Source organism: Pseudomonas sp. AU11447 (genome assembly GCF_001672555.2).
GTDB lineage: Bacteria > Pseudomonadota > Gammaproteobacteria > Pseudomonadales > Pseudomonadaceae > Pseudomonas > Pseudomonas nitroreducens.
Genome location: NZ_LZDG02000028.1, coordinates 55,787 through 113,457 on the forward strand (window position 1 = coordinate 55,787; position 57,671 = coordinate 113,457).

General features: G+C 65.8%; 46 protein-coding genes (2 of these 46 running past the window's edge). 23 read left to right on the plus strand and 23 right to left on the minus strand.

The features are described 5' to 3' along the window. From A6723_RS07405 to A6723_RS07440, 8 genes are all read left to right on the plus strand, one after another. A protein-coding gene (locus tag A6723_RS07405) for a fimbrial protein (RefSeq protein WP_054908589.1) crosses the window boundary here: on the plus strand, positions 1–1,002 show its 3' portion. 60 nt of this gene lie to the left of the window's left edge; the window shows 1,002 of its 1,062 coding nt (coding positions 61–1,062); its start codon lies off the left edge, out of view; its stop codon occupies positions 1,000–1,002. Positions 1,003–1,289: 287 nt separating this feature from the next. Further along, positions 1,290–1,838 (plus strand): fimbrial protein, encoded by a 549-nt coding sequence (locus A6723_RS07410; protein ID WP_054908590.1) that lies wholly within the window; start codon positions 1,290–1,292, stop codon positions 1,836–1,838. A 93-nt stretch (positions 1,839–1,931) separates the two neighbouring features. Next, complete coding sequence (locus tag A6723_RS07415) at positions 1,932–2,660, plus strand: molecular chaperone (RefSeq protein ID WP_256546893.1); 729 nt, start codon at positions 1,932–1,934, stop codon at positions 2,658–2,660. Positions 2,661–2,736: 76 nt separating this feature from the next. Then, complete coding sequence (locus A6723_RS07420; protein ID WP_054908873.1) at positions 2,737–5,244, plus strand: fimbria/pilus outer membrane usher protein; 2,508 nt, start codon at positions 2,737–2,739, stop codon at positions 5,242–5,244. 391 nt (positions 5,245–5,635) lie between these two features. Further along, a complete protein-coding gene (locus tag A6723_RS07425; protein WP_054908874.1) occupies positions 5,636–6,169 on the plus strand; it encodes a fimbrial protein in 534 nt (177 codons plus the stop codon). Between the two features lie 86 nt (positions 6,170–6,255). Further along, positions 6,256–8,697: a fimbria/pilus outer membrane usher protein gene (locus A6723_RS07430; RefSeq protein ID WP_256233807.1), complete on the plus strand. Its 2,442-nt coding sequence runs from the start codon at positions 6,256–6,258 to the stop codon at positions 8,695–8,697. A gap of 41 nt (positions 8,698–8,738) precedes the next feature. Next, positions 8,739–9,473, plus strand: coding sequence for a molecular chaperone (locus A6723_RS07435; protein ID WP_054908875.1), 735 nt, complete (start codon positions 8,739–8,741; stop codon positions 9,471–9,473). Continuing rightward, positions 9,470–10,486 (plus strand): fimbrial protein, encoded by a 1,017-nt coding sequence (locus A6723_RS07440; RefSeq protein WP_064979596.1) that lies wholly within the window; start codon positions 9,470–9,472, stop codon positions 10,484–10,486. Before A6723_RS07435 ends, A6723_RS07440 begins: the two co-directional genes overlap by 4 nt. 37 nt (positions 10,487–10,523) lie before the next feature. Here A6723_RS07440 and A6723_RS07445 read toward each other — a convergent pair whose 3' ends face one another. The 8 genes from A6723_RS07445 to A6723_RS07480 all read right to left on the minus strand — a co-directional run bounded on the left by A6723_RS07445 (position 10,524) and on the right by A6723_RS07480 (position 19,999). Further along, positions 10,524–11,027, minus strand: coding sequence for a BRO family protein (locus A6723_RS07445; RefSeq protein WP_233297745.1), 504 nt, complete (start codon positions 11,025–11,027; stop codon positions 10,524–10,526). 368 nt (positions 11,028–11,395) lie between these two features. Next, positions 11,396–12,169 (minus strand): OmpA family protein, encoded by a 774-nt coding sequence (locus tag A6723_RS07450; RefSeq protein ID WP_054908878.1) that lies wholly within the window; start codon positions 12,167–12,169, stop codon positions 11,396–11,398. 8 nt (positions 12,170–12,177) lie between these two features. Further along, positions 12,178–12,591, minus strand: a complete 414-nt coding sequence (locus tag A6723_RS07455; protein ID WP_054908879.1) for a DUF4398 domain-containing protein — start codon at positions 12,589–12,591, stop codon at positions 12,178–12,180. Positions 12,592–12,710: 119 nt separating this feature from the next. Further along, positions 12,711–13,121 (minus strand): hypothetical protein, encoded by a 411-nt coding sequence (locus tag A6723_RS07460; RefSeq protein ID WP_054908880.1) that lies wholly within the window; start codon positions 13,119–13,121, stop codon positions 12,711–12,713. Between the two features lie 11 nt (positions 13,122–13,132). Next, positions 13,133–14,362, minus strand: coding sequence for an EAL domain-containing protein (locus A6723_RS07465; RefSeq protein ID WP_054908881.1), 1,230 nt, complete (start codon positions 14,360–14,362; stop codon positions 13,133–13,135). A 168-nt stretch (positions 14,363–14,530) separates the two neighbouring features. Next, positions 14,531–18,145, minus strand: coding sequence for a transporter substrate-binding domain-containing protein (locus A6723_RS07470; protein ID WP_082450685.1), 3,615 nt, complete (start codon positions 18,143–18,145; stop codon positions 14,531–14,533). 4 nt (positions 18,146–18,149) lie between these two features. Beyond that, entirely contained in the window at positions 18,150–18,776 is a 627-nt protein-coding gene (locus A6723_RS07475; protein WP_054908882.1) for a response regulator transcription factor, read from the minus strand. 74 nt (positions 18,777–18,850) lie between these two features. After that, positions 18,851–19,999: an EAL domain-containing protein gene (locus A6723_RS07480; protein ID WP_054908883.1), complete on the minus strand. Its 1,149-nt coding sequence runs from the start codon at positions 19,997–19,999 to the stop codon at positions 18,851–18,853. A 408-nt stretch (positions 20,000–20,407) separates the two neighbouring features. Between A6723_RS07480 and A6723_RS07485 the strand changes: the two genes are divergently transcribed. Further along, the gene (locus A6723_RS07485) at positions 20,408–21,352 is read left to right on the plus strand and encodes a Dyp-type peroxidase (protein ID WP_054908948.1); all 945 of its coding nucleotides are present in this window, start codon (positions 20,408–20,410) and stop codon (positions 21,350–21,352) included. A gap of 4 nt (positions 21,353–21,356) precedes the next feature. Here the strand turns inward: A6723_RS07485 and A6723_RS07490 are convergent, their stop codons facing one another. After that, positions 21,357–22,262 carry a LysR family transcriptional regulator gene (locus A6723_RS07490; RefSeq protein ID WP_054908884.1) on the minus strand — a complete coding sequence of 302 codons (906 nt, stop codon included), beginning with the start codon at positions 22,260–22,262 and terminating at the stop codon, positions 21,357–21,359. A 175-nt stretch (positions 22,263–22,437) separates the two neighbouring features. Between A6723_RS07490 and A6723_RS07495 the strand changes: the two genes are divergently transcribed. Both A6723_RS07495 and A6723_RS07500 read left to right on the plus strand, forming a co-directional pair. Further along, positions 22,438–23,187, plus strand: a complete 750-nt coding sequence (locus A6723_RS07495) for an SDR family NAD(P)-dependent oxidoreductase (RefSeq protein WP_054908885.1) — start codon at positions 22,438–22,440, stop codon at positions 23,185–23,187. 118 nt (positions 23,188–23,305) lie between these two features. Continuing rightward, complete coding sequence (locus tag A6723_RS07500; RefSeq protein WP_054908886.1) at positions 23,306–24,064, plus strand: class I SAM-dependent methyltransferase; 759 nt, start codon at positions 23,306–23,308, stop codon at positions 24,062–24,064. A gap of 12 nt (positions 24,065–24,076) precedes the next feature. On the opposite strand, the gene A6723_RS07505 is transcribed toward A6723_RS07500, so the two are convergent. Further along, positions 24,077–24,775 (minus strand): phytanoyl-CoA dioxygenase family protein, encoded by a 699-nt coding sequence (locus A6723_RS07505; RefSeq protein WP_054908949.1) that lies wholly within the window; start codon positions 24,773–24,775, stop codon positions 24,077–24,079. Positions 24,776–24,960: 185 nt separating this feature from the next. Here A6723_RS07505 and A6723_RS07510 point away from each other — a divergent pair, with 185 nt between their 5' ends. From A6723_RS07510 to A6723_RS07530, 5 genes are read left to right on the plus strand one after another with little or no spacing between them, the layout of a single operon-like run. Next, a complete protein-coding gene (locus tag A6723_RS07510; RefSeq protein WP_054908887.1) occupies positions 24,961–25,740 on the plus strand; it encodes an efflux RND transporter periplasmic adaptor subunit in 780 nt (259 codons plus the stop codon). Then, positions 25,737–27,056 carry an efflux RND transporter periplasmic adaptor subunit gene (locus tag A6723_RS07515; protein WP_054908888.1) on the plus strand — a complete coding sequence of 440 codons (1,320 nt, stop codon included), beginning with the start codon at positions 25,737–25,739 and terminating at the stop codon, positions 27,054–27,056. Before A6723_RS07510 ends, A6723_RS07515 begins: the two co-directional genes overlap by 4 nt. Beyond that, positions 27,053–29,149 carry a site-2 protease family protein gene (locus A6723_RS07520; RefSeq protein WP_175405531.1) on the plus strand — a complete coding sequence of 699 codons (2,097 nt, stop codon included), beginning with the start codon at positions 27,053–27,055 and terminating at the stop codon, positions 29,147–29,149. Before A6723_RS07515 ends, A6723_RS07520 begins: the two co-directional genes overlap by 4 nt. A gap of 33 nt (positions 29,150–29,182) precedes the next feature. Beyond that, entirely contained in the window at positions 29,183–29,983 is an 801-nt protein-coding gene (locus A6723_RS07525; RefSeq protein WP_054908890.1) for an aspartyl/asparaginyl beta-hydroxylase domain-containing protein, read from the plus strand. Then, complete coding sequence (locus A6723_RS07530) at positions 29,971–30,951, plus strand: aspartyl beta-hydroxylase (RefSeq protein ID WP_054908891.1); 981 nt, start codon at positions 29,971–29,973, stop codon at positions 30,949–30,951. Before A6723_RS07525 ends, A6723_RS07530 begins: the two co-directional genes overlap by 13 nt. Here the strand turns inward: A6723_RS07530 and A6723_RS07535 are convergent. After that, positions 30,939–31,430 carry an N-acetyltransferase gene (locus A6723_RS07535; protein ID WP_054908892.1) on the minus strand — a complete coding sequence of 164 codons (492 nt, stop codon included), beginning with the start codon at positions 31,428–31,430 and terminating at the stop codon, positions 30,939–30,941. The two genes, A6723_RS07530 and A6723_RS07535, sit on opposite strands and share 13 nt — an antisense overlap. 101 nt (positions 31,431–31,531) lie before the next feature. Here A6723_RS07535 and A6723_RS07540 point away from each other — a divergent pair, with 101 nt between their 5' ends. Beyond that, entirely contained in the window at positions 31,532–31,834 is a 303-nt protein-coding gene (locus A6723_RS07540; RefSeq protein ID WP_054908893.1) for a hypothetical protein, read from the plus strand. 23 nt (positions 31,835–31,857) lie between these two features. On the opposite strand, the gene A6723_RS07545 is transcribed toward A6723_RS07540, so the two are convergent. Beyond that, positions 31,858–32,430, minus strand: coding sequence for a phage tail protein (locus A6723_RS07545; protein ID WP_054908894.1), 573 nt, complete (start codon positions 32,428–32,430; stop codon positions 31,858–31,860). A gap of 18 nt (positions 32,431–32,448) precedes the next feature. Further along, positions 32,449–33,036: a phage tail protein gene (locus A6723_RS07550; RefSeq protein ID WP_054908895.1), complete on the minus strand. Its 588-nt coding sequence runs from the start codon at positions 33,034–33,036 to the stop codon at positions 32,449–32,451. Between the two features lie 347 nt (positions 33,037–33,383). Between A6723_RS07550 and A6723_RS07555 the strand changes: the two genes are divergently transcribed. Both A6723_RS07555 and A6723_RS07560 read left to right on the plus strand, forming a co-directional pair. After that, positions 33,384–40,490 carry a DUF4347 domain-containing protein gene (locus tag A6723_RS07555; RefSeq protein WP_256233808.1) on the plus strand — a complete coding sequence of 2,369 codons (7,107 nt, stop codon included), beginning with the start codon at positions 33,384–33,386 and terminating at the stop codon, positions 40,488–40,490. A 62-nt stretch (positions 40,491–40,552) separates the two neighbouring features. Next, positions 40,553–42,040: a TolC family protein gene (locus tag A6723_RS07560; RefSeq protein ID WP_054908897.1), complete on the plus strand. Its 1,488-nt coding sequence runs from the start codon at positions 40,553–40,555 to the stop codon at positions 42,038–42,040. A gap of 88 nt (positions 42,041–42,128) precedes the next feature. Here A6723_RS07560 and A6723_RS07565 read toward each other — a convergent pair whose 3' ends face one another. Further along, positions 42,129–43,103 (minus strand): DMT family transporter, encoded by a 975-nt coding sequence (locus A6723_RS07565; protein ID WP_054908898.1) that lies wholly within the window; start codon positions 43,101–43,103, stop codon positions 42,129–42,131. Positions 43,104–43,208: 105 nt separating this feature from the next. Between A6723_RS07565 and A6723_RS07570 the strand changes: the two genes are divergently transcribed. Further along, on the plus strand, positions 43,209–44,108 hold the full coding sequence (locus A6723_RS07570) for a LysR family transcriptional regulator (RefSeq protein ID WP_054908950.1): 900 nt from the start codon (positions 43,209–43,211) through the stop codon (positions 44,106–44,108). A 210-nt stretch (positions 44,109–44,318) separates the two neighbouring features. Next, a complete protein-coding gene (locus A6723_RS07575; protein WP_054908899.1) occupies positions 44,319–45,245 on the plus strand; it encodes a cation diffusion facilitator family transporter in 927 nt (308 codons plus the stop codon). 46 nt (positions 45,246–45,291) lie between these two features. Here A6723_RS07575 and A6723_RS07580 read toward each other — a convergent pair whose 3' ends face one another. The 8 genes from A6723_RS07580 to A6723_RS07615 all read right to left on the minus strand — a co-directional run bounded on the left by A6723_RS07580 (position 45,292) and on the right by A6723_RS07615 (position 53,288). Continuing rightward, positions 45,292–45,768 carry a hypothetical protein gene (locus A6723_RS07580; RefSeq protein WP_054908900.1) on the minus strand — a complete coding sequence of 159 codons (477 nt, stop codon included), beginning with the start codon at positions 45,766–45,768 and terminating at the stop codon, positions 45,292–45,294. A 112-nt stretch (positions 45,769–45,880) separates the two neighbouring features. Beyond that, positions 45,881–46,399: a hypothetical protein gene (locus A6723_RS07585; RefSeq protein WP_054908901.1), complete on the minus strand. Its 519-nt coding sequence runs from the start codon at positions 46,397–46,399 to the stop codon at positions 45,881–45,883. Positions 46,400–46,493: 94 nt separating this feature from the next. Continuing rightward, positions 46,494–46,793 carry a hypothetical protein gene (locus tag A6723_RS07590; protein WP_054908902.1) on the minus strand — a complete coding sequence of 100 codons (300 nt, stop codon included), beginning with the start codon at positions 46,791–46,793 and terminating at the stop codon, positions 46,494–46,496. Positions 46,794–46,827: 34 nt separating this feature from the next. Next, a complete protein-coding gene (locus A6723_RS07595) occupies positions 46,828–47,223 on the minus strand; it encodes a hypothetical protein (protein ID WP_045214467.1) in 396 nt (131 codons plus the stop codon). Beyond that, positions 47,220–47,807 (minus strand): hypothetical protein, encoded by a 588-nt coding sequence (locus A6723_RS07600; protein ID WP_054908903.1) that lies wholly within the window; start codon positions 47,805–47,807, stop codon positions 47,220–47,222. Before A6723_RS07600 ends, A6723_RS07595 begins: the two co-directional genes overlap by 4 nt. Positions 47,808–48,032: 225 nt before the next feature. Then, positions 48,033–48,941, minus strand: a complete 909-nt coding sequence (locus tag A6723_RS07605) for an alpha/beta fold hydrolase (protein ID WP_054908904.1) — start codon at positions 48,939–48,941, stop codon at positions 48,033–48,035. A 496-nt stretch (positions 48,942–49,437) separates the two neighbouring features. Next, entirely contained in the window at positions 49,438–49,857 is a 420-nt protein-coding gene (locus A6723_RS31155; RefSeq protein WP_054908905.1) for an outer membrane protein assembly factor BamE, read from the minus strand. A gap of 50 nt (positions 49,858–49,907) precedes the next feature. Next, the gene (locus A6723_RS07615) at positions 49,908–53,288 is read right to left on the minus strand and encodes a YadA-like family protein (protein ID WP_082450687.1); all 3,381 of its coding nucleotides are present in this window, start codon (positions 53,286–53,288) and stop codon (positions 49,908–49,910) included. Between the two features lie 763 nt (positions 53,289–54,051). Between A6723_RS07615 and A6723_RS07625 the strand changes: the two genes are divergently transcribed. Next, positions 54,052–55,767 carry a response regulator gene (locus A6723_RS07625; protein ID WP_054908908.1) on the plus strand — a complete coding sequence of 572 codons (1,716 nt, stop codon included), beginning with the start codon at positions 54,052–54,054 and terminating at the stop codon, positions 55,765–55,767. A gap of 139 nt (positions 55,768–55,906) precedes the next feature. Here the strand turns inward: A6723_RS07625 and A6723_RS07630 are convergent, their stop codons facing one another. Further along, a complete protein-coding gene (locus tag A6723_RS07630; RefSeq protein ID WP_054908951.1) occupies positions 55,907–56,431 on the minus strand; it encodes a phospholipase D family protein in 525 nt (174 codons plus the stop codon). A gap of 445 nt (positions 56,432–56,876) precedes the next feature. Here A6723_RS07630 and A6723_RS07635 point away from each other — a divergent pair, with 445 nt between their 5' ends. Continuing rightward, positions 56,877–57,671, plus strand: partial view of a GlxA family transcriptional regulator gene (locus A6723_RS07635; RefSeq protein WP_256233809.1) — the 5' portion only. 228 nt of this gene lie beyond the right edge of the window; the window shows 795 of its 1,023 coding nt (coding positions 1–795); it begins with the start codon at positions 56,877–56,879; its stop codon lies beyond the right edge, outside the window.

The following is a 57,671-nucleotide window of genomic DNA, read 5'->3' on the forward strand; positions in this document are numbered from 1 at the left end:
GCGCCGGCCATGGCCGCCTGCACCTGGAACGGCAGCGACTGGACGCCCAAGCAGCTCACGCTCACCGGCGGCACCGTGTATGCCCCGCGTGACGTGCCCATCGGCACCACGCTGAACAACAACGCACCGATTCGCACGCTGAACTTCGGCGACTCGCTGGCCTGTGGTCCGCCGGCTACCTACGGCGCGACGCTGGTCGGCCCTGTGGTGAACGACATTCCAGTGGATGTGCTGCGGGTGCCGGCCAACTCCATCCTGCAGACCAATGTTCCCGGCGTCGGCCTGGCGATGTACATGACCGGCTTCGCCACGGGCTGGCAGGGCGAGGCGAGCAACCCCAGTCGTTTCATCCCGTTCAACATCACCTGGAACAACTCGTGGGCCGTCGGCATGCCCTCGGCCATGATTCGTTACGCACTGATCAAGGTCGGCGATATCCCGCCGGGCACCCACAGCATCAACCAGCTGGTCGCCCAGGGCCACACCGACCGCGGCCGCATCTTCGACCTGACCTTCACCGCCACCGTGACCGTGGCCGGCTGTTCGATGCCGCAGGCGCCGGGCAACCAGATCAACGTGCCCATGGGGACCTGGGAGAAGCGCGTGTTCAACGGCAAGAACTCCACCACCGATGCGCAGCCGTTCGCCATCACGCTGAACTCGTGCATCGCCGGGAGCGGCTATCCGTCGAACACCAACGGCTACTTCAACGGCAACTACGCCAACATCCAGATCGACAGCGCGAAGACATCCACCGTCCTCGACGCCGCCAATGGCGTGCTCAGCCTGTCCAGCGACTCCACCGCCCAGGGTGTCGCCATCCAGGTGCTGCGCGACAACGGCACGCCGATGAACCTCGGCCAGCCGGTGCGGCTCAACCGGGTGGTCAACGGCACGACCACCGTGCCGCTGAAAGCGCGCTACATCCAGACCGGCGACGGCCCCACGCCGACACCGGGCACCGCCAACGGTTACGCGAGTTTCTCGGTGACCTACCGCTAGAACGGCCTTGCGCATCGACGCCACGGCCCCGACGACCGCTTTGACCGGCGGTTTCCGGGGCCGTGGCGTTTTTCTTGGCGCGTCGACGAGCAGGGTGTTTCCCAGGGAAATATCCCTGGGAAACGTCCTACAAGCACAGCGAAACGTCCTACATAGACGACCTGCACCCATCCCGATAATGAACCCAGACGAAACGCGCTGACCCCGTAGTCGGGGGCGCCACGTCGATCCTTCTGAAGGCCTGGAGAAGGCTTGCAGATACCTCCTTCATCTATCTGGATGTGATCATGAAAAAGTTTGCTCTCAAAGGTTTGGCTCTCTCCCTGGCTCTGGCTGGCGCTTCGCAGATGGCGATGGCGGCGGACGGCGAAATCAACTTCGTTGGCAGCGTCACCGACAACACCTGCCCGGTCGTGGTCGATGACCTGAACGGTTCCGCCGGCGCCGGCGACGTCTCCCTGGGTTCCGTGCCGGTCACCTCCCTGGCTTCGGCCGGCCAGGTCGCAGGCGGCGGCGCCTTCACCCTGACCATCGACACCACCGCGCCGGGCTGCAGCGTTGCCGGCAAGAAAGCCGTGGTCAAGTTCCTCTCCCTCAGCGGCAGCGCCGGCTCCAGCGGCCAGTGGATCGGCCTGACCCCCGAAGCGGGCGTCGCCACCAACGTCGCCGTGCAGATCAAGGACGCCAGCGGCAAGGACCTGCAGATGGGCCTGGAGTCCTCCCCGTACCTGGACCTGACCCAGCCGCTGCGCTTCACCGCCAACTACATCGCCACTGGCGCCGCGACTGCCGGTCCGGCCAACGCCAAGGCGGCGTTCACCGTCGACTACCAGTAATCCCGTCGATGCAACAGCCAGGAGCCTGGGCTCCTGGCTGGCCTTTCCCCCGCAGCGAAGCTGCATGGCCGTGGCGCCAGGAGGATGTTCGAAATGACCTCATTGAAGAAAACCGCGGTTCTGGCCCTGGCACTGGGCAGCGCGCTGCTCAGCGGTATCAGCCAGGCCGGCGTCATGCTCGGCGGTACGCGCATCGTCTTCGACGGCAACAAGCGCGATGCCTCGATCACCGTCAGCAACACTACGCTGCAGCCCTATGCGGTGCAGACCTGGATCAACACCGAGGCCGACGACAACAGCACCTCCACCCCCTTCGTGGCGACGCCGCCGCTGTTCCGCCTGGACCCGCGCAAGGAGCAACTGGTGCGCATCCAGAAAGTCCCTGGTGACCTGCCCCAGGACCGCGAGTCGGTGTTCTATTTCAACGCCCAGGAAATCCCGGTGGCCGGCAAGGCCGACGAGAACACCCTGAAGATCGCCATGCGTACCCGCATCAAGCTGTTCTATCGCCCGGCCGGCCTCAAGGGCAATGCGCTGGACGCGCTGCCCCAGCTGCGCTGGAACCTTGCACTGGAGCAGGGCGAGCCGGTGCTGGTGGTCAGCAACCCCTCGGCCTTCCACGTTTCCTTCATCGGCGTGAAGGTCCTCGCCGGCGCCCGCAGCGTCGAGGTCAACGAGCCGAAGATGGTCGCGCCGATGAGCAGCCAGCGCTACCCGCTGCCGGGCTTCACCGGCCTCAGTGGTGAGGTGGTGTTCTCCGCGATCAACGACTTCGGCGGTTACACCGAGCCTTCGAAAGTCGCCGTGACCCGCGCCCAGTAACGCCTTCGTCCTTTCCCCCGCGAACGAGCCCGCGCGCTGCCCCGAGCAGCGTGGCGGCAGCGTATTGAGTATTGCCATGCGAACCGATGCCATGAACCTTGCCCGTCCGTCCGTGCCCTTTGCCCGCCGTCGTCTGTCCGCAGCCGTTTTCGCCGCGCTGATGAGCGGCCTGGTGCAGGCTGCCGAGTCGACCGAGTTCGATTCCAGCTTCATGCAGTCGTTCGGTGGCAGCAGCGCCGGCCCGAACCTCGACCTGGACGCCATCGCCAACAGTGGCAGCATCGGCCCCGGCACCTACCCGGTGGTCATTCGCCTGAACCAGAGCTTCTTCGACCGGCGCGACATGACCTTCGCCAAGGACGAGAAGAGCGGCGAAGTGCGCGCCTGCCTGTCGGAGGCCTTCCTCACGGAACTGGGCGTCAAGCTCGACGCCTTCAAGGCCGCGGGTGAAACGCTGCCTGAGTGCATCGACCTGCCTGGTCTGATCGAAGGCGCGTCGGTGAGCTTCGACGCCAACCGCCTGGCCCTGGACATCAGCGTGCCGCAGGTGGCCATGCGCCGTGACGCCGCCGGCTACGTCGCGCCGAAGGAATGGGATCGCGGCATCAACGCGGCGATGCTCAACTACCAGCTCTCGGCGGCGCAGACCAACTCCGACTACCGCGGCAGCGGCTCGCAGTACAACCTCTACAGCAACGGCGGCTTCAACCTGGGCGACTGGCGCTTTCGCTCCAGCTCGTCGTTCCGCCAGGACGAGGAGGGCACGCGCGAATGGCAGCACAGCAACACCTACGCCCAGCGCGACCTCACCGCGATCAAGGGCACCCTGACCCTGGGCGAGAGCTTCACTCCGGGCGACGTGTTCGACAGCATTCCCTTCCGGGGCGCGCAGATCGCCTCGGACATCGGCATGCTGCCCGACTCGATGCAGGGCTACGCGCCGATCATCCGCGGCATCGCCGAAACCCAGGCCAAGGTCGAGGTGCTGCAGAACGGCTACTCGCTCTACACCACCTACGTCGCGCCGGGCGCCTTCGAGATTGATGACCTCAACGCCGCCTCGGGCAGCGGCGACCTGGAAATCATCATCACCGAGGCCGATGGCCGCGAGCGCCGCTTTACCCAGCCCTACGCCACCCTGGGCAACATGCTGCGGGAAAAGACCTGGCGCTACAGCCTGACCGCCGGTGAATACAACGCCGCCGATGGCGGCCAGCGCCCGGCATTCGCCCAGGCGACCCTGGCCTACGGCCTGCCGTTCGACCTGACGCTGTACGGCGGTGCACTGGGCGCCGACTTCTACCGTGCCGGCGCCCTGGGCGTCGGCAAGAGCCTGGGCAGCCTGGGCGCCGTGTCGCTCGACGTGACCCAGGCGCAGACCGACGTGCCGAAGGAAGTCAGCGGCCGCGCCGAAACGAAAAAGGGCCAGAGCACCGCGCTGCGCTACGGCAAGGCGTTCGAGACCGGCACTTCCGTGCGCTTCGCCGGCTATCGCTACTCCACCGAGGGCTACCGCGACTTCGACGAAGCGGTGCGCCTGCAGGAGCCCAACCAGTACAACGACATTTCCAAGCGCAGCAAGGTCGAGGCCAACCTCAACCAGATGCTCGGCAGCTATGGCTCGCTCTACCTCAACCTGAGCCAGCAGGACTACTGGGGCACCTCGCACCAGGACAAGCAGATGCAGCTGGGCTTCAACACCCAGTACAAGGGCGTGACCTATGGCCTGTACGCCAGCAAGACGCTGACCGACAACTTCGGCCAGAACAACCAGCTGGTATTCACCGTCTCCATGCCCCTGGGCCGCAGCGGCACCACCGGCAGCTACTCGCTGACACGCAACAACGACGGCAGCCTGGACCACCGCGCCGGCCTCAACGGCCGCGAAGGCGAGATGACCTACAACGTCAATGCCAACCGCTCGGACAACGGCGGCAATAGCGGCTCGGCGCTGGTCGGCTACCGCACGCCCTTCGCCCAGCTGGGCGCGGGCGTCAGTGTCAGCGACAGCACGCGGCAGCTCTCGCTCAGCGCCGCGGGTTCGGTGCTGGCCCACCGCGACGGTGTCGAGTTCGGCCAGACGCTGGGCGAGACCGTGGCGCTGGTGGAGGTCAAGGACACGCCGAACGTGGGCGTGCTCAACGCGCCGGGCACCCTGACCAATGCCGAGGGCTACGCCCTGGTGCCCTACGTCACCCCGTACCGCCGCAACCGCGTGGCGGTGGACACCGGCGAGATGGACACCAGCGTCGATATCGAGGAAGGCGTCACCAATGTCGTGCCGCGCCGTGGTGCGGTGGTCAAGGCGAGTTTCGCCGCCAAGCGTTCGGAGAAGGTGCTGCTCAACCTGCGACTGCAGGACGGCTCCTTGCCGCCGTTCGGCGCGACCGTGTCCGACGACAAGGGCGCCAGTGCCGGTGTGGTCGGCCAGGCCGGGCAGGTCCTGCTGTCGGCGGGCGAGGGCAGCGAATACCGCCTGAAGTGGGGAGAGAAGGCCGCACAGAACTGCTCGATCAGCCTGGACCTCAAGCAGGCCCCGGTGGTCGACGGCTACCGGGTGATGGACGCGGTCTGCCGCCCCTGATGGTGAGTTCCCTTGGCGCAGGCAAGGACGCCCTGCGCACTCGACGGCGTTCGTCTTTCCCGGCTCCCCGCCCGGATAAGACGAACGCTTTTTTTTGCCTGCGCGACAGGGAGAAATCCGAGGGAAAGGTCCTACGAGCCGGGAGGATTGGTCCGACATTTTTAGGGGTTGGTATTTAGCAACATAGCTCCTGTGTCGGACGCATCTGACGTTCAACAGGAGCATTGCCTGCAAGCTTTTCCTACAGCCAGCCACCGCGATCACTGACTTCGAGCGGGCCTGCTGACGGTAGTGGATGGGGGCCGAAGTCTCGCGAGGGATGGGGCGGGCAATGAGCAAGGGACGCAGGGCGACTGGCTCACCTAAACAATTATCCATCGAGATGTATTCAATGAAAAAGTTCGTCGCTGTTACCGCCGCTTCCGTCGTCATGGGCCTGACCACCTTCGCCAACGCCGCCACCCCGGCCAGTGGCAACCCGGGCACCGTTCGCTTCATCGGTGAAATCGTTTCCGGCGCCTGCGGCATCGACGCCAAGTCCCTGGACCAGACCGTTTCCCTGGGCCAGGTTCCGGCCAACAGCTTCAAGGCCGTCGGCGATCGTTCGACCCCGACCAAGTTCGACATCGTCCTGACCGATTGCGACACCACCACCCAGCAGAACGCCCGCTTCACCTTCAGCGGCGTGCAGGACCCGGCTGTCCCGGCTCTCTTCGCCACCACCGGCCTGGCCCAGAACGTCGGCATCCGCCTGCAGGCCAGCGCTGGCGAAATGCTGGAAAACGGCAAGGAGCAGGTCGCTCCGGTCGTTCTGCAGGACGGCAACAACACCGTGACCTTCGCTGCCATGTACGAAGCGACTGCCGCGACCGTCACCACCGGTGAAGCCGACTCCGTCGCCAACTTCACCGTCGCTTACAACTGATCCGCCCCTTTCGGCTGGTTGTAAGAAAAAGGGGCGCGAGCCCCTTTTTTCTTGTTTGTCTCTTTCCGGATCAACAGGTGGCTTTCGTGTGTCGTCGCAAACTTCTTCTGTCTTGCGTGCTGATCTCCTGCGCACGCTATTCGGCTGCGGTGGAATTCAACTCGGAATTCCTCAACATCGATGACAACGAGGGCGTCAGCCTGGAGAAGTTCGCCCGCGCCCAGTACACCGAGCCGGGCAATTACCTGCTGGATATCGCCGTCAACCAGCGCTACTTCGGCACCCGCTCCATCGAATTCCGCCTGAGCGCGGACGGCCAGGGCAGCTTCGCCTGCCTGCCCGAAGACCTGGTGGCCATGTTCGGCCTCAAGCCCGAGCTGCTGAAAACCCTGCCGCGCCTGGCGGGCGGGCAGTGCGTCGACCTGGGCGGCATCGACAACGCCACGGTCAAGTACCAGCAGAACCTCGGCCGGCTGACCATCAGCCTGCCCCAGGCTTCGCTCGAATACGACGACCCCAGCTACATCCCGCCGGCGGCCTGGAGCAACGGGCTCGACGGTGCGCTGCTGGATTACCGGGTCATCGCCAACCACCGCGAGACCCACGCTTCCGGCGATTCGACGCTGTTGCAGAGCTACGGCACCGCCGGCCTGAACATCGACGCCTGGCGTCTTCGCGCCGACTACCAGGCGCAGCAGGAAAGCGGCAGCCAGGACAGCGGCATGGACAACCAGGGCTTCCAGCTCAACCGCCTGTATGCCTACCGCGCGCTGCCCTCGATCCGCTCCAAACTGTCGGTGGGCGAGGACTACCTGAACTCGGACGTCTTCGACACCTTTGCCCTGCGCGGCGTCAGCCTGAGCAGCGATGACCGCATGCTGCCGCCCAACCTGCGCGGCTATGCGCCGCTGATCAGCGGCCTGGCGCGGACCAACGCGACGGTCACGGTTTCCCAGCAGGGCCGCGTGCTCTACTCGACCACCGTGACGCCGGGCGCCTTCAGCATCCAGGACCTCAACAGCAGCGTGCAGGGCACCCTGGACGTGACGGTGCGCGAGGAGGACGGCAGCGAGCAGACCTTCACCGTCAACACCGCCGCGGTGCCTTTCCTCTCCCGCGAGGGCGAGCTGCGCTACAAGGTGTCGGCCGGCCAGCCGCGCCTGACTGGCAACGGCGGCCGGGAGCCGAACTTCGTTGCCTCGGAACTGGCCTACGGCCTGCCCTGGAACATGACCCTGTATGGCGGCCTGCTGGTGGCGCAGGACTACCTGTCCAGCGCCGTGGGCGTGGGCAAGGACCTGGGCGCCTTCGGTGCGCTGTCCGGGGACGTCACCAACTCCCGCGCCACCCTGCCGTGGAACGGCCAGAAGGTGGTGGGCAATTCCTACCGCCTGAACTACTCCAAGCGCTTCGATGCCATCGGCACCGACCTGCGTTTCCTCGGCTACCGCTTCTCCGACCGTACCTTCACCAACTTCTCGCAGTTTGTCGGCGACCCCGATTCCTATTCGCTGAACGCGGGCAAGCAGCGCTACTCGGTGATGCTCGCCAAGCGTTTCTCCTGGCTGTCGACGAGCCTTTCCTACGACCACTCGACCTACTGGGACGTGGCTCCGACCGACCGCTTCGGGCTGTCCCTGGCGCGCAGTTTCGCCGCCGGCAAGGTCAAGAACATCAACGTCAACCTGTCCGCGTACCAGACGAAAAACGCGCAGCACAACGACTCGCAGATCTACCTGGGGGTGAGCATTCCCCTGGGCGGCAGTTCGCTGCTGTCGAGCAACGTGCAGCGTTCGAGTTCCGGCGCCACCTCCACCAGCGTCGGCTTCAGCCAGGACGTTGGCGACGGCCTGAGCTACCAGCTGTATGGCGGCGTGGGCGACAACAAGTACGCCAACGCCTACGTCGCCAGACGCGGCTCGACCTACCGGGCCAACGCGTCTGCCACCACCGATGGCAGCACCTACCGCTCGTATACCGGCGAGATCGACAGCTCCCTGGTCGCCACGCGCCATGGCATCGCCGCTCACGGCAACGGCTCCAACGGCGACACGCGGCTGCTGGTTTCCACCGACGGCGTGCCCGACGTGGCCTTCAGTGGGCAGGCGCGTTCCAACGCTCGCGGTTATGCGGTGATGGATGGCCTGCCGTCGTTCCAGGCCTACGAGGCCCGCGTGAACATGGAACAGCTGCCGCTGGATGTCGACGTGAGCAACCCGGTGCAGCGCCTGGCGCTGACCGAGGGCGCCATCGGCTACGTCAACTTCGCCGCGGGCCGTGGCCGCAACGCCTATGTCGCGCTGACCCAGGCCAACGGCAAAGCGGTGCCTTTCGGCGCCTCGGTACAGGACAAACAGACCCACCGGGAAGTGGGCATCGTGGGGGAAGAAGGTGTGGCCTACCTGCTGGGAGCCAAGGCCGGGGCGGAGCTGGTCGCCCGTTGGGGGGATACCGGCAGTTGCACCCTGGCCGAGCTGCCCGCAGAGGCTGCCGTGACCAACGTCGCCAAACCGTTGCCGTGCCGCTAGGCAGACGGCCATTCCCGATCACCTTGTCTGGAGAATCCTCCATGTTCCACACCTTCATCCCGCGTCACCCGATCTTCCGCGGCGGCCTGCTGGCCGTCCTGCTGGCTCCGCTGCTGGCCCAGGCCGCGGTGGTTCCGGACCGCACCCGCGTCATCTTCGAGGAAGGCGCGCAGGCGGTCAGCGTCACCCTGACCAACAAGAACCCGCAGCTGCCCTTCGTGGTGCAGTCCTGGATCGAGGACGCGCAGGGCAAGAAGATCACCACGCCGTTCATGGTCCTGCCGCCGCTGCAGCGCATCGAGGCCAACGAGCGCAGCGTGCTGCGTATCGTCAAGCTGCCGGAGACGACCCTGCCGGCGGATCGCGAAGCGGTGTTCTACCTCAACGTGCGGGAAATTCCGCCCAAGAGCGAGGCGGTCAACTCCATGCAGATCGCCCTGCAATCGAAGATCAAGCTGTTCTACCGCCCGGCATCGGTGAAGCGCGAACGCGGCCAGGACCTGGCGCGCGGGCTGGAACTGAAGATCGAAGGCAAGCAGCTGCTGGTGAGCAACCCGACTCCGTTCCACATCACCGTGGTCGGCCTGCTCGCGGGGCCGGAGAAAACCAAGCTGCCGATCGACACCGTGATGATCGATCCCCGTGGCAGCGCACGCTTCTCCCTGAGCCAGACCGGTTTCACCACGCTGCGGGTTTCCAACATGAACGATTTCGGCGGTCAGACCGACACGCTGTTCACCTGCACGGCCAGTGCCTGCAAGGCAGAGAATCCATGAACCGTCGCTGGATCAGGCTGTGCCTGGCCGCGCTGTTGCTGAGCCTGTCGCAGACGTCCTGGGCGTTGATGTGCCGGGCCATGGACGGCAGCAGTTACCTGAGCGAATACATCGGCCCGGTCTCGGTGCCGGATACGGTGCCCGACGGCACCATCATCTGGCGCTCGAAGACCCACGTGGTGCCGGCCAAGTGCTGGAAGCTGTTCGACCAACACTATCTCGAGGATGACCCGATCTACTTCTACGGCAACCCGGCGGGGCTGGACGCCACCGGCTGGGGTATCGAGTTCGGCCTGGTGTACAAGCAGCAGACCGCGTGGGACGGCGACTGGAGTTCCAACCCCACGCTGGGCGTGAACAGCGGCTTCACCTCGCCGGGTTGCCCGGCGGCGACCAGTGGCGACGACATGCTGGCCTGCTCAACGGTGTACCCGACCATTGCCTTCCAGGTGGTGATCCGCAAACGCGGCCTGCTGCCGTTGCAGCGGCCCTCGCAGGACACCTACGACGTTTTCCAGTTCGATGGCCTGTACGGCCTCAACAATGGGCCGAGCAACCCGTTCCGCAACTTCCGTTTCCAGCTCTCGGGTCTGCAGAACATCGTTGGCACCGCCTGCACGGTGGACGTCACCGTGACGCCGGAGCCGGGCACCGTCGACTTCGGGGTGATCCAGAAGACCACCACCGGTTTCTCCCCGCCGCGGCCGAGCAAACCCTTCAGCCTGGCGCTGGAGAAGAAGTGCAGCAGCGCCATCAACATCGGCGCGACCTTCGTCACGGCGAATCAGGACGGCGAGTACACCGTCGTGCCGGCCGGCGACAGCCAGTTCGGCATTCAGGTACGTGACCGCCACGACAACCTGGTGCCGATCAACGAGCCCTTCCCGCTGGCCAACTTCGCGGCGGATGTGAGCCATATCGACGTACCCTTCAGCGCCACGGTGGTATCGCTGGGCGACCCCAAGGTCGGGCCGTTCGAGGCGATCATGGTGGTGCAGGTGGTCTACTACTGAGATGCAGCAGCGGGGCGGCACTGCCGCCCCGAGCCTCTCAGCCGATCACCCGCGGCGGGCGTTGCGCCAGCGCCGGCAGGTCGCCCAGGTTCAGCCAGGTCATGCCTTGCCAGTGCAGCACGTCCAGCTCCCGCTCGTTCCAGTGCAGGGTTTCGCGCAAGGGGCGCAGCGCGCCATCCTGCTCGCGCAGACGCGGGATCACCTGCCGGTTGATCCACTGGCGCAGGCTGCGGTTTTCCGGGTGGTAGTAGAAGATCAGCACGGCATACAGGCCGGACTCGCTGACCAGATGCTCCTGCTCGAAGCCACCGTGGCTGTTGCGCATCCAGACCCGTTGCAGCTGGTCTTCGTCCAGATTGCGCTGTACCCGTTCGGGAACCAGTACGTGGTTGATCAGCCGGGCGAGATCGCCGAGGGCGAACCACGGTTCGTCATCCAGCAGCAAGGCGCGCAGCTGGCGCTTGTGGCGGGTGAACAGGCTGGGGATCAGGACTTCGGCATCTGCCGAAATGGCGGGTTCGAACGCGGGAAGGTCGGGCATATCCATTACCTCTGCTAGGTCATGAGCAGCTTTCTCAAAGCTGATGGCGTCGGGAGTTGAGAAACCCCACCTAGAGGGTCGGACTTATTCCCCTTTCGGGTCTTGTATTCGGCCACTCCCGACATAACAGAGGTCTTTTGTGCAGGCGCGAGTATGCCGCAGGCACAAAAAAGCCGCTTAGCTTTCGGGAGCGGTCTGGCCGCTAGGTGGTTGGGCGTTTCTCAGGCGCCGGGGAACACCCTAGGGGGTAGTTAGGGTAAGCAGCAACGGCGTTGGCGTGTGGGATTCGGCTGATCGGCTTGGCGGCGTTTCGCGGGGGCAAGCCAGAAGCCCATGGCGCGGCGGGCGCCGCGCCATGGGCAGTCGGGTCAGCGGCGCGGCGGAACCGCCGAGCTGCCCTGGGAAATGATCACCTCCACACGACGGTTCATCTGCCGGCTTTCCGCGCTGGCGTTGCTCGCCACCGGGTACTCCTTGCCGTAGCCGGCGCTGATCGTGCGATCCGGCGCCACGCCCAGGCGCTGCAGGGCGAAGGCTACCGACTGCGCGCGGCGCTCGGACAGTTGCTGGTTGTAGTCATCGCCGCCCACCGAATCGGTGAAGCCTTCCACGCGTACGCGGCGTTCCGGGTTGTCGCGCAGGAAGTCCGCCAGCTGCTGCAGGTTGCGCACGCTGCCGGAGCGCAGTTCGGCCTTGCCGGTATCGAACAGCACGTCGCCGAAGGTGACCACAGTGCCGCGATCGCTCGGCTTGGCGTTCAGCGCCTGCAGGGCCTTGAGTTGCGCAGTGCGCACGTCGAGGCGCGCGCGGGTGCGCTCGGCGTCCAGGCCCTGGATGCCGGTTTCGGCCTGGCGCAGCAGGATGGTCTGCTCGGCCACGGCGATCTTGCTCGATGCCAGGTATGCCGCCTGGTCGATGGCCGGGTCCTTGCGGTTCTGGTTCGACAGCGTCTCGGCCTTGGCCAGGGCGCTGAAGGCATCGCGGGTTTCCAGGGCGGCGAGGCGGCTGGCGTCGGGCTGCTTCTGCAGGGTTTCGAACTGGGTGCGCGCGGCCACCAGCGAGGGATTTTCCGGCGTGGCGCTGCAGCCGGCGAGGGCCAGGGCGAGGAGTGACAGGGCGGGAAGGAAGCGTTTCATCGGCATGGTCGGTCTCACGGCTGCTGGGTGGGGGCGGTCTGCGGGGCATCCGGCGCCTGGAGCATTTCCTGGCGCAGCACCTGGATGCCGTTGCGGCCGGCGGCGAGCGTCTGCTGCGCCTTGCCGGCCTGGGCCTTGCGTTCGGCGAGGACGGCGTCGGCCTCGGCCTGCTGGGCGATCAGGCGCGCCTGTTCGTAGCGCTTCTCGCCCAGGGCGCGCTCCATGCCGAACAGCTTGTCCTGGGCCATCTTCATTTCCACCGGGGCGTACCGGGTGGCGTCCGCGGCAACGGCACGGTTCACCGCGTTGCGCGACAGTTGCACCTGCTCTTCAGGCATCGGCACGCTGGAACAGGCGCTGAGCGAGCCCAGCATCAACACCAGCACGGCACTCATCGAGGCGTATTCGCCCAGAGTCTTTCTGCTCATTTGTCACTCCAAGGTCTTGTCAGAGAGCCGCGTCGTTGCGCGGCGTTCGTGCACGGGCAAGCCCCGCCGGGTGGCGGTGCTCGCGGCACTGGGGAAGGGCCCGCACCGGCGGGCCGCAATCAGGGATGCAGCGCCAGGCTCCGCTCGCGGGGGTACGCCGCCTGCGGATCGATCTGCGCCATGAACGCGCCCAGCTGGGCGAGCTCAAGCGGCCCGGCCAGGCGTGTGGCGACGCCGTCGACGGTCAGTGGGTCGAAGCCTTGCGGCAGGTACTGGCTCTGGTAGATCAGCCCGTTGAGGCTGACCCCGGCCAGCGCCGTGCCGTCGAGCGGCTCGCTGACGATGAGGCGCCCGCTGATGATCAGCACGTTGAAGGGGCGGCCGGTACAGCGCCCGAGAATGCGTGCTTCATCCAGCGACGAAGCCGTGGCGATGCGGTGGTAACCCAGCCGGTTGAGCAGGCGCTCCACCAGCAGTGATTGGGTGTGGCGGCTGTCGGCGATGAGGATGCGCAGTTGCTTGTTGGCCATTGCCGGGCTCCTCAGTGGCTACCCAGGCGGGCGCCCGGTTGGCTGCCCGGCGGGATGACGCTGTCGAGCCCTTCCCGGCGCAGCAGCCGGGCCAGCGCATGGCCCATGACCGGTTTGCAGAAGTAGTGCCCCTGGGCGCGCTCGCAGCCCAGGCGCTGCAGGTGGCGCAGCTGGCTCTCGTTCTCCACGCCTTCGGCCACCACCGGCAGCCCCAGGGCACGGCCGAGGGCCAGGGCGCTGGCGAGCACCGCGCTGCGGCGTGGGTCTTCGTCCAGTTCGGTGAGGAAGCGGGCATCCAGTTTCATTTCGGTGAAGGGCAGTTCGACCAGGCGCTCCAGCGTGGATTGACCGCTGCCGAAATCGTCGATGGCCAGGCCGCAGCCGAGCAGGCGCAGGCGCAGCAGGTTGTCCAGGCTGATCGCCGGCATCTGCAGCGCGCCCGTTTCGGTCAGTTCGAAGGTGATGCGCCGCGGGTCGACGCCCAGGCGCAGCAGGCGGTGGGCGACCTGCGCGGCGAAACCCGGCTGGGCCAGTTGCGCGGGCTCCAGGTTGAAGGCGAGGTGGAAGTGCCGGTCGCCGTAGGCCTGAAGGGCGCACACTGCCTGGTCGATCAGGGTGAAGAGCAGGGCGTCGAGCAGGCCGTTGCGGCGAAGCGCCGGCAGGAAGCGGCCGGGCAGCACGATGTCGTCGTCAGCGCGTTGCCAGCGGGCGAGCACCTCGAAGCCGCTGATGCCGCCGGTGCTGACCGAGATCTTCGGTTGCAGGGCGGCGCGTATCTCGTCGCGGGCCAGGCCGCCGATCACCTCCTGATCGCTGGGGTACTCCCGCAGCGAGGGCAGGGCCGGTGTGTCGATGCCTTGCGCAGCGAAGCCTTCGAGTGCTGTCGTCAGGCGCTCCGCAGTGATCGGGCCGGCGCCCAGGCGCAGTACCTGCAGCCCTTGCAGGCGCAGCAGGCGGGCCAGCGCCGGCCAGGTGCCAGGGGCCAGTTCGCCGATGACGGCGACACCCCGCGCCAGGTGCTCGCACGCGACCGCCTGGAGGAAGTCCAGCCGGGCTGCCGGGTCGACACGCAGATCGCACAGCAACAGATGCACCCCGCCGATTTCGCGCAGTTGGCGCAGTGCCAGCCCGTCGTTGGACATTTCCAGGGTGGTGGCATAGCCGAGCCGCTGCAGCGAGGCAGTGGCAATGGTGCGGTGAAGGCTGGGGTCCTGCAGGTTCAGGGCGGTAAGCGGACGCATGGGCCAGCTCCAGGAGGGAGGGAAGATGGCCGAATTTTGCGGGGCTGGTCGCAGGAGATATCGAGGCAGTTTCTGTTGAGCTTGTAGGACGTTTCCTGCGACTCGGGGTGCCGTCCAGGCATCGGCGCCGCGGCTTACGCCGCAGCGCTGGCCCTCCGGTGGAATGGCTCAAGCCAGTTGAATGCTGAGCTCCTCGGCGAGGTCGTCCAGCGCTTCGCGGACTTCCTCGATGGCGGCGGGTCGCTCGCTGGCTGCCACATCGCCGCGGCAGACTGCTTCCAGCCGCTCGCAGGCTTGCAGCAAGGGCGTGGCCCGCGCCATCCGGGCACCGCCCTTGACCCGATGGGCAAGGTCGGCCAGTTGGTGGGCGTCCGTGTCGTCGGGCAGCCCGGCGAGGCGTTGGCGGTCTTCGTCGATGCTGCGGGCGAGGTCGCCCAGCAGCCCGCGCAGCGCCGCGCTGTCGCCCCGTGTCAGTTGCTGCAGGTAGGGCAGGTCGAAGGTGGCGCTGGCGCTTTGCTGGCGTTGCCGGGGAACGATGCCGGCCAGCTGGCGGCGCACGTCTTCCAGGGTGATCGGCTTGAACAGGCAGTCGTCCATGCCGGCATCCCGGCAGCGCTGGCGCTCCTCGGGCAGGGCGTTGGCGGTGAAACCGAGGATGACGCAGGGCGGCCGGCGCTGTTCCTGCTCCTGCTGGCGGATCGCGCGGGTGAGGTCGTAGCCGTTGAGAATGGGCATGTTGCAGTCGGTGATCACCACGTCGAAGTTGCCCTGGCGCCAGGCGCGCAGCCCGTGGGCGCCGTCCTCGGCGTCACGCACGCTGTGGCCGAGGAAGCCCAGTTGCTGCGCCATCAGCAGGCGGTTGGCGGGGTAGTCGTCGACCACCAGCACGTTGAGGGACGGCCCATTGCTGCTGGGGACTTCCACCATCGGCAGGGGGCCGGACGTGGCGCTTTCCAGGCGTGGAAGTTGCAGCTCGATCACCACCCGCGTTCCGCGCCCCAGTTCGCTGGAAAGCTCCAGGGTGCCGCCCATCATCTCGCACAGGGTGCGGCTGATTGCCAGGCCGAGGCCGGTGCCGTTGCGCGCGGAGACCTGGTTGTTGCCGGCCTGGGAGAAAGGCTTGAACAGTCTGGGCAGGTCTTCGGCGGCGATGCCCTGGCCGCTGTCGATGATCTCGATGCGGGCGAACAGCTGGTCGCCCTGCGCCTCGGCACGATAGACGACGCGCACCTCGCCCTGCTCGGTGAACTTGATGGCATTGCCGATCAGGTTGGACAGCACCTGGCGGAAGCGTAGCGGGTCGATCTGTACATCCGTCGCCGTGTCGCCCGAGCATTCGAGCTCCAGGCCGATGCGTTTCTGCCGCGCCAGGCCCTCGAAGACGCGCAGGGTGGATTCGCTGAGGCTGCGCAGGTTGGCGCGTTCGGGGTTGAGGCTGAGCTTGCCCGACTCGATGCGGGCGATGTCGAGGATGTCGCCGATCAGGTCGAGCAGGCCGCGTGCGGAGTTGGCGGCGACGTCCAGGGCGAAGCGGTCGATGATGCCCTGGTCGGACTTCTTCTGCGCCAGTTCGAGCATGCCGATGATGGCGTTCATCGGGGTTCGGATCTCGTGGCTCATGGTCGCCAGGAAGGTGGTCTTGGCGCGGTTCGCGCTTTCCGCCGCGTCCCGCGCTTCCTGCTGGGCGTCGAGCAGGCGCTGGCGCTCGCTGATGTTCATCCAGCCGCCGATCATGCCTTCCACCGCGCCGTCGCCGCCGCGATAAGGCAGTACCCAGTGGTAGATGGTCAGCACTTCGCCGCCGGGCAGGGTCAGGCGTCGGTCGCCCACGTCGGGTTCGCCGCTGGCCATTACCCGCTCGTAGTTGGCGCCGTATTCGAGTGCTTCGGCGGAGGAGGCCAGTGCACCGTCGGTGACTTTGCGGCCGAGCACGTCTTCCAGGCGCAGGCCGAGCATCTCCAGGTAAATGGAGTTGCAGGACACCAGGCGCCCCTGGCGGTCGCGCACATAGATGGGGTGGGGCGTACCGTCGATCAGCACGCGCATGAACTCCATCTGGTCGCTCAATGCCCGCTCGGCTTCCTCGCGGCGGCGAATCTGCCGGCGCAGCCAGTAGACCCAGGCGAGAGTCAGGCCCAGGGCAACGCCGGCGATGGCGAAGCCCTGGATGATCAGCGTGCCGTAGCGGCTCCAGTAGCTGTCGGCGACCACCACTTCGCCGCGCCAGCGACGGGTGAGCGCCGCCATCTCCGAGGGCGGGATGCTCAGCAGCGCCTTGTCGAGGATGGCCTGCAGCTCCAGTGCGCCGCGCCCCGTGGCGAAGGCGACCTGCGCCGGCGTGCGGCCGACCGTCGAGGTGATGCGCAGCACGCCCTGGTAGTGTCGGCTGATCAGGTAGCGCGCGCCGATCAGCGAGTTCACCGCGGCATCGGTGCGGCCACGGGCGACCATTTCCATCGCCTCGGAGGCGTTGGCGGCGTCGACGATCCTGATGCCGGGGAAATGCCGGGTGAGGTACTCGCGCAGGTAGTTGCCACGGATCAGGGCCAGGGTCTTGCCATTCAGGTCGTCCAGTGTTGGCGGTTGGTCGCTGTTGTCCCGGCTGACCAGGACGAAGGAGGTGGTGAAGTAGGGGCGGGTGAAGCTCAGTTCGCCCTCGCGCTCCACGCTGGGGGTGAACGCCGCGAGCATGTCCGCCTCGCCGCTGGCGACCCGCGCCACCATGTCCTGTACCGGCCCGGCTCGCGTGACCTTGAAGTGCAGGCCGGTGCGCTGGCTGACTTTCTCCAGCACGTCGGCACTGACGCCGCGCAGGCGTCCCTGGTCGTCGAGGAAGGTGAACGGCAGGAAGTTCTCGTTGATGACGACGCGGACTTCCGGGTGTTGTTCGATCCAGCGCTGCTCGGCGTCGGTCAGTTGCAGCGCGCCGCCGGGGATGTTGATCTCGTCGGCGTCCCAGCGTTGCAGGATGACCATGCGCTCGCGTTCGGGAATCGCTTCCAGGGCCGCATTGACGATTCGCAGCAGGCGCTCCCGGTCAGGCGCGAGGGCGAAGGCGAACGGCGCGGCGTCGATGCGCGCGAAGTTCACCAGGTGCATGTTGTTCAGGTAGCTGCGGTTGATCAGGTAATTGCTGGCGATGGCATCGCCCAGGTAGACGTCGGCCTGGCCGAAGGCGACGGCGCCCATGGCCGCGAGCGTCGAAGGGTAGAGCTGAAGTTGCGCATCGGGATAGTGCTCGTGGACCGTGTCTTCGGAGAGATAGTGGTAGGCCATCGCCACGCGCAGGTCCTTGAGTTCCGGATCCAGCGCACGGTGATCGCCCAGCCGCGATGCGAGCACGGGTTGGTCGGTCGTGTAGGGGGCGGAGAGCGCGACGCCCTCGGCGCTGTCGTATTCGTTGGCGCTGGCCAGGAGGTCGATGCGGTGTTCCTTGAGCGCGTCCAGCGCCTCCTTGCGCTCATCGAAGGCCTGCAGTTCGATGCGCACATTGAGCAGGTCGCCGAGCAGCGCGGCGTAGTCAGCGGTGATGCCCTCGTAGTCGCGGTCGTTGCTCAGGATATCCAGCGGCGGGTATTCGGGGATCGAGATGCCCAGGCGCAGCACGCGCTGCTGGCGCAGCCAGCGCCAGTCGTCCTCGCTGAGTTCGGCCTGGTAGCCGTCCGCTGTCGAACGGCCGAACAGGCGCAGGTCCTGGCCGTGCGCCGTGGGGAAGACGACGGCCAGCAGGCAGCCGACCAGGAGCGGTGTGCGCAGGCGCTGGAGCAGGGAGAGCAATGCCATCGACTCAGACCAGGCCGTTGCGCCGCGCGAGATCGGTGAGGTCGACCAGCGTCTTGACGTTGAGCTTCTCGATCATCCGCGACTTGTAGGTGCTGATGGTCTTGTTGCTGAGCAGCATGGCGTCGCCGATTTCCTTGTTGGTGAAGCCGCGCGCCAGTTGCTGGAGGATCAGCAGCTCGCGATCGGAGAGCAGGGCGATGCGGTCCGATTCACTGGCGTCCATGTCGGTACGCCGCACCGAACTCACCGAGATGCTCGGGAAGTAGGTGTAGCCGTCCATCAGCGCCTTCGCCGCCTTGGCCAGTTCGCTGAGGTCGCCGGTCTTGGAGACGAAGCCGGAGGCGCCGGCCTTCATGCAGCGATGGGAGAAGTACTCGGCGGACTGCGAGGTCAGCACCAGCACCTTGATCGCCGAGGCGGAGCCGTTGAGCCGGCCGATCACTTCCAGGCCATCCAGGCGCGGGATGGCGATGTCCAGGACGATCAGGTTGGGCAACATTTCGCGCGCCATCTGTACCGCATCCGCGCCGTTGTCGGTTTCGCCCACGATGTCGAAACCTTCCTGGCTCAGGACCAGCTTCACGCCGGCACGAATGAAGGGATGGTCATCCACGACCAGTACTCTGGACATTGTCACCTCTTGCACATGCTCGATGGGGGCGCCGGGCGCCGCTCAGGTTCAGGTTAGGCGTTATCGGCCTTTCCTCAATAGGGTTTCAGCCATTCCCGGACGCTCGCGCAGTCCATGGCGGGGGCGTAGTACGACCCTTGCGCCTGCGGGCAGCCCAGCTCCAGCAGTGCCTCGTGCTGCCGGGCCTTGCTGACGCCGCCGACGACCACCTGCATGTTCAGCGAGCGGGCCAGCGCGAGGGTGCTGGTGACCAGTGCGTGACCGGAAGGATTGTCCAGCTCGCGGGCAAACTGGGGCGCGAGCTTCAGCTGCTGGAAGGGCCGCCGACAGAGTAGCTGCAGGGAGGAGAAGCCGGAGCCGAACTGGTCGACGCTCAGGCCGCAGCCCAGCGCGCGCAGGCGGTTGAGTTGTTGCACGGCGATACCGGACAGGTCGAGCAGGCCGTTCTCCCCCAGCTCGAAGATCATCCGCTCCGGCGGCACCGTGTAGTGGTCGAGCTTCTTCAGCAGGCGTTCGACGAACTTCGGGTCGCCCAGCTGGGAGGCCTGCAGGTTGATCGCCAGGCGCAGCGGCGTGCGGCTCGGGCCGAGCTCCGTCAGGCACGCCAGCCCCTGGTCCAGCAGGCGCTCGAACAGTTCGTCGATGAGGTCGTAGGCGACCATCGCCGGAATGAATTCGGCGGCGGGCAGCGCAGCCTTCCCCTCGCGCGCCCAGGCGACGCCCAGTTCCAGCGCTCGTGGCTGGCCGCCGGGCAACTCGATGATCGGTTGCAAGCGCGCCTGGAACTCGCCGGCGGCCAGGGCCCGACGCACTTCGTTCTCGGCCGGCAGCACGGAGCAGGCGCGAGGCGGGGCAGGGTAGCGGGTGAGAATCCCCTCCAGCTCGTGACCGCGCACGGGCAGGTCCAGGCACCCGAGAATCGGCAGGCGGCCCACCTGGCTCAGGCGCCGCGCCTGGCGATGCAGTTCGCCGCTGTCGCCCATCAGCACCAGGGCGCCCAGGTGTCCTTCGTGCCCGGCCAGGGCCAGGGCTTCCAGTTGCCCGGAGCCCAGCCCGCAAATCCCGATACCCACTCCCGGCGTAGTGCGCAGCAAGGCCAGGGCCATTTCCGCGGAGCCCGCCTGCAGCACCTGGGTGACGCCGAGTACCTCCAGTGCATCGGCGATCTGGCAACGGCGGCGCTCATCGGCTTCGAGGATCAGGACGTTGGGGTAATTCTTCATGGCTCTTCTGCGGCTCCATTCCAGGCCAGGTCATTGTCTGAAGATATTCCCGGGCGATTGCGAGGCTTATTCCTAGTGGCTTGTAGGACGTTTCCTACTGATGGGCCTCGTTCGGAGGCTGGCAGTCATACATGCTGACTGGGGGCGGCTGCCACGCGGCGCCACCCGTGCCGCGCATTCACCGGGTGGCTATCCGTGGATATGACGGGGCCTTGAGGCGATGGTCCGGACTGCTCGGTTTCGGCATCAAGCGGGCAACGATGCGCCAGGGCGTAGCGGCGCATCGGCTGTCTCGACGAGCTGGCTCGATTGACCGGCCCTTTGTCATGCGCGCCCGCATTGTCATCGCGGTAGGCGACCTGCTTTGATAACCCCATCTTCCCAACCCGATGGCGGCGAATGGAAACCATGCTCAACGAATCCCCCGCACCCCAGACAGTCGACAGCCCGATCACCCGCAGCGCGATCTTCCTCGTTGCGACGCTGACGCCGGGTAAGGACTGGAGCCCGGTTCGAGCCCTCTGCGAGGACGTGGCGGCGCTGGTGCGTTCGGTCGGCAAGCGCGTGCCGGCGGGCAACCTGTCCTGTGTGGTGGGCTTCGGTTCGGCGGCCTGGGATGCACTGTTCGGCGCCCCGCGTCCGGCGTCCCTGCATGCCTTCCGCCAGATCGGCACAGGCGAGCGGGTCGCCGTCTCCACGCCGGGCGATCTGTTGCTGCACATCCGCGCCGAGCAGATGGACCTCTGTTTCGAGCTGGCGTCGCAGCTGGTCGCGCGCCTGGGCGAGGCGGTCACGGTGGTCGATGAAGTCCAGGGCTTCCGCTACTTCGACATGCGCAGCATCATCGGTTTCGTCGACGGCACCGAGAACCCGGAAGGGCGCGAGATTCCGCACTTCACCCTGATCGGCGACGAAGACGCGGCGTTCGCCGGCGGCAGCTACGTCCTGGTGCAGAAGTACCTGCATGACATGGCCGGCTGGAACCAGCTTCCCACTGAAACCCAGGAGCGCATCATCGGCCGCACCAAGCTGGCCGATATCGAACTGGCCGACGACGTCAAGCCGAGCTGCTCGCACAGCTCGCTGACCACCCTGGAGAAGGACGGCCAGGAAGTGAAGATCCTGCGCGACAACATGCCGTTCGGCAGGCCCGGAGCAGGGGAGTTCGGCACCTACTTCATCGGCTACGCCCGCTCGCCGGCACCGGTGGAGGAAATGCTGGAGAACATGTTCATCGGCCGCCCGGCCGGCAACTACGATCGCCTGCTGGACTACAGCAAGGCGGTGACGGGCAGCCTGTTCTTCGTGCCCTCGGCCGACCTGCTCGAAGCGCTGGCAGACAGGGCGCCCTGAGCGCTCAAGCGGCAACCCGTGGCGGGAAGCACTCCACCAGCCAGTCGATGAACACCCGCAAGCGGTGAGTGACGTAGCGGTTCTGCGGGTAGACGACGTGGAAGGGGTAGGGCGGTGGGCGCCAGTCCGCGAGGATTTCCACCAGCGTGCCGTCGCGCAGGGCGGCACCGGCGGCGTAGGAGAAAGTCTGGATGATGCCCAGGCCGGCGACGCAGGCCGCCAGGTGCGCGTTGCTTTCATTGACGCCGATGCGGTGCTCGATCTTCAGCTCGCTGCGTTCGCCGTCACGCTCGAAGCGGAAGGGCACCGCGCGACCGTTCTGCGGTGACAGGTAGCTGACCAGCCGGTGGCCGTTGCGCAGTTCCTCGGGGTAAGCGGGGATGCCGTTGTGGCGCAGGTACTCGGGCGAGGCGCAAGTGACCATGGTCGCCTGGCCGATGCCGCGCGCCACCAGTGACGAGGCGTCCAGCGCGCCGCCGCGGATCACGCAGTCGACGTTGTCGCCGATCAGGTCCACCGAGCGGTCGGACACGCCCAGGTCGATGCGAATATCCGGGTAGCGCGCCAGGAAGTCCGGCAGCAGCGGTATCAGTACGTCCCGCGCGGTCGAGCCGCCGACATCGATGCGCAGATGGCCGCGTGGCTTGCTGCGGGCAATGTTGAAGGACGAGTCGATGTCTTCCAGGTCACGCAATACGCGGCTGGCCTTGGCGTAGTAGTCCTGGCCTTCGGGCGTCACCGTGACGCGCCTTGTGGTGCGCTGCAGCAGGCGGACGCCCAGGTGCGCCTCCAACTCCTGCACCAGCTTGCTGAGGGTGGCGTTGGGCATGTCCAGCGAGTCGGCGGCGCGGGTGAAGTTGCCGGCTTCCACCACGCGGGCGAAGGCACGGATGGCCTGGAGCTGGTCCATGGGAGTTCCTCTAAGGGGATCGCCTGATTATCCATGGGTATGGATAGTTATTCCATTGTATGCGCTTTTTCCATCAATTGCCGGGCCCTAGAGTAGCGCCATGCCTCACCGCAAAGCCGCGCCAGATGCCGGCCAGGAGGCAGAACCCTCAACTCGCAAAGCTCAGGAGCTCATCATGAACAAGTCCCTCACTGGTAAAGTTGCACTGGTCACCGGCGGCAGCACTGGCATCGGCCTCGGCGCCGCACAGGAACTCGCCGCGCAAGGCGCCCGCGTCTTCATCACCGGCCGCCGCCAGGCCGAACTGGACGCCGCCGTCGAAGCCATCGGCCCGGCTGCCACGGCCATTCGTGCCGACGCCTCGGTGCTCGCCGATCTCGATGCGGTATACGCACAGATCGCGAAAGCTGCCGGCCGACTGGATATCCTCTTTGCCAACGCCGGCGGCGGCGACATGCTCCCGCTGGGCGCGATCACCGAGGAACACTTCGACCGAATCTTCGGCACCAACGTGCGCGGCGTGCTGTTCACCGTGCAGAAGGCATTGCCGCTGCTGGTCGATGGCGCGTCGGTGATCCTCACCTCGTCCACCACTTCGATCCAGGGCACTGCCAACTTCAGCGTGTACAGCGCGAGCAAGGCCGCCGTGCGCAACTTCGCCCGCTCCTGGGCGCTGGATCTGAAGGACCGGGGCATTCGCGTCAATGTCGTCAGCCCCGGCCCGGTCCGCACTCCCGGCCTCGGCGATCTGGTGCCCGAGGAAGCGCGCCAGGGCCTGTTCGATGCGCTGGCCAGCCAGGTGCCGCTGGGCCGGCTGGGCGAACCTCGCGAGATTGGCAAGGCGGTGGCCTTCCTGGCTTCGGAGTCGGCCAGCTTCATCAACGGTATCGAACTGTTCGTCGATGGCGGCATGGCACAGGTCTGACCATGCCATGGGCCGGGCAGGGCGTGCGTCCTGCTACGGCCTGTGTGGCTCTGGTGTACTGGCCCGTTTGCCCTTTACAGTCGCGGCAAGCCAGTTTTCGAGAGAGGAGCCGCCAGCCATGAATGACACGTCAACCGACCTGCGCAACTGGTTCGACCAGGGCGGCCAGGCCTATGCGCGCTTTCGCCCCGAGTACCCGGCGGAGCTTGCCTCCTGCCTGGCCTCGCTGGCTCCCGACCGGTCGCTGGCAGTCGACGTGGGTTGCGGTAGCGGCCAGCTGACCCGGCAATTGGCCGAGCATTTCAGCTCGGTCGCCGGCTTCGATCCCAGCGCGGAGCAGATTGCCCATGCCGCGCCCCGCGCGAACCTGAGCTACGCCTGCGCACAGGCCGAAGAGCTCCCGCTGGCCGACCGCAGCGCCAGCCTGATCACGGCGGCACAGGCTGCGCACTGGTTCGACCTGCCGAAGTTCTACGCCGAGGTCCGGCGAATCGCCGAGCCCGACGCGGTCCTGGCGCTGATCAGCTACGGCGTGCTGCACCTGGACGGCGATCCGGGCAAGCGCTTCGAGACTTTCTACTGGCAGGAGATCGGCCCCTACTGGCCCGCCGAGCGCAAGCTGGTGGACAGCGGCTACGCGACCCTCGATTTCCCCTTCGCCGAGTTTCCGGGGCCGGAGATTGCCATCCGCCTGGAATGGACCCTCGACGAGTTCCTCGGCTACGTCTCCACCTGGTCGGCAGTGCGCAGCGCCCGGGAAGCCGGGCGCGAAGACCTGCTGCAGCATTTCGCCGCCGACCTGGCCGAGCGCTGGGGCGACCCTGCCGCGCGGCTTGCGGTCAGATGGCCGATCAACATGAGGATTGGACGGGTGTGAAATCCCCGTCACTCATGGGATGGCGCAAGGCCTGGCAGCGCTTTGTCCGGCGATTGCGGGATCGAAGCGCTCGCTGGTGTCCATACGGACATTGCGCAAGGCCAGCGTCTCCAGATGCGCTGCGTGGAGGAGTTCCGCACGGTAGCTGATCAGGATCGTGCGGCGGCGGGCACCGTTGATGTTCAGGCTGCCCGCGTGCACCAGGTCAACGTCGAAGATCAGGATGTCACCGGCCCGCCCGCTCAGATGCACGGCAGCAGACTCGTCCAGGAAGTCGAGCGGCGGCGGTGCGGGAGCGGGCCGATGGCTGCGGGGAACGATCCGGGTGGCGCCATTTCCCTGAGTGAAGTCATCGAGAAAGGCGAGGGCGCTGACCATGTCGCCCGGACGCCGGGCCGACAGATCGCGATGCAGCTGTTGATGACCGCCGCCGGGCAAGGGCTCGCGCCCTTCGACCTGGGCGAGGAAGAAGCGCTCGCCGATCAGCATGCCCGCTGCCGACAGCAGTTGCGGCAGGCGACACGCCGCCTGCACGGCTGGCTCCAGGTCCATCTGCGCGTGGCGCCAATCCATTCCGCGGGGAACCGGCCATTGATCCGATGGCAGGACATTGGCGTCGAAAGCCGCACGCAGCTCTTCGAGCATCGCGTGCGGGATCACCTGGCGCAGCAGCGCGTAGCCCTCCCGGTGAAGTTGTGCCTGATCCAGCATGGCTTGGTCCATTCCCCTCTCGTCCATGATCGCGGCCCCAAGGGCCAGTCCAGAGCGTCTGCTGCTTGCCGCCGGCATTTTATCGGTGCTGGCCGGCTGCCTAGCGTACGAAGGATTTCTGCTACGGCCAATATCCGGCGCTTGCGGAGTACCGTAGACTCCCGCGATCTGCCGGGGAGACCACTATGCATAAAGGGATTTGGCTAGGTTTGGGGTTGTCGTTGTGCGCGTTCGGAGCAGCCCACGCGGCGCAGCCCGGCCAGGACGACCCGCTGCTGTCGAGCCCGTCGACGTCCAGCGGGGCCGGCGATGTGCGTGGCATCCTGCGCGCGCGCGACCAGGCGATGCTGTCCAGCGAGCTGGCCGGGCGCATCCTGGAGATGCCCTTCGCCGAGGGGCAATCCTTCCGCAAGGGCGACGTGCTGGTCCGTTTCGATTGCTCCGCGTATCAGGCTCAACTGAACGCCGCGCAGGCCGGTGCCAAGGCGGCCAGCGAGCAACTGGCGCACAACCGCCAGTTGGCGGCGCTCAACTCGGTAGGGCGCTTCGAGGTCGCGCTGGCCGAGGCCAAGCTTGCCGAAGCCCAGGCCCAGGCCCAGGTCTACCAGGTCCAGGTGCGCCGCTGTGCGCTCACCGCGCCCTACGACGGCCAGGTCGTGCAGCGCAAGGCGCAGCCTTTCGAAAGCGTCAGTGGTGGTGCGCCGCTGCTGGAAATCGTCGACAACCGCAGCCTGGAAATCCGCCTGCTGGTGCCCTCGCGCTGGGTCGCAAGGCTCAAGGCGGGGCAGTCCTTCACCTTCGTTCCCGATGAAACCGGCGAGCCGCTGCAGGCCGAGGTTAAGCGCCTGGGTGCGCGGATCGACGAGGGCAGCCAGATGCTGCCGCTGATCGCCACGCTGCCGGCCGAGACCAAGGGCCTGCTGGCCGGCATGAGCGGGACGGCACGCTTCGCGGAGACGCCATGAACGCACCGCAGGTCGGCCTGGCCGAGCGCCTCTTTGCCCAGTTCCTCGAGCTGGAGCGCCAGGCCCGCGCAGCAGGAACGGTCGAGCAACTGGCTTATCACATCGTCAACGACGGGCAGGCACTGTTCGGCTACCGCCACGCGGCGCTGCTGATCGCGGGCAAGGTGCAGGCGCTGACCGGCATCAGCGTCGTCGAACCCAATGCGCCCTTCGTCGCCTTCGTCGAGCAGGCCTGCGCCCAACTGCATAGGCTCGGCGCCCTGGACAAGCCGCAGCGCGTCGACTTCCAGGCCCTGGGTGCGCAGCAGCAGGCTGATTGGCAGGCGCTCTCCGCCGGAGACGTCTTCTGGCTGCCGCTGGCGGACCAGCAGGGGGCTGTCTTTGGCGGCCTCTGGCTGGCCCGCGAGCAACCGTGGAGCGAAGCGGAGCAGGCGCTGCTGGTGCAACTGGGCGATGCCTACGCCCACGCCTGGAAAGCCCTGCAGCCGCGCAAGCCCTGGCGAGCGCGTTGGCCGAAGAAGAAGTTGTCGATGATCGCCGCCGGGCTATGCCTGTTGCTGCTCGTACCCGTGCGCCAGTCGGTACTGGCGCCGGCTGAGGTCGTCCCGCTGGACGGCCAGGTCATCGCCGCACCGCTGGACGGAGTGATCCAGCAGGTGCTGGTCAAGCCCAACCAGACGGTCAAGGCCGGCGACCTGCTGGTGCGTTTCGACGCCACCACGCTGCAGGCGCAGGCGGACGTAGCCGAGCGCTCCCTCGGCGTGGCCGAGGCCGAACTCAAGGCCAACTCGCAACGCGCCTTCTCCGACGCCGAATCAGGCGCCAGGGTCGATCTGCTGGCGGCGCGAGTGGAACAGAAGCGCGCCGAGCGCGACTACGCCCGCGACCTGCTGGCACGCGCCGAGGTGCGGGCGCCACGCGACGGCATCGCGGTATTCGCCGACGCCGAGCGCTGGACCGGCAAACCGGTGCAGACCGGCGAGCGCCTGATGGAGCTGGCCGATCCGCGCCAGGCTGAGCTGCGTATCGACCTGGCGGTGGGCGACGCCATTGCCCTCGAACCCGGCTCCGAAGCCGTGCTTTTGCTCGACAGCGACCCGCTGCGCCGCCATGTCGCTCGCCTGGAGCGCGCGGCCTACGAGGCCCAGACCACCGCCGCCGGGCAACTGGCGTACCGGCTGGACGCCGCGTTCGAGGAAGCGCCTCCGCGCATCGGCCTGCGCGGCACTGCCAAGCTGTATGGTGATCGCGCGCCGCTGGCCTATTACCTGTTGCGCCGGCCACTGGTTGCCGCGCGCCAGAGTCTGGGGCTGTGATGCTGCCGGCGTTGCGCCCGGACCTGCAGTTGTCGCCGGCCGCGCCGGGGCTCGACGGTGCGCCGCAATGGACGCTGGCCGACCCGCTGCGTGGGCGCTACTTCAAACTCGGTGGCGCTGCCGTGCGTCTGCTGCGCCACTGGACCCTCGGTGACCCGCAGCGGGTGCTGGGGGCGGCCAATGCGGAAGCTGGCGAGGCCCTGGGGGAGCAGGAGCTGGAAGAGTTCCTGCGCTTCCTGCGGGGGCATGACCTGATCGCCGCCGTCGACGCCGAACAACGCGCCAGCTATGGGCAAAAAGCTGCATTGCAGCGGCACAGCCTCTGGCAGAAAGTGCTGCACCAGTACCTGTTCTTCCGCATTCCTCTGTGGCGCCCGGACGCCTTCCTCAATCGCGCCTGGCCGGTGCTGCGCAGCCAAGGCCCGTGGATGCTTCGCTGGGGCTTGCCGCTGACCTTCGCCCTCGGTGCCTTCCTGGTGGCGCGTGACTGGGAGCGCTTCCTGGCCACCTTTCCGCACCTGTTCAGCCTGGGCGGGGCGCTGGCTTTCGGCGTGGCGCTGACCTTTGCCAAGCTCTGCCACGAATTCGGCCATGCCTTCATGGCGAAGCGTGCCGGCTGCCGGGTGCAGAGCATGGGCCTGGCGTTCATGGTGATGCTGCCGATGTTCTACACCGATGTCAGCGATGCCTGGCGGGTCAGCGACCGCCGCTCGCGGCTGCTGATCGGCGCTGGCGGCGTGCTCGCCGAACTGGTGCTGGCGGTACTCGCGCTGCTGGCCTGGTCACTGTTGCCGGACGGGCCGCTGCGCACCTCGGCGTTCATGCTCGCCAGCGCGACCTGGATCACCACCGTGCTGGTGAACCTCAATCCGTTCATGCGCTTCGACGGTTACTTCCTGCTCACCGACCTGCTGGGCGTGGAGAATCTCCAGGCGCGGGCGTTCGCGCTGTGCCGCTGGCGGCTGCGCGAAGCCCTGTTCGGCTATGGCGAGCCGATGCCCGAACCCTGGCCACCGACCTTGCGCCGGCGCCTGCTGATCTGGGGCTACGGCTCGTGGATCTGGCGCGCCGTGCTGTTCTTCGGCATCGCCCTGGCGGTCTACCACCTGTTCTTCAAGCTGCTGGGCATCTTCCTGATGCTGGTGGAGCTGGTCTGGTTCATCGGCCTGCCGATCTGGCGGGAGCTGCGCGAATGGTGGCAGCGCCGCGAACAGGCGGCGCCGCACAAGGTCGTCGGGCTCGGGCTCGCATTGCTCGCCGCAATGGCGCTGCTGGCGGTGCCCTGGCGTGGCTCCGTGGAGGTGCCGGCCATGCTGGAGGCGATGCGTGCCGCGGCGTTGCATGCGCCGCTGGCCGCGCAGGTCGGACGGGTGCTGGTGCACGATGGGCAGGCGGTGGAACAGGGCGAACTGCTGCTGGAGCTGCTTTCGCCGGACCTCGACGCCAAGCAACTGATCGTGCGCCGCGAGATCGACCTGCTGCAATTGCAGTTGCGCCGCCAGGCCGGACGCAGCGAGACGGCCTCCGATGTCGGCATTCTCGAGCAGCGGCTCGCCGAATCGGTTGCCCAGTACCGGGGCCTTGCCGCCCAGCGCCAGCGTCTGCAATTGCGCGCGCCACATGCCGGAGTGGTGCGCGACCTGCTGCCGGACCTGAGCCAGGGCCGTTGGCTGAAACCAGCCGACGTGCTGGTGCGGGTGGTGGAGCCCGGATTGCGCCTGCGCGGTTATCTGGCCGAAGCCGATCTGTGGCGCGTACAGAGTGGCACGCAAGGGCGCTTCATCGCCGACGACCCGGCGCGCCCGGCGCTGCCGGTGAAACTGGACGAGGTGGACGCCAACGGTACGCTGTTCGTCGATCTGGAGGCGCTGAGCTCCGACCACCATGGTCCGATTGCCGTGCGCCGCGATGCCCAGCACCGCGCCGAACCGGTCCAGGGGCAGTACGGCGTGCGCCTGAGCCCGATCGAAGAGCCCTGGCAACTGGCGCAACCACAGCGCGGCATGGTCGTGCTGAAGGGCAGTGGCCAGTCGATCCTGGGGTTGGCCTGGCGGCGCCTGGCGGCCTTGGGTGTGCGGGAGAGCGGATTCTAAAGCGGCGCCTTTTCTCGGAGCAAGGATGGTTCCATGAATGCGACATCGTTACCCCGCTGTGCCCGGCTTGGGCTGGATATCCCACTACGGCCTTTGCTTGAGGCATTGGCTGCCGTTGACGAGGCGGCCTGGCAGCGGCATTTCAACAGCGATTTCTACGAAGGTGACTGGAGTGGGGTGGCGCTGATCACGCCCGAGGACGCGCCGTTGCCGCTGGCTCCGGGGCAGGGTGCGCCGCTGGTCAGCGAATTGCTCAGGCGCAGCGCGGTGTGGCAGGCCGCGCTGGGTGCCTTTCGCACGACAATACGCAGCGCGCGCCTGCTGCGCCTGGGGGCCGGCTCGCGGATCCACGAGCATTGCGACCCTGACCTGGGGCTGCCCGACAGTGACCTGCGCCTGCACCTGCCGTTGTTGAGCGCGGACGGCGTGGAGTTTCTGGTCGATGGCCTGCAGGTGCCGATGCGCCCGGGGCAATGCTGGTTCGTCGATCTCGCCCGCCCGCATCGGGTCGACAATCCGGGGCCAGGCGAGCGTATCCACCTGGTGCTCGACTGCCAGCGCAACGACTGGCTGCTGGACCTCATCGAACAGGGCCTGGCGAATACGCCGAGCCTCAGTCCTGGCCGGGCAGGCCAGGCGTTCGAGTGCTTCCGCGAACAGGTGGCGCAGGAGCCGGAGCTCACCCGTGCACTGTGCGAGCTGACCGATAGCGCGGCCTTTGTCGAACGGGTCGTTTCACTGGGCGCCGCCCGCGACCTGCACTTTTCCGACGCCGAAGTGCGTGCCGCGATGCGCCTTGCCCGGCGCGCCTGGAGTGACCAATGGCGAGCCTGAAGCCTGAATTCGAATTTCGTGGTTGGCGGCCCATCCGTGCCTGGCATGAAGCACAGGGCTGGCGCCTGGACTGGTGCTGGTTCGGCGAGCAGCGCCTGACCCGGCCCTTCTTCCATGACGACGTGGAGCAGGCTCTGCGCCTGCCCTTCAACCTGGCGTTCCGCCGCGAGACCGGTCTGGCCGAGCTGCTCGATTGGCAGCGCGCGAGCCCCGGCCTCGCTCCGAGCCTGCTGGTCTTCCACGCTTCGCGCTGTGGCTCGACGCTGTTGGCGCAGATGCTCGCGGGGCTCGATAGCCACCTGGTGCTCTCCGAGCCGGGCCCGCTGGACAGCCTGCTGCGCAGTCACTATCGCCACGCTTGGGAGGAGGGCAGGCAGGAGCAGGCCGTCATTGCGATGCTGTCGGCGCTGGCACAGAGCGCGGGGCCGCCGGCGCAGCACATGGTGGTGAAACTCGATGCCTGGAATCTATTCGAGCTGCCGCTGATTCGCCGCTGCTTCCCCGATACGCCATGGATTTTCCTTTACCGCGATCCGCTGGAGATCGCCGCATCGCACCTGAATATGCCGGGCATGCAGATGATTCCCGGCCAACTGAACCCGTCGCCGCTGAACCTGGCCGATGAGCCGGTAGCGCCGCGAGAGGCGTACATCGCTCGTCGTCTTGGACGGTTGCTGGCGCTGGCGGTAAAGGCATGCCGCGAGCATGGCGGCCTGGTGGTGGCATACGAGGAGTTGCCGCAGGTGTTGGCCGGGCGCCTGCGCGAGCGCTTGCGGCTGACCCATGAGCAGGTCGAGCAAGCCATGGCGGTCAGCCAGCGCAATGCCAAGCGTCCGGGCGAGGCTTTCGTGGCGGACTCCCAGGGCAAACGCGACTCCGCTCCGGCGCTGCTGCGCGACTCCGTGGCGCGTTGGGCTGGGGCGCCTTACCGGGAGTTGGAGGCGTTGCGCAGGGATCAGGCGGATTGAGCGGGCTCGCGGCGCATCTGCCATTGCGCCTCATCCGGCACACCCGGCAGGCTCTCGAAGCCCAGGCGCTGGTACAGGCGCACCGCGGGATTGTGGCGCATCACGGCGAGCTCCAGCGCCTTGCCCTGGCGGTCGGCGTGGGCGATGACCTCGCGCAGCAGGCACTCGCCGATGCCGCGACCGCGCTGGTTGGCCTCCAGGCCTATTTCGACGATGCGCAGGCTGTTCGGGCCTTCGTCGATGGTCAATACGCCGATGGGCTCGCCGTCGAGCAGGAGCAGTTCGGTACGCGCACCGGGAAAGTCGCTGGCGAAGATCCGCTGCTGCAGTTGCCACTGCTGCTCGAGCAGGGCGGGGCAGGCCTCGATCATTGCCGCGTCCAGGCCGCGCAGTTGCGCGAACAGGCGCTTCAGCCAGGGTTCGTCGGCGCTGCCGGCGGCGCGGCGAAGCAGGGTAGGGCGGGTCTTTATCTCGCTCATGGGCTGTTGTAGTTTTCCTGGCTTGGTCTATTCAGGTGCAGGTTCAGGTTTCCAGGCTTCGCAGGGCGCAGCTTGCCATTCAACGATCAGGGAGTGACCTCATGCTCATCGACCTCCAGGGCCTGACGGCCCAGGCATTCAGCTCGGAACTCGGCCAGGTGTTCACCGCGCACACCGTTCCCGACCCGGTCCAGCTGACCTTGCACAACGTCATCGAAGGTCGCGAGGTCGGCAATGGTTTCCGCACGCCCTTTACGCTGATCTTCACGACGCCAATGAATGTGCTGCTGCTGGAGGCCCAGTATCGCCTGAGCAGCCCGGGCGGGCGCGACTACGAGTTGTACCTGGCTCCGCTGGCGGCGACGGTCGGCGGCCAGCGCCACTACCAGGCCCTGTTCAACTAGGGCCTGGTAGCGGGCTGTCCCGATCAGTTGCGGCTGGGGAATACGCCGAAGGCGCAGATGCACTGGGTCAGCGCCAGATAGGGCTGCATGACGGGGGTAGGGTAGCTGCTGCCGGCATTGGCCAGTGTCACGCCAAGTTGCGCCTGCACTGGTATCCCCACCGTGCCCGGCGCAGGACCGTAGATCTGCACCGTGACGGTGTCACGCCCACTGGCGCCCACCGACTGCCCCAGCGTATCGCTGGCCGTCGCCTGGCTGGAGCTGGCCGCGCTGCTGGACTGCTGCAGCAGTACGGTTGCCTCGGCGGTGGCGCCGTGGGTGTGGTACGGCAGGTTGGTTGGGAGCAGGGTGATCTGCTCCGTCCCGGCTACAGCGCCCAGCGGCAAGTTGGCGCTCTGGCCCATGGCAACGCGCCCACCCAGATTGGGCAGGCAGAAGGTGTTGATACCGTCGCCTCCGTAGACGGTGCCCAGCAGCGAGTAGAGTGTCTGGTTCTGCGCAATAAGGATCTGCTGGCCATTGCAGGTCATCCAGTTTTTCGGTGCGAAACTGCCGGCAAACGGTGCGACGACGCCTATGTAGCTGTCGACATCCATGTGATGCTCCTTGAGTCGTCAGTTGCGGGAAGGGAAGAGCCCGGCGACGCAGATGATGTAGTTGATTGCCTGGAATGGCTGCACGATGGAGAACGGCTGGGAACCTCCGGTCGGCTGGACGTTGACCGTCGCTGAACTGGTCAGCGGCAGGTTCACCGAGCCCGGCGCCGGTGCGTAGATCTTCACGTCGACCGTATCGCGACCGTAGAGGCCATTGGCTGTCGCCAGCACCAAGGTATCGGTCGGCGCGGCCGAGGTAGCAGCTGCAGTGCTGGTCGGCAGCGAGGCACTGATGGTGCTGGTGGCGGTGTGGGTGTGTATCGGCATCTGGGCGGTGGTCAGGGTTGTACTCTCGTTGCCGCCGATGGCGCCGAGAGGGTAGTTGGATGTGCCCGGTGACTGACCCGCGCCGACGGGGACGCGCCCCTGCAGGTTGGGCAGGCCGAAGGTGTTCTGGCCGTTGCCGCCGTAGGTGGTACCCAGCAGCGAGAACAGGGCGCTGTTCTGCTGGATGGCGAGGATCTGCCCAGCGCAGAACATCCAGCCGCGCGGTGCGAAGTTCGGGGCCCAGCCGCTGATCGAGCCGAGATAAGACTGTTCACTCATGATCATTTCCCTAATTTGAGTTGTTATTGCTTCATCACGGAAGACGCGACCCGGCCACCAATCCCCTGGCGGGCGGGCCGCCTGGAAACATAGACGAAATCCGCCAGAGCGCAGGGCGATTGGTTGCCTGCCCATCCTTTGATCGAAATACCCGGTGCCCCGGCAATCTGGCCATTGACGGCACATGGCCTTCAGGCATTATGGCGAGATCATTCCAATAACAATTTGCCAGCTTGCAGTCGCTGTACCGGAGCGGTACGGCTGTGCGCGTGTGCTCTCAGGGAGGAGGCCATATGTTCAGGCATTGGTTCAGGTCGTCGGCCGTTCGCAAGCATCAGTCTGGCGCCATGCGCTCCCCACTGGCGCTGAGTCTCGAAGCCAGGATGATGTTCGACGGCGCGGTCGCCGCAACCGTGGCGGATACCGCCGCCAGCCAGGGCGCGGATCATCCCGCCGGCAAGGACAGCACCCCCACCGATCAGCCTTCCCACGACAGCCTCGCCGCTGCTCCCACCGCCTCCAGCGACCAACGCCATGAAGTGGTGTTCGTCGACAGCAAGGTTGCCAACTACCAGCAACTGGTCGCCAGCCTGAAGCCGGGCACCGAGGTAGTGGTGCTGGACGGCAACAAGGACGGCCTGCAGCAGATCGCCCAGTACCTCAATGGCCGCAGCGGCATCGACGCTATCCATATCCTCAGTCACGGCGAAGAGGGCGAGGTGCACCTGGGCAATACCGTGCTCAGCGCCAACAACCTGGCCAGCAAGGCCGGCGAGCTGTCCGCCATTGGCGATAGCCTGGATGCCAACGGCGACATCCTCATCTATGGCTGCGATGTGGCCAAGGGCTCCGGCGAGGTGCTGTTGCAGCAACTCTCGGCGTATACCCGCGCCGACGTGGCGGCCTCAACCGACCGCACCGGCGCCGCGGCGCTGGGCGGCAACTGGACGCTGGAGGCGCACACCGGCAACATCGAGACGAGCCGACCCTGGGCTGCCGATGGTGGCCCCGACTATGCCGACCTGCTCGCGCTGCCATCCTCCACGCAGTTCCTGAGCGACACCTATTGGACCAACAACACCGGCGCCAACACGGTGGATGGGTTCACCCTCAGCGAGTCCACCGGGGCTACCCGGGAAAGTTCGTCAACCTCGATCTATTTCAGGTCGAGTGGCGCGCTTGACGGGGATGGCAACTATTACTACGAACTGACCTGGACTGCGGATAACGTCGACCTCGCCAAGTTCGACCTGGACGGCATCGGGGTCCAGACCTTCGCTGGCAACTACCGGCTGGACGTCTCGGCAGTCTCCGGCGGCAACATGGTGAGCCAGTCCTTCTCCTTCAATGGCGCTCAGGGGCCGTTGCTCCTCGATATCGACAACACGCGGTTCAACGACATCAGCGCGTTCACCGTGCGGGTCACCAACCTTTCCGGCAGCCCGCAGGTCGCCAACATGGACCTGCAACAGATCCTGCTGGCCGACCTCAAGGGGCCTAACGCCGATCCGGTGCTGGGCGGGCTCAATGGCCAGACCGCGAGTTACACCGAGAAGAGCGGCGCCACGCTGATCGACGCCACGGGCGTGGCCACGGTGACCGACAGCGACTCGGCGAACTTCGATGGCGGCCAGTTGCGCGTGGCCATCTCCTCGGGCGGGCAATCGCTGGAGGATGTGCTGGGCATTCGCAACCAGGGCAGCGGGGCAGGCGAGATCGGCGTGTCCGGCGGCAGCGTCACGTACGGTGGCGTGGTCATCGGTACCTTCACCGGTGGCAACGGTGGCAACAACCTGGTGGTTACCTTCAACGCCTCGGCCACTGCCGCTGCCGCCCAGGCACTGGTGCGCAACCTGACCTATGTGAACAACAACGGTTTCGATCCGAATACAACGACGCGCAACATCAGTGTGACTGTCACCGATGGCGACGGCGGCACCAGCGCGAGCGCCACCGTTGCGCTCAGCGTGGTGGCGGTGAATGACGCGCCCGCATTGGCGCCCGCCAACAGCATGGTGAATTTCACCGAAAACGGCGCCAACGCGCTCCTCAGCCCAGGCCTGACGCTGGTGGACGATGGCAGCAGCTTCCAGAGGGCCACGGTCGTCATCACCGATGTGCGCAGCGGCGATATGCTGAACTTTGTCGCCCAGAACGGCTTCTCCGCGACCTACAACGGCTCGACCGGCACCCTGATCATCACTGGTACCGGCAACGCGGTGGCGCTGCAGGCCGCTCTGCGCTCGATCGGCTTCTCGTCCTCCTCGCACGATCCGACCTTCGGCGGTACAGACAACTCCCGGCTGATCACCTTCACTGTCACCGACAGCGCCGGCGCGGACTCCAACCTGGTCACCGCGCTGGTATCGATCAGTGCGGTGAACGATGCACCGACGCTTTCCGGCGGACCCTACACATGGGCGGCTACCTCGGAAGACGTGAGCTCCCAGACGACCACCGTGGGCACCCTGCTGGCCGGCCTGAACTACAGCGATGTCGACGGCCCCGGCAGTGGCATCGCCCTGATGGCGAGCAGCGGCAACGGCACATGGCAATACTCTACCGACGGGGTGAGCTGGACCGACATCGGCGCGGTGTCCAACTCCGCGGCGTTGCTGCTGTCCGCCAGCACCCAATTGCGTTACATGCCTGATGGGCGTAACGGTGAAAACGCCGCGCTATCGTTCCGCGCCTGGGACCGCAGCTCCGGCAACGCTTCCAGCAACGGCATTCGCAGCACCATCGATGCCTCCACCAATGGTGGCTCCACGGCGTTATCGAGCGGGACTGCGCAGGCGCTCATCTCGGTCAGCGACGTCAACGACGCGCCGGTGTTGCACCCGAGCGCGCCAACCCTGAACCCGCTCACCGACGGCGACGTCAACAATGTCGGCCAGGCGGTTTCCAGCCTCATCAGCGGCCACGTCAGCGACGTGGACAACTTCGCGCAGCAGGGCATCGCCATCACCGACCTGAATTCGGGCGTCGGCGGTACCTGGCAGTACAGCGTGGACAATGGCGCCAGCTGGCAGGATGTCGGTAGCGTTTCCAGCGCTTCGGCGTTGCTGCTGCGCAGCAGCGATCGCGTGCGCTATGTGCCCGACGGGGTCAACGGCAGCAATGCCGGCTTCACGTTCAAGGCCTGGGACCAGAGCGGTGCCACCGCCGGGCAGCAGGGCAGCAAGGTCAACGCATCCAGCAGCGGTGGTAGCACGCCGTTCTCCGTCGATAGCGACACCGCCAGCGTCACCGTGATTGCCGTCAACGATGCGCCGCTGGTGACCAGCAGCGGCGGCAGTGCGGCCTTCGTCGAGGGCGCGGACGTGGCCTCAACGCCCGTGGTAGTCGATAGCGGCCTCACGGTATCGGACAGCGATTCTCCGCTGCTCTACAGCGCCACCGTGAGTATCACCGGCAACTTCCACGGCATGGAGGATACGCTCGGCTTTACCAGCAACCCGGCCACCATGGGTGACATCGTCGGCAGCTACGACAGCAGCACCGGCAAGCTGATGCTCAGCTCTGCCGCCGGCGCCAGCGTTGCACAGTGGCAGGCGGCGTTGCGCTCGGTGACCTACAGCAACAGCTCGGACACCCCGAACACCTCCACCCGCAGCATCAGCTTCAGCGTGAACGACGGCTCGCTCGACAGTGCCTCAGCCACGCGCACGGTGACCGTGACGGCTGCCAACGACTCTCCGCAGCTCAGCCTGCCCGCGGTGATCAACCTCATTGAAGATAGCGCTGGCAGTATTACCGGCATCAGCGTTTCCGACGTCGACGCGGGCACCGGCAACGTCCAGGTCACCTTCACTCTGCCTGCCGGCTACGGCACCCTGAACGCGGCGGTCAGCGGCACCGTCGCCGTCGGCACGGCGATGTACAGCGTGATCCTTACCGGCCGGGTCGCAGACATCAACGCCTACCTTGCCGGCAACAACCTGACCTACATGCCGTCGCCGAACTACTTCGGCGACGTCAGCCTCGACGTCCGCGTGAGTGACCTGGGCAACAGCGGGGGCCCGGCGCAGACCAGCAGCGGCAGCCTGACGCTGCACGTCGAAGGGGTGAACGACGCCCCGAACCTCCCCGTGGTGCCGTCGTCCCCGGTGAACGCCAGCGAGGACGTGCCCCTGGTGCTGACCGGTATCAGCTTCAGCGATGTCGACGCCGGCTCCGGACAGGTCGAGGCAAGTTTCAGCGTACTGCCCGGCAAGGGCACCTTCAGCGCGTTGGCGGCAGGCGGTGTGACGCTGACGGGCTCGGGCAGCAACCACCTGGTGCTCAGCGGCACCCTGGCCGATGTCAACGCTTTCGTCGCCAGCGGCGCGGTGAGCTACCTTTCGGCGGCCAATGCATCGGGCACTGTTACCGTGACGGTCAGGCTCGATGACCTTGGCAATACCGGTATGGGCGGCAACATGTATGCGTCGAGCACCTTCAACCTGGCCATCAGCCCGGTGAACGACGCCCCGGTGAACAGCGTACCGGGAAGCCAGTCGGTGCTCGGTGGCCAGACGCTGTTCTTCGGCGTCGGCAGCGGCAACCCGATTTCCATTTCGGACGTGGATGTGGGCAGTGGAACCATGCGGGTGACACTCACCGCCGTCAACGGGACGATCACCCTGGGCAGCGTCACCGGCCTGGCGTTCAGCGTCGGCAGTGGTTCCGCTGACAGCACCGTCACCTTCGATGGAAGTCTCGCCGATATCAACCATGCTCTGGCCGGCATGAGCTTCAGCCCTACGGCCGGCTACAACGGCCCGGCCTCGCTGCAGATCGTCAGCAACGACCTGGGGCAGTCCGGAAGCGGCGGCAGCCAGACCGACAGTGACTTCATCCTGATCACGGTGGAGCAGCCCAACCCGCGTATCGTCAGTGTCAGCGCCGGCAATCCGGATGGCACCTACAAGGTGGGCGACCTGATTGTGGTACAGGTCCAGTTCGACCGGTCGGTGTTCGTCAACACCAGTGGCGGCGTCCCCAGCCTGTTGCTGGAAACCGGCCTGGTCGATCGCGAGGCGGTCTATATCAGCGGCTCGGGCAGCAACATCCTGACGTTCCAGTACATCGTGCAGGCCGGCGACCGCAGCGCCGATCTCGACGCCCAGAGCACCACGGCATTGCGACTCAATGGCGCGGTCCTGGCCAACGCCAACAACGACCTGGCGATCCTGACGTTGCCCACCATCGGCGGCGCGGACTCCCTCGGTGGTCGCAGCGATATCGTGATCGATGGCGTGGCGCCCACGGTCACCAGCGTCGGCGTGCCGGCCAACGGTACCTACGTGGCGGGGCAGAACCTCGACTTCACGGTGAACTTCAACGAGAACGTCATCGTCGACAGCAGTGGCGGTACGCCGCGCATCGCCGTGACCCTGGACAGCGGCGGCACCGTCTTTGCGCAGTACGTCAGTGGCAGCGGCGGCAGTGCCCTGGTGTTCCGCCTGGTGGTGGCCAGCGGTCAGCTGGACGCCAACGGCATCACCCTCGGCTCGTCCATCCAGGCCAACGGCGGTACGTTGCGCGACGCTGCCGGCAACAACATCGTCAACGGCCTCAATAGCGTGGCGAGCACCAGTGGCGTGCTGGTCGATGCCGTGGTGCCCACGGTCAGCAGCGTCAGTGTGCCGGTCGGCGTTCCCTACAATGCCGGCGATACCCTGACCTTCGTGGTCAACACCAGCGAGGCGGTCGTGGTCAACGGTGTCCCGCGGCTGGCCCTGGATATCGGCGGCCACACGGTATTCGCCGATCTGGTCGCCGGCTCCGGCACTTCGACCCTGGTGTTCCAGTACACCGTCCAGGCGGGTGACAACGACGCCGACGGCATCAGCGTGGGCGCTCTGTCGGCCAACGGCGCCACCCTGCGCGATGCCGCCGGCAACGACATGAACCTGACGCTCAACAATGTGGGCGGCACCAGTGGCGTTATCGTCGATACCGTCGCACCGACCCCCAGCGCCATCGTCACCCTCGACCCGTCGCCGACCAATGCCGGCAGCGTGCGTTACACCGTGACCTTCAGCGAGAACGTCAGTGGCGTCGAGCTGGGTGATTTCACCCTGGTCGGCAGCGGTACTGCCGTCGGCAGCCTGAGCGGCCTGCAGCAGATCGACGCGCGCACTTACCAGATTACCGTCAGTGGCATCTCGGGGACGGGCACGTTGGGCCTGAACCTCAACGGCAGCGCCACCGGCATTGTCGACGCAGCGGGCAACCCATTGAGCGGCGGCCTGGCCGGCGCGGTGTACAGCGTCGACCGCGATGCGCCGACCATCACCGCGGTCAGCGTGCCGCCAGGCGCACTGAACAACGCGGGCAGCACCCTCGAGTTCGTGGTGCAGACCAGCGAGGCCGTGGTGGTGGATGGCTCGCCGAAGCTGGCCATCGACATGGGCGGGCGCACCGTCTATGCCGACTACGTCAGTGGCTCTGGCAGCAGCAGCCTGGTGTTCCGCTACACCGTCCAGGCTGGCGACAACGACGCGGATGGCATCCAGGTCAGCGGGCTTTCCGCGAATGGCGGCTCCCTGCGCGACGCCACCGGCAATGCGCTGAATCCATCCCTGAACGGCGTCGGCGACAGCCACGGCGTGCTGGTGGACACCCGCGCGCCCACGGCGACCGGAATCGTGCGCCTGGACCCGTCACCCACCGGCGCGAGCACGGTGAATTTCCTGGTGACCTTCGACGAGGACGTCAACGGCGTCGATGCCGGCGATTTCTCCCTGGTGACCAGCAACTCGGCCAGCGGCAGTATCGTCTCGGTCGTGCAACTGGACGCACGCATCTACCGCGTGACCGTCGGTAGCGTGAGCGGGCAGGGCAGCCTGGGCCTGACGGTCAACGCCGGCGGCATCAATGATGCCGCCGGCAATGCCCTGGGTAATTCCCTGCGCGGCGACAGTTACGTGATCGGCTCGCTGTCCGATGGCGATCCGCAGTTCCGCATCACCACGCCGAGCGTACCGGCTACGCCGTCGCCGACGCCGTTGCAGCCCAACGTGCCAGTGCTGGTCACGCCGCAGGGCACTTCGCCGGTGCTGCCGCCCTCGCTGTTCCAGAACGAAGGTGCCGGTGGCCTGCCGCCGCTGGGCAATATCTTCGTGCAGGACGGCGGGCTGTCGCAGAGCTTCATCGCCCAGGCCTTCGGCAGTTCGTCGTTCGGCGATGGCAGTGGCAAGGGCTTCCTCGGCTTCGGCGGCGGCGATGCCGGGGTATTCGGCAGCAGCACGCTGGCGGGCATCTTCGATCGCAACGGCGTCGACGAGAACACGCCGCTCAAGGCCTTCGACCGCCGTAGCGGTGATATCGACCAGGGCATCCGTGGCATCTTCGGTGCACCGAGCCTGGCGCAGCAGTTGCATCAGATCCACGAATCCGAACAACAACCGGTGCGTGAGCTGGCCTGGGCGCTGGGGCAGGTTGCCCAGGGCCGCGACGCATCCTGATCAGCACATTCAAAAGCACAACAAGCACAAGAACGAAGCCGTAACCAGGGGGACGGCCAGGGATGAAAAAACACACGACTTTGCTAGGGATCAGCTTGTTGGCACTTGCCGTGTCAGGCTGCGCCGTTACTACACAACCCATCGACCGCAGCGTCAGCGAGCAACGTGCCCGCGACGACCTGCGGGCGATGTTCAAGGATCAGGAGCCGCTCAGTGGCCCGCTGACCCTGCACGAGGCCATGGCCCGCGCGGTGAAGTACAACCTCGAGTCGCGCCTGAAGGTGATGGAAGAGGCGCTGTCGCGCCGGCAGCTCGACCTCGCGACCTTCGACATGCTGCCGCGTATGGCGCTCGAAGCGGGCTACGCCGGGCGCAACAACCAGAGCGCGTCCAGCAGCCAGAGCGTGCTGACCAACACCCAATCGCTGGAACCTTCCACCTCGCAGGATCGTGACCGCGATGTCGCCGACCTCACCATGGTGTGGAACGTGCTGGACTTCGGCGTCAGCTACGTCAGCGCCAAGCAGCAGGCCGACCAGCGCCTGATCGTCCAGGAGCGCCGGCGCAAGGTGGTGCAAACCATCATCCAGGACGTGCGCTCGGCCTATTGGCGTGCCGTCGCCGCGCAACGCCTGCTGGATCGCATCGACGCGCTGATGGCGCGGGTCGACAGTGCGCGCAAGGACAGCCAGCAGATGAGCCAGCAGCGCATTGGCGATCCGGTCCAGGCACTGGGCTACCAGCGCGCCCTGATCGAGGCCAGCCGCCAGCTGGAAGAGCAGCGCCGCGCGCTGTCCCTGGCCAAGACCGAACTGGCCACGCTGATCAACCTGCCGCTGGGCACCGACCTGACCCTGGCAGCGCCGGAAGGCTACGACGTGCCGGAGTTGAAAGTGGGCATCGAGCAGCTGGAGCAGCAGGCCCTGGCCAGCCGCCCGGAACTGCGCGAGCAGGACTACCAGGCGCGTATCAGTGCCGCGGAAACCCGCAAGGCCATGCTGCGCCTGCTGCCGGGCCTGGAGTTCTCCGCCGGTGGGCACTACGACTCCAACAGCTTCCTGGTCAACAACCGCTGGGCCGACTACGGCGTGAAGGTCACCTGGAACCTGTTCAACGTCCTGTCCGCCCCGGCAGCCATCGATGTCGCCAAGGCCGGCGAAGACGTCAACGTGGCGCGTCGCCAGGCCATGTCGATGGCCGTTCTGGCGCAGCTCTACGTGGCCAACGCCAACTACAACGAGGCGCGCCGCCAGTTCGTCACCACGCAGGAACTGGCCAGCCTGGATAACCAGATCGTCGGCCAATTGCGCAACCGCCACCAGGCGCAGGGCATCGGTGAACTGGACCTGATCCAGGGCGAGCTCAACGCCCTGCAGGCGGACCTGCGTCGCGACCTGGCCTATGCCGAGCTGCGCAACAGCTACGGCCAGGTGTTCGCCTCGGCCGGCGTCGACCCGCTGCCCAGCAATGCTCCGGACACGAAGCTGAGCACGCTGGCCAATGGCCTGGCGGAGAAGGAACACCAGCTCGATAGCGGCAACGTGCAGTAAGACGCGGGTGAGGCACTGGTGCGCCAGGTGAATGGCGTACCGGTGCACGAAGCCATGGTGTCCGCGCGCAGGGCGGCAGCGGATACGCTCAACCCGCTGCCTTGCAGTCCTCGGCCTGCTGTTTCGGCGCAGGTTGAGGTACAGCCGCCTTGCCACCGGACAACCGCGACACCCCGAACAACACCAGTGCCAGGCCGGCCAGTTGGTAGATCGAGATCGCCTCGCCCAGCAGGGCCCAGGAGGCGAACACGGTGAGTACCGGCCCCAGGTTGCCGAACGCCGCCGCGTGGGTGGCGCCCATGCGCTGGATGGCCAGCGCCATCCAGTAGATCGGCAGCACGGTGGAGATCAGTGCCATCAGGGCGCCGTAGAGCCACACCGAGCCTGGCAGGGTTGCCAGCTGCTGTGCGTCGCCGGTCACCGCGTAGTGCCCCAGTACCATCACCGACGAGGCGATGCCGGCCAGCGCGGCCAGGCGCATCGAGCCGACACGCTGGATCACTGCGGCGGTGCCGATGTAGTAAACCGCGTAGGCCACGGCGCTGGCGAAGACCCAGACGGCGCCCAGCAGGATCTGCCCGCCGCTGCCTTCCATCTTGATGTCGTGCACCAGCGCTATGCCCAGGCCGAGGTAGCACAGGCCCATGGCCGCAAGGGTGCGCGAGCTCGGGCGTTCGCGGGTCATGGCCATCTGCAGCAGCAGGACCAGTGTCGGATAGGTGAACAGGACCAGCCGCTCCAGGCCTGCGCTGATGTACTCCAGGCCGTAGAAGTCGAACAGGCTCGACAGGTAATAGCCGACCAGCCCGAGCAGCAGGATGCGTACGCCGTCGGGCAGGGAGAGCCGTGCCTGTTGCGGCCCCCGGCTGAACCACAGCAGCCAGAGGAACAGCGGCAGCGCCAGCCCCATGCGGATGGCAAGCACCGTGATAGCATCCACGGACGCGGCCGCATAGGAGAGCTTGACGAAAACCGCCTTGAGGCTGAAGCCGGTGGCGGACAGCACGGCGAATAACACGCCGTTGTGCAGGCTGCGCTGGTACAGGGAAGTCAGATTGTTCATGTCGGCGGGAACGCAGGGCAGGGGAAAGGCATTATTCTAGGGAGAAGGCTCGGCCGCTAGAATGCTGGATTGGCGAAGATTGCTTTCATCCATGGAGAACGCGAAGTGCATTTCGATCTTGCCGATCTGCGGCTGATCGCCGCCATCGCCAGTACCGGCAGCCTGAGCAAGGCAGCGGCCTCGGTGCCCGTGGCGGTCTCGGCGGCGAGCAACCGGCTGCGCCAGTTCGAAGAGCGCTGCGGGCTTGCCCTGTTCGCCCGGCACAGCGACGGCATGACGTTGACGCCGACCGGTCGCCTCGTGCTGGAGGCCAGCCAGCGCGTACTGAAGGAGGCGCGGCAGCTCAAGGACACCCTGCAGGAACTGGGCGGTGAGCGGCGCATCACCTTGCGCCTGGCGGCGTCCACCGTCGCCAACAGCACCTTCCTGCCCACTGCGCTGGGGCCCTTCCTGGCGGATTATCCGGAGGTGGACCTGCAACTGATCGAGCAGAACAGCAAGGACGTGTTGCTCGCGGTGCGGGACGGCTCGATCGACATCGGCGTGTACGACGGCAACCTGCCCACCGCGGGCCTGCTGTCACTGCCGTTTCGCAATGACAAGCTGGTGCTGCTGGTGCCGCGGGACCACCCGCTGGCCAGCCAGCACCTGCCCAGCCTGCGCGACGCGTTGAGCTTTCCCTTCGTCTGCCTGCCGGCCGAGCGCGCCATGCAACGCTTCGTCGAGGCGATGGCGGTACGCAATGCGCTGCCGCTCAAGGTGCGCGTGCGCGCGCCGAGCTTCGATGCCATCGCCCAACTGGTCGCCCAGCGAGTGGGCGTGGCCATGTTGCCGGAGGCTGCCGCGACGCGGCTGGCGCAGGAATTGCCGACGACGCTGGTGGCCCTCGCGGACCCCTGGGCCACCCGTGAGCTGCGTCTTTGCGTTGCCGACTGGGATGCCCTGTCGTCCCACGCCCGGCAATTGGTGACCTACCTGATGGACGAAGGGGTAACCCCGCCCTAGATCGAGGCTGCGCCGCCTCGGAGGAAATGGCGGCACCGGGGGCGCACTGGTGGCACCGATCTCTTGCGACGTTGCACGGGCACATTGCCGGGGCGCCAATGGCCGTGGCCAGGCCCCTGGCGTATAGTCGCGCCCCCCAGCGAAACCGCCAGGGCCGGCCAGGCCGGCTTCCGGCGACGCAACCATCGAGGCGCGAGGAGCACGCCAGCAATGAAAACAGAACAGGGCATCCTGCGGCTTTCCATCATCGTGACCGTGCTGTTGGCCGGTTTCGGTATTGTCGTCGGCCTGCTTTCGGGATCCTTTTCCATCGTCTTCGATGGTGTCTACTCGCTGGCCGATGCCAGCATGAGCGGCCTGGCGCTGATGGTGGCGACACTGATCCGCCGCCACACCACCGAGGGCGACGCCAGCCGGCGCCTGGCCGAACGCTTCAACATGGGCTTCTGGCACCTGGAGCCGATGGTGCTGGCACTCAATGGCACGCTGCTCTGCGGCGTGACGCTGTATGCGCTGATCAACGCCATCGGCCGGCTGCTCAGCGGCGGCCATGCGCTGGAGTTCGGCTTCGCCATTCTTTATGCGGCGGTCGCCACCCTGGTCTGCTTCGCCCTGGCGGCGGTGCAGTTCCGCGCCAACCGGCGCATCGGCTCGGACTTCGTCGCCCTCGATGCCAAGTCCTGGGTGATGTCCGGCAGCATTTCCCTGGCCTTGCTGATCGCCTTCCTGGTCGGCGACCTGGCGACCGTGAGCGGTTACGCGCAGATCGGCCCGTATGTCGACCCGGCGGTGCTGGCGCTGATCTGCCTGGTGATCCTGCCGATTCCGTTCCTGACCATTCGCCAGGCGCTCAAGGACATCCTGCTGGTCACCCCGCCGGAGCTGAAGCAGCACGTCGACGAGGTGGCCGCGCAGATCGTCGCGCAGCACGGCTTCCTGGCGTACCAGGCCTATGTCGCCAAGGTCGGGCGGGCACAGCAGATCGAGCTGTACTTCATCGTCCCGCCGGGCTGGCCGGCGCAGACCCTGGACGAGTGGGACCGACTGCGTGACGAGATCGGCGAGGCCATCGGCGGCGAGGGCCCGAACCGCTGGCTGACTATCGCCTTCACCACCGACCCGCTCTGGACCCGCTGAGCCTGACCGGGCTGCGCGAGCGCGCCAGCCCGTTGGTTTGCCGGCCTCAGGCCGTGGTATTCACCGACGTGCCGCTGGTGCCGCTGCCGGATTCGGTCAGCGCTTGCGAATAGGCGGCGGTAGCCGCTGCCACGGCCGCCGAGGCGGACGACACACGCGCTTGTGCAGCCTGGGCGGCGATCTGCTGGGCCTGCTTTTCTTCCTCGGTCTGGCCGCCGCCCTGGCTGGCCTTGGCAAGCTCCTGCTCGGCTTCTTCCAGTTCCTTCTGCGCCTGCTCCATGGCCTGCTTGAGTTTTTCCAGGGTGGTGTCGGAGCTGCTGTCCGAGCCGCTGCTTGCCGCGGCGCCACCGGCACCTGCCGCTCCGCCCGCGCCTTGTGCAGAAGCACTTGCCGAAGTCTGGCCGGTGCTGGTGGTGTCAGTGGCGGTGCTGTCTTCGCCGCTCGCTGCAACGGTCGAGGCGGAGGAAGTCGAGGCAGTGGAATAGCGAACGTTGGTGGCGCTGACGGCGCTGATGGTGGTCATGGCGAGGCTTCCGCTGAGGATGGTTATCCGACAGTGGCGGCCGCCGCGCAGCGAAATTTAGCGTGGCTTGTTATCGACTTGGTATCAGGCCTGGTACGACCTTGCGGCGGTGTCAGTTGTGTTCCACCAGTCGAGGCGTCTGCGAGCCTTCCAGGGACAGGTGGATCACACCGGCGCGGCTAGGGAAGTTCGGCGAATCGTCGTCGGTGTTTTCCATCACCGGGATATCGATCAGCGTGCGCTGGCCCGTGGGATCGCTGACCAGCCTGGCATCGAGTGCCTCGATCGAGCGCCAGCCACCGCCGCCGATCTGCATGGCATCCAGCAGGCTGTAGTGCTCCTGGCCTTCCTCGTTCGGGGTGGAGGCAAAGACCGCGAGGTACTGGTTGTAGTTGTTACCCATGTCGAAGCCTTCGACGGTGAAGACCGCCAGGGTCAGCTCGCTGCCGTTGCCGGCCTTCAGGGTCTGCACCCGGGTGGCCTCGGGGTAACCCGTGGCGAAGCTGTCCTTGTACAGCTCGACCAGGCGGCCGACCTGTTCTTCCAGGGGCTTGGGAACAGGCGCTTGCTCGGCGGCGTGGGAGACGGCGCAGGCCAGCAACAGGCTGGCGGGCAACAGGTGCAATTTCATCGCAGAAAAATCCGTGTGACGGTTGGAGCGCGGGGGCCGGCCGGCATCGGGGATGCCGACCTTCGCAGGAGCACAGGCTGAGGGTGAAAGCCGTTCAGTTCCTGGGCACCCAGTCCCCGATCTGCGAGCAGGAGTAAGTGTTGGAATAGTCGTAGTAGCGCTGCATGGGTGCGCTGCTTTCGTAGCTGCCGCACTGGTAGACCGACGTGCCTTTCTGCAGGATCAGGAAGTGGATCTGGGTGACTCGCCCCGGTGCCACGTAGGCCGCCTTCACTTCATAGCCGCTGCGCAGCAACTCCGTCACCTTGACCTCTTCGGCAGAAGCCTGCGAGCTGATGGCCAGGAGACCGAGCAATGGCAATGCCGCTTTCGCCAGGTAGTTCATGCTTGGCATGGTTTCGTATCCTCCTTGATGGAGAAGCCTGGGCTCAGGCTTCCGGCTTCAGCGCGATGCCGCCGCAATTGCCGCGGGTCAGCAGGTAGTCCACCTGCCGGGCGCGATTGATGGCGACACGGATTTCACAGCTGGCGGAGTGGACCACGTCGCCCCAGTACTCGGTATGCACGAGTTGGCCGTTCTGCGGGCCGGTGTAGGTGCCGAGCGCTTCACGCGAGACGTAGGAAGTATCGCGGCGGTAGATCAGCACGACCCAGTCGTTCTCCGGCGCAAGGCCAATATCGCTGGGTGCACCGAAGTGGTCGATGGCGTCGCCGGCCGGGCGGCCCTTCCAGTAGCTGCGGGCCTGCGCTTCGGGCAGGGTGGGAATGGCGGAGCAGCCGCCGAGCAGGATGGCGATCATCCCGAGTGCCAGTAGTCCTTTCATTGCACGCCCTCCTTGGCCGGTGCGTTCTTGACCGGCATCTGCTCAAAGCCCTTGTCGACCATCTGCAGGATCAGGTTCTTGGCGTGCTCACGGTTCTGCAGTTGGAACAGGCCAGGGGCGGCCGAGACCAGCTGTGTCATGGGCATCTTGCCCAGCGGGTACATCTTCTGCTCGACGTGGGCATCCGGCTTGCAGAGGAAGTCGCGGCTCTGGGCGATCCACGCCTCAGGCTTCTTCTGCCATTCCTTGGAGACCTTCTTCGGACGGATGTCGTTGTAGAACTTGTCGTAGTTCTGCGCGCCGTTGAGGCGCACGCGATTCTTCGCGCAGTCGACCTCGACGTCATAGGCGGTAAAGGTCGGCTTGGCGCCTTCCTCGTAGAACTGATAGACGCCCAGCGAGCGCACGCCGTTCTTGCGGTCGTAGATGTTGGCGGAGTCGCCATCGATGACGAAGATTTCGTTCTTGTAGAGGCTGCCTTGCTGGTGAATCAGCCAGAAATCGCCAGAGGGACCTTCCGCTTGCGCGGCGAGCGGGCTGCAAAGCAGCAGGGCAGGCAGCCAGGGCCTGAGGGGCTTGAACATGAGCGGACATTCCTTTGCCGTTGTGATCGCCGGGGCACAGGGCACCCCAGCGAAAGAAGGGTAGGAATCTAGTGGCGCAGTAGGGGAGGGTCAACCTTCCTATCGGATTTCTGTGACGAGCGGCAGCGAACTTTCTTTGTTGACCATGCGCTGATGGGGAAGGCTTGGGGCCGCTGAAACGTCCGGCATCAGGCTACTGATGCCGGGCCCTTCATGGCGTGGATCTCACGGCGAAATGAATTGGCGAATGGCCTGGATTGTCGGGGCTGGCGCCTCTTCCATCAGCCAGTGCCCGGCGCCCGGCACCACCACTTCGGTGACGTTGTCGGCAGCATTGCGCATGACGATGGCCTCGTTGGCGCCGAAGGATTTTTCACCGCCGACGGCGAGCACCGGCATCGTCAGCCGCGTCTTGTTCGACGCCTCGTTGTCCACCGCGTCCTGGCGAATGCTGCGGAACTGGGCAAAGGCGGCATGCATCGCACCGGGACGGGCGTAGAGCTTGGCATAGTGCTGGCGGGTCGCTTCGTCCACCTTGTGCGGATCGCCGGCGAACTCATTCCAGAAACGGTCCAGGTAAATGCGCTCGCGCCCTGCCACCAGCCGCTCCATATCGGGGCCGCCGAAGTCGAAGTGCCAGAGCATCGGCGAGCGGACGATCTCATTCCACGGCGTGATGCCGGGGACGGGAGCGTCCATCACCACCAGGCGCTCGGTTCGCTGCGGATAACGTGCCGCATAGGCATAGGCCACCATGGTGCCGATGTCATGGCCGATGACCACCGAGTGCTCGATTCCCAGCGAAGCGAGTACCGCCCGCACATCTGCGGCCTGGGTCTTCTTCTCGTAGCCGCTGGCCGGAATCGACGACAAGCCCATGCCACGCAGGTCCGGCACGACGACGGTGTGGTCCTTGGCCAGGTCCGTGGCCAGTGGCGCCCACATGTCACCGGTATCGCCGAACCCGTGCAGCAGCACCACCGCCGGCCCGGTTCCGCCGACGCGCACGTGGATGGTCGCGCCCTCTACGGCGACCTCCTGGGTGCGAAAGGAGGAGGGGAAGGCGGCTATCCCCGCCTGAGCCGGAACGCTCAAGGTCACCAGCAGGGACGTGGTCAGCAGGGTACGGATCATCGTGATCTCTCCAGGAGTGTCGACTGGAGGAGCGTAGTTCGGTTTGCGATGGATACACGGACCGGTACTGCCGCACTGCTGTCACGCAAGGTACGGCTCTCGAGGGGGAGACCACTGTTCCCCGCACCGGCCTCGTCTCCCTGGTAGCGCCAAGGCTCGGAGAAAATGATCCTCGGTGTCACTCCGGGACTGTTCGCCTGCCCACTCGCCATCCTCATGGCCGCTACGGCCGTGGACTGCCAGTAGCGGCCGGAAGCGGCTGCTGTGCCGAGGCGAGTCACGTAATCGAGCGTCTATCGCATCACTACATGCACGCCGGGCTTTGCACGTACGCCCTCCAGCCGATCACTTGCGCAGGGTGACGAAGTTAGCGGCCTTTACCTGAGTGGGGGGAGCCGGCATGCGTTTGCCGCGGACAGCTTTCGGCCAGAAGCAGGCACTGGCTTCCGACAGTCTTGAAGCGCTGCCGACAATTCTGTTTGGCAACCGGCCGCAATTACTCCGAGGCGACCGACTTGACCTCATCAAGGCAGTCGGCCGGCAAGAACAAGAGGCTTTGGGCCTGCATGTCCTTGTCGAACAGCACTTTGTACTGGCAGATCAGGTCGTCTCGGCCTCCGCGACGAAAGCGCAGGATGTAGTCCCATTCATGCACGTCGAGCAGGCCTTCGTTGAAGTGCGGGGTACCGAGCAGTTCGTAGAGCTGCGCCTTGTTCATGCCTGCGTGTACCTTTCCTAGATTCTCCAGGTCTACGTAACTGCCTTGCGGGCGGTAGGCGTCGCTGATCGGTGGAAATCTTGGGTTGGCACTGTGGCCTTGCCCGTCTACCGCACTGTAGCTGCCGCAGGCCGCCAGCAGCAGGGCGGCGCAACCGAGGGCGAAGAACCTGGCGATTCGGGATGTTTGAATGTTCATTTTGACCTCCGGGAGAAGGCCCGGCCGAAGCCGGGCTCGGATGGAAAGACTCACCACTGGTAACCGACACCAACTGCTAGGCCGGTATCACCCTGGCTACTGGTCGTGCCCTCCAGCTTGGTGATCCATTTGCCGTTGTCGGAGATCTTCGATACGCCGACCGCCAGCGCCCCCTGGCCGCGATAATTGCCCACACCGACAGTGGCCATGCTGGCTCCCGGCGAGTAGGGCTGCGGCAGTGTCGCCATTGCCATGGCCCCGGCGATCCCGGCACTGAGCATGTCGTCCTGCTTCTTCAGATCATGACGCAGCGCGTTGTAGTGGGAGTCGGCGTAGTCGTAGTACTGGCTGGAGATGTCGCCGATGCTCTTCTGCAGCTGGCTGACGTTCACGGCGTCGGTCGGCGCGGTACCCGCCGCGACGTTGGTGATCTGCCGCTCGTTGCCCGCGCTGCCCACCGAAACGCTGTTGGCGCGGTCTGCCACCGAGTTTGCTCCCAGGGCCACTGAGTTGGAGCCCTGGGCATTGGAGCCGTTACCAAGGGCAGTGGCGTTGCTGCCACTGGCACGCGAGCGAGTGCCGATGGCTGCGCTGTTGTTGCCCGAGGCCTCGGCCCCCGCCCCGCCGGCCACTGAGTCGACCCCTCGGGCGCGTGGCTTGGGCAGGTTGCTGCTGTTGTTCACCTGGAACATGCCATCGGTTCCGTTCTGCAGATGAGTGATGTCGGTAGCTGCTTGGTTGACCCGGTTGTCGACGTTGCTGATGGTGTCGCCCTGTGCGCGCAGCTGTGCGACGTTCACCGCGTCGGTGTCGGCTTCGCCGGCCTTGACGTTGGTGATCTGCCGCTCGTTGCCGACGCTGCCTACCGAAACGCTGTTGTCGCGATCAGCCAGCGAGCCGGCGCCCAGTGCCACGCTGTTGTCGGCCTGGGCGTCCGCGCCGGCGCCGATAGCTGCGCTGCGCTCGCCACTGGCCGAGGCGCCGTCGCCCATGGCCACCGACGAGGCGCCGCTGGCGCTGGCACCGTTACCGGTCGCCGTGGCGCCGCTGCCACTGGCGCTGGCATTGCTGCCGATGGCGCTGGCGTTGGTGCCGCTGGCATTGGCGCCGTCGCCCATGGCGATGGACGAAGTTCCCGAGGCCTGGGCGGCCGGGCCAACCGCGACGGAGTCGGTGCCGCTGGCGACGGAGTCGGCCTTGGTCGAGGAGGCGTGGAAATACTTGGTGGCACCCAGGGTGATGTTGTTGATCTGATTGGTTACGTCGAACAGTTGCGCACCGTTGACTGCATCGGTGGAGGACGCAGAGATGTCACCCGCGGCGACGTGGGTGATCTTGTTCGGGCCGCTGCCACCATGGTTGGCGCTGTAGGCACCCAGCCCGCCGTTGGCGGTCGGGTCCCACTGCAGGGCATCCTGGGTCAACTGGTCGGTACGGCCGGCAAGGCCCTTGAGCTGCGAGACGTTGACTGCATCGGTGTCCGCTGCGCCAGCGGCGACGTTGGTCACGCGTCTCTCGGCACCGGCTGAGCCGACCGAAACTTCGCCGCTGGCCACGCCTGCAACGACGGCGCCATTGGGAGCATAGGCTGGTTGAGCCAGGTCTGAGGTGGTGGTGCTATTGGTACCCAGGGCAACACTGTTGTCCGCCGAAGCATTGGCATTGCGGCCCAGGGCAAGAGCGCTGTCACCCGTCGCCGTCGCTTGATAGCCCACGGCGGTGGAACCCTGCCCTTGAGCATAGGCGTCCTCGACCGGCAGGCCGTTGTCGTTGGTGCGCACGTAGCGGATGCCTCGACCGTTCTGCTGGACGTTGGCGACGCTGTCGTCACCGAAGACGTTGCTGACGCGATTATCGACGTTGGTAATGTTCTGGTTGGTCTCGTGGAGCTGGGAGCCGTTGATGGCGTCGGTGGAGGTGGGCGTGATGGCGCCGTCTGCCACGTTGGTCAGCACCTGCGCGGCGCCTGGGGCGGTGGCATCGCCGCCAGCGGCAATCAGCGACAGCTGATCCGTACCCGTGCGCTGCACCGGGCCGAGCGTGCCGTTGTCGATGTTGTTGCTGATGTTGGTGATGTTGGTGGTGTTCTGGTCGACCTGCTGGTTGGTGGCATTCAGCTGCGAACCGTTGATCGCATCGGTACTGCTGGCGGAGATGTCACCGGCTGCCACGTTGACGATTTTGTTCGGCCCATTGCCACCGTGGTTGGCACTGTAGGCGCCCACACTGGGGTCCCACATCAGCGCGTCGGTGGCCACCGCATTGAGCTGGCTGCCATTCACGGCATCGGTGCTATCCGCACTTACCAGCCCTGCGGCCACATTCTGAATGCGCCGTTCGCTGCCTACGCCGCCCACACTCACCACGCCGACCGGTTCACCGCCTGCGACGTTGGTGGTGGTTCCGTTGATGGTTTGGCTGTTGTAGATCGTCATGCCCGCACTCTGAGCCGTCAGGTCGGCATTCATGGCCGACTTGCTGCCCAGGGCGACTGAGTTGCTGATGGTCTGGGATATCTGGTTGCCCAGGGCAAACACATCACTCTGGTTTGCATCCGTGAGCTGGCTGAAGTTGCCAATCGCATAGCTGTTGCGCGAATTGACCAGATTCTCGAACCCAAGGGCGCCCGCCGTGACGCCGTTGACGACGCTGAAGTAACCAACGCTGGTGGAGTTCTCGCCGTAGGCCTTGGCAAAGCTTCCGACTGCGGTGCTCAGGTCGCCGTTGGCCTCGGACGTGAAGCCCAATGCACTGCCGTTGTAGCCATTCGCACGAGCGTTCTGGCCCACCGCAGTACCGTAGTCACCGCCGGCGGTGGCACTCATCCCTAGCGCGGTCCCACTGCGGCCCGGAGCCTGCGCCATATATCCCAGCGCCGTGCTGCCGATGTTTGTCGCGCTTGCGCCCTGTCCGACGGCGGTGCTGTAGATCACCGTCGCCTGCGCTCCCATGCCCACGGTCGTGGTGTAGTCGCCAGTCGCTTGCGCACCGTTGCCGATGGCTGTGCTCTGTATGCCGCTCGCCGACGCACCGGCGCCAGCGGCCATCGAGTTTTCACCTGTGGCGCCGTCGTTGGCATAGTTGCTGCCAGCCCCGGTCGCACTGCTGTTTATGCTGTAGTAGTGCAGGTCAGGGCCTGGGTTCGGTGTCGCGAGTACCGCGACCGAACCGGCGCTTTCGACACCTTTGTTTTCCTCAACTGTTGCCGCAGCAACTGCCTTGGTATCCGTCCCTGTGGCTTCGCCGATCTCTCTGGCAATAACCACCCCAGCAGGAATTGCCAACAGCGCCAAGGCGACTGCAACTCCGCTGGTGCCGGTATGCACGGCACGCTTCCCGCTCGATTGCCTGCCTTTGGCCCGGGCAAACTCGCACACTGCTACCCACGCGTTATGCGCGGTGCTCCATATCAACCGATAGACCTTGTTCATGGGAATCTCCTCCCAGGGAGGCTCTCCCTGGGCTCAGGAAGGGAAATCAAAGGGCAAGCCGCAACATGGCGCGCACGGGCCGACTCAGCGGCGGGTGCTCCATGGCCGTCTGCCGCGATTGCGGGATAGCGCGCCGGGAGAGGTACGGGATGCTGGTGCGGTCTTGGCGGGCGTACTCGAAATAGCCGCCGACAAAGACTCCGGCCTCATCTCGCGGGGTGTGCCTGGCGGTCAGGGAGGACCGGCTTAGGCGGGGCTTGACTGGGGAGAACATGGCTGCAACTCCAGACAGGTTTTAAGTTGCAGTCATGCTAGGAATGAAAGGCGCAGAGAAAACTCAGAGTCGTCCGGGGCTGCTTGTAGGAGTCGCTCTAGAGGTGTAAGGCCGCCTGAAGTGACGATGGGGCCTAACGCATGAGGGGGATTTCGCGGCGCTCGCCATCACGCTGGTGGAGGGCCGGCCCTTTCCGCGTTACACAGGGCATTGGCAAGTCAGGGGCGCTGGCGAAGCAGTGTGGTGCGGACGAGCCACGCAGCTCCAGGCGCGTCAGCCACCTGGGATGGGGCGGCCGGGCAGGGAGGTGGCGTATGACAAAGCGTCAGCTCGTCGATGCAGATTGCGGCGCAGCGCCTTTGAGGGATTGGCAGTCTCGGCAAAAATGTTTCCCGCTGCTGTAGGAGTATTTCGTTGTCCCTGTAGGAGTCATACCCATGGGCGCCACTGATCTACGCTAAAGGCGGGATTGCAGGATAGGGAATAGCTATGAGCACGGTTCTGCTCGTCGAGAACCAGCCCATTACCCGCCAGGGATTGCGCGAGCGGGTAACGGCATCAGGTCACCAGGTGGTCGGTGAGGCAGACAATGGCCAGGACGCGCTGCGGATGTGCCGTGAGCTGCAGCCGGAAGTTGTCATCCTTGAACTGGCGATCCCGCGCCTGGGTGGCCTTGACGTGTTACGTCGATTAAGAGCGAGTGCGCCGGAAATCCGCTTGCTGGTGTTCAGTCATCAGGAAAGCGAGATCTACGCCAGTCGCTCTCAACAGGAAGGTGCCGACGCATTTGTCAGCAAGTTCGACCCGGTTGTCGAACTGGAAAAGGCTATCGCCGCGATCGTCCATGGGCGCACCTATTTCCCTCGTCAGACCTCGAATCCGCAGACCGCAACAAGCCTGGCGAAAGAGTTGAAGGATGAGCTGCGTGGCTTATCCGCCCGAGAACTGACGGTACTGCAGATGCTCTGCCAGGGGCTGAGTAACAAGGATATATCTGATCATCTGAAGCTTAGCTACAAGACCGTCAGCACCTACAAAGGGCGGCTTCACCAGAAACTTGGCGTAAGTAGCGATTTCCAACTGATCAAAGTGGCGCGAGTTCATGGGCTGGAGGGTGTCGTTGACCCCTCTACAAGTGGCGGTGGCTTTTTGGAAGAGCAGCACGAGGATCTGGAGCTGCTGCGTGCAATGCTCGACTCAACCCCTACCTCAATGTTCGTCCGCGATCTCGAAGGCCGCCTGCTTCTATGCAATCAGGCCTTCCTCAAACGGACTCAAAGCAGTTTCGAAGAGCTTCGCGGAACGCGGATCGAGGAGGCTCTGTGGATTCCGCAGGAACTTCGCGAACAGACCGCCAATCGTTATTACGAGGCGGTCCAGCAGCAGGAACCGTTCATCTTCGAAATAGCCCTGGAGCAGCAAGAGGTATCAGGCACGTACTACGTCTGGGGCCTCCCGCATCGCACCAAGTCGGGCGAGATGATTGCCATGGTTGGTGGCGTCAGACCGCTCAATGAGCGCGACAGCATGCTGGCTGAACTGCGCCATGAAAGCCTTGCAGCGCAATTCAGGAGCCAGCAGAAGAATAGTATTCTGCAATTGATCAAGGAGGACCTGGACGAACAACTTCAGAGCCTGCACGACCACAGCGATATGATTGTTCCGTCTGCGGCCTCGCGTGAGCTGGAGTCGTGTATCGCTCAGCTTGGGATTATGTCGTCTCGAATCGAAGAGTTGCTGGCTCTGGAATATGAAGATGCCACCAGGCAACGCGAAGCCCGCAAGCTCGGGCCGCTCACATCCAGCCTCCTGGTTCCTATTCGACAGCGGCTTGCCGCAGCAGGTTACTCATTGGAGTTGGACCTGGGCTTGAGCAATCTGAAAACTGCCTGGATCAGTGTCGCCCAGTACAAATACCTGCTGGAAAGCCTGTTTGATCATGTCCAGCTTCAGCCGCCGACTCACTTGTCGCTGCGTGTCGAGATTCGCCCTCATCTCAAGGGGTACTTGCGTATGTCCCTGGAGCTTTCGCCTTGGCCGCCGTTCATCCCCAACGATGCCAAGAGAGCTTTCAAATGGAGCCAGACGCGGGTGCAGCGAGCTTTGGGTGCATTGAGCGCTTACTCGGTTGAATCCGAACCGAGCGATGAGATACCGGTGGCGCTGCAGATTTACATCGATGTTCCACTGGCTCTGGAAAGCTGAGGAGTGCTTGCAGTCACCCGCAACAGACTGCCTGCTGAAGTCCACCATGGGGCGGAAGCTGCGCTCAGCAACGGCAGCAACGGCAGCAACGGCAGCAACGGCAGCAATCGGTCGCAGTTGGGCTGCTATCTGCGCCCGCTCACTTCGCAGGGTACGGCTCCCCAAGGTCCCAGCGCGATTGCCAGTGCTCGATGTATTGCCGGGCGACTTCCGGCATCCCCTGGATGACCACAACATTCTCGGAGTTGGTCATTTCGGCCGAGGGGGCAAAGTTGAATGACCCCGTCTCGACCGTCACTCCATCGACGATGATGGTTTTGTCGTGGTGGAGGTGAAAACGGTCGTTGGTGCGAAGCGCGACGCCATTGCGAACCACCAGGTCCATGGCCTTTCTGCTGGCCGCGCCCAGGTTTCGTCGCTTGTCGATCACCACTTGAACCCTGACGCCGCGCTTGGCAGCGTCAACCAGCGCCTGGGCGATGTCTTCCGCCTGGAACGCGTATGCGAGCATCTGGATGCTTTCCTGCGCACTGCCGATTGTTTTCAGGACCAACACCCGTGCCGAGCCTTCAGGAGAAAAACCAACCTGCACGGACGGCTCTCCCCAGGAGGGCAAAGCAATGCCAAGCAGCAATATCGACGCGATAGCGCGAATCTTGTACATGTTGCGCACCTGGCCCGGAAAGGCTTTATGTTGCATGGACTGGATACTGAACGGATATCCTCGGCGCCACTCATTCCGCCTGGCGCGCTTCGCTGCACGCTGAAGAATACCTTCAGCCAAGCAGCCGTCTTCACTGCATAGCAGAACAACGACTGTCCTGGAACGTCCGCTGTGAATCGACAACTGCCTATCACCTGCGGCAGTGATCAGCCTGAATCGGACATGAGAGTTCCGACTGAAGCGCCCAGCGCGCGAAGCAGATGGCAGCGTACAGAGCAGGGCGCCTGCCGTTGCGGTTGCGGGCGTGCCTGGCTTTTGTGCACGGAAGCGATGGCTGTGCTTGGGGGCGTTTGTATAATCCGCTTCCACCGGAGGCAGGCCGGCTCCGGATCGGGGCGCGCAGTTGATTGCCCCTGCCAACAGCAATTCGCAAAGGTACGCAGCAGTGGAAAGACGGCAGTTCAGCGAGTCGATGCAGGGGCAGAACCTGCGCTTCGTCGATGAGCGCAAAGGCGAGCCGCAGCGGCAGCGCAAAGTCGGTTTCGTGCTGCTGGAGAACTTCTCGCTGCCGGCCTTCACCCAGGCGCTGGATACCCTGGTCACCGCCAACCTGATTCGCGAAGGCGCCTTTGCCACGCGCACCTACAGCCTCGATGGCGAGGCGGTGACCAGCGACCTCGGGTTGGTGATCTGTCCGGCGGCGGCGCTGGAAGGCAGGTACCTGGACATGGATCTGCTGGTGGTTTGCGGCGGCCTGCGCACGCCGCTCAAGGACATGCCCGGCCTCAGCCGCCTGCTGCAGCTCGCCGACGAGCGCGGCATCGCTTTGGCCGGCCTGTGGAATGGCGCCTGGTTCCTCGGCAAGGCTGGCCTGCTGGATGGTCACCAATGCGCGGTGCACCCGGAAAATCGCGCTTCGCTGGCAGAGGTTGCGCGCAACAGCGTGGTCACCGCCGAGAGCTATATCCTCGACCGCAATCGCCTCACCGCCGGCAGCCCGACCGGTGCCTTCAACCTGGTGCTGGAGTGGATCCATAACCTGCACGGGCGCGAGCTGGTGGAGGGCATCGTCGATATCCTCGCCTTCGAGGAATCCCGTTACCGCCGCACGCGCCCGGCACTGCACGAGAAGATGACCCAGCCGTTGCGCGACGTGCTCAACCTGATGAGCGCGAACATCGAGGAGCCGCTCAGCACGGACCAGCTCTCCGAGTGCGTGGGGCGCTCCAAGCGTCAGCTG

Coding starts and splice junctions, on each gene's coding strand:
- A6723_RS07410 (WP_054908590.1), top strand. CDS start 1,290: ATGAAAAAGTTTGCTCTCAAAGGTTTGGCTCTCTCCCTGGCTCTGGCT.
- A6723_RS07415 (WP_256546893.1), top strand. CDS start 1,932: ATGACCTCATTGAAGAAAACCGCGGTTCTGGCCCTGGCACTGGGCAGC.
- A6723_RS07420 (WP_054908873.1), top strand. CDS start 2,737: ATGCGAACCGATGCCATGAACCTTGCCCGTCCGTCCGTGCCCTTTGCC.
- A6723_RS07425 (WP_054908874.1), top strand. CDS start 5,636: ATGAAAAAGTTCGTCGCTGTTACCGCCGCTTCCGTCGTCATGGGCCTG.
- A6723_RS07435 (WP_054908875.1), top strand. CDS start 8,739: ATGTTCCACACCTTCATCCCGCGTCACCCGATCTTCCGCGGCGGCCTG.
- A6723_RS07440 (WP_064979596.1), top strand. CDS start 9,470: ATGAACCGTCGCTGGATCAGGCTGTGCCTGGCCGCGCTGTTGCTGAGC.
- A6723_RS07445 (WP_233297745.1), bottom strand. CDS start 11,027: ATGCCCGACCTTCCCGCGTTCGAACCCGCCATTTCGGCAGATGCCGAA.
- A6723_RS07450 (WP_054908878.1), bottom strand. CDS start 12,169: ATGCCGATGAAACGCTTCCTTCCCGCCCTGTCACTCCTCGCCCTGGCC.
- A6723_RS07455 (WP_054908879.1), bottom strand. CDS start 12,591: ATGAGCAGAAAGACTCTGGGCGAATACGCCTCGATGAGTGCCGTGCTG.
- A6723_RS07460 (WP_054908880.1), bottom strand. CDS start 13,121: ATGGCCAACAAGCAACTGCGCATCCTCATCGCCGACAGCCGCCACACC.
- A6723_RS07465 (WP_054908881.1), bottom strand. CDS start 14,362: ATGCGTCCGCTTACCGCCCTGAACCTGCAGGACCCCAGCCTTCACCGC.
- A6723_RS07470 (WP_082450685.1), bottom strand. CDS start 18,145: ATGGCATTGCTCTCCCTGCTCCAGCGCCTGCGCACACCGCTCCTGGTC.
- A6723_RS07475 (WP_054908882.1), bottom strand. CDS start 18,776: ATGTCCAGAGTACTGGTCGTGGATGACCATCCCTTCATTCGTGCCGGC.
- A6723_RS07480 (WP_054908883.1), bottom strand. CDS start 19,999: ATGAAGAATTACCCCAACGTCCTGATCCTCGAAGCCGATGAGCGCCGC.
- A6723_RS07485 (WP_054908948.1), top strand. CDS start 20,408: ATGCTCAACGAATCCCCCGCACCCCAGACAGTCGACAGCCCGATCACC.
- A6723_RS07490 (WP_054908884.1), bottom strand. CDS start 22,262: ATGGACCAGCTCCAGGCCATCCGTGCCTTCGCCCGCGTGGTGGAAGCC.
- A6723_RS07495 (WP_054908885.1), top strand. CDS start 22,438: ATGAACAAGTCCCTCACTGGTAAAGTTGCACTGGTCACCGGCGGCAGC.
- A6723_RS07500 (WP_054908886.1), top strand. CDS start 23,306: ATGAATGACACGTCAACCGACCTGCGCAACTGGTTCGACCAGGGCGGC.
- A6723_RS07505 (WP_054908949.1), bottom strand. CDS start 24,775: ATGCTGGATCAGGCACAACTTCACCGGGAGGGCTACGCGCTGCTGCGC.
- A6723_RS07510 (WP_054908887.1), top strand. CDS start 24,961: ATGCATAAAGGGATTTGGCTAGGTTTGGGGTTGTCGTTGTGCGCGTTC.
- A6723_RS07515 (WP_054908888.1), top strand. CDS start 25,737: ATGAACGCACCGCAGGTCGGCCTGGCCGAGCGCCTCTTTGCCCAGTTC.
- A6723_RS07525 (WP_054908890.1), top strand. CDS start 29,183: ATGAATGCGACATCGTTACCCCGCTGTGCCCGGCTTGGGCTGGATATC.
- A6723_RS07530 (WP_054908891.1), top strand. CDS start 29,971: ATGGCGAGCCTGAAGCCTGAATTCGAATTTCGTGGTTGGCGGCCCATC.
- A6723_RS07535 (WP_054908892.1), bottom strand. CDS start 31,430: ATGAGCGAGATAAAGACCCGCCCTACCCTGCTTCGCCGCGCCGCCGGC.
- A6723_RS07540 (WP_054908893.1), top strand. CDS start 31,532: ATGCTCATCGACCTCCAGGGCCTGACGGCCCAGGCATTCAGCTCGGAA.
- A6723_RS07545 (WP_054908894.1), bottom strand. CDS start 32,430: ATGGATGTCGACAGCTACATAGGCGTCGTCGCACCGTTTGCCGGCAGT.
- A6723_RS07550 (WP_054908895.1), bottom strand. CDS start 33,036: ATGAGTGAACAGTCTTATCTCGGCTCGATCAGCGGCTGGGCCCCGAAC.
- A6723_RS07555 (WP_256233808.1), top strand. CDS start 33,384: ATGCGCTCCCCACTGGCGCTGAGTCTCGAAGCCAGGATGATGTTCGAC.
- A6723_RS07560 (WP_054908897.1), top strand. CDS start 40,553: ATGAAAAAACACACGACTTTGCTAGGGATCAGCTTGTTGGCACTTGCC.
- A6723_RS07565 (WP_054908898.1), bottom strand. CDS start 43,103: ATGAACAATCTGACTTCCCTGTACCAGCGCAGCCTGCACAACGGCGTG.
- A6723_RS07575 (WP_054908899.1), top strand. CDS start 44,319: ATGAAAACAGAACAGGGCATCCTGCGGCTTTCCATCATCGTGACCGTG.
- A6723_RS07580 (WP_054908900.1), bottom strand. CDS start 45,768: ATGACCACCATCAGCGCCGTCAGCGCCACCAACGTTCGCTATTCCACT.
- A6723_RS07585 (WP_054908901.1), bottom strand. CDS start 46,399: ATGAAATTGCACCTGTTGCCCGCCAGCCTGTTGCTGGCCTGCGCCGTC.
- A6723_RS07590 (WP_054908902.1), bottom strand. CDS start 46,793: ATGCCAAGCATGAACTACCTGGCGAAAGCGGCATTGCCATTGCTCGGT.
- A6723_RS07595 (WP_045214467.1), bottom strand. CDS start 47,223: ATGAAAGGACTACTGGCACTCGGGATGATCGCCATCCTGCTCGGCGGC.
- A6723_RS07600 (WP_054908903.1), bottom strand. CDS start 47,807: ATGTTCAAGCCCCTCAGGCCCTGGCTGCCTGCCCTGCTGCTTTGCAGC.
- A6723_RS07605 (WP_054908904.1), bottom strand. CDS start 48,941: ATGATCCGTACCCTGCTGACCACGTCCCTGCTGGTGACCTTGAGCGTT.
- A6723_RS31155 (WP_054908905.1), bottom strand. CDS start 49,857: ATGAACATTCAAACATCCCGAATCGCCAGGTTCTTCGCCCTCGGTTGC.
- A6723_RS07615 (WP_082450687.1), bottom strand. CDS start 53,288: ATGAACAAGGTCTATCGGTTGATATGGAGCACCGCGCATAACGCGTGG.
- A6723_RS07625 (WP_054908908.1), top strand. CDS start 54,052: ATGAGCACGGTTCTGCTCGTCGAGAACCAGCCCATTACCCGCCAGGGA.
- A6723_RS07630 (WP_054908951.1), bottom strand. CDS start 56,431: ATGTACAAGATTCGCGCTATCGCGTCGATATTGCTGCTTGGCATTGCT.